The 57,671-nt window shown below is 41.5% G+C and carries 50 protein-coding genes (1 of these 50 running past the window's edge); 8 read left to right on the top strand and 42 right to left on the bottom strand.

The genetic code is table 11. From position 1 onward, the window contains the following. Positions 1 to 7: the 3' portion of an asparagine synthase (glutamine-hydrolyzing) gene (gene asnB, locus MHI53_RS09010; protein WP_340373242.1), read on the top strand. 1,883 nt of this gene lie to the left of the window's left edge; 7 of the gene's 1,890 nt are visible here — the last part of the coding sequence; the start codon falls outside the window, past its left edge; it ends in the stop codon at positions 5 to 7. Positions 8 to 94: 87 nt separating this feature from the next. Here asnB and MHI53_RS09005 read toward each other — a convergent pair whose 3' ends face one another. The 6 genes from MHI53_RS09005 to MHI53_RS08980 all read right to left on the bottom strand — a co-directional run bounded on the left by MHI53_RS09005 (position 95) and on the right by MHI53_RS08980 (position 8,480). After that, positions 95 to 703 carry a methyltransferase gene (locus MHI53_RS09005; RefSeq protein WP_061142786.1) on the bottom strand — a complete coding sequence of 203 codons (609 nt, stop codon included), beginning with the start codon at positions 701 to 703 and terminating at the stop codon, positions 95 to 97. Between the two features lie 85 nt (positions 704 to 788). Then, positions 789 to 1,613 carry an SDR family NAD(P)-dependent oxidoreductase gene (locus tag MHI53_RS09000; RefSeq protein WP_340373241.1) on the bottom strand — a complete coding sequence of 275 codons (825 nt, stop codon included), beginning with the start codon at positions 1,611 to 1,613 and terminating at the stop codon, positions 789 to 791. A 639-nt stretch (positions 1,614 to 2,252) separates the two neighbouring features. Next, the gene (locus MHI53_RS08995) at positions 2,253 to 4,769 is read right to left on the bottom strand and encodes a cyanophycinase (protein ID WP_340373662.1); all 2,517 of its coding nucleotides are present in this window, start codon (positions 4,767 to 4,769) and stop codon (positions 2,253 to 2,255) included. A gap of 25 nt (positions 4,770 to 4,794) precedes the next feature. Beyond that, on the bottom strand, positions 4,795 to 5,820 hold the full coding sequence (locus MHI53_RS08990) for a cyanophycinase (protein WP_340373240.1): 1,026 nt from the start codon (positions 5,818 to 5,820) through the stop codon (positions 4,795 to 4,797). A gap of 24 nt (positions 5,821 to 5,844) precedes the next feature. Continuing rightward, the gene (gene iadA, locus MHI53_RS08985; protein ID WP_340373239.1) at positions 5,845 to 7,020 is read right to left on the bottom strand and encodes a beta-aspartyl-peptidase; all 1,176 of its coding nucleotides are present in this window, start codon (positions 7,018 to 7,020) and stop codon (positions 5,845 to 5,847) included. Positions 7,021 to 7,061: 41 nt separating this feature from the next. Continuing rightward, entirely contained in the window at positions 7,062 to 8,480 is a 1,419-nt protein-coding gene (locus MHI53_RS08980) for a C4-dicarboxylate ABC transporter permease (RefSeq protein WP_340373238.1), read from the bottom strand. A 385-nt stretch (positions 8,481 to 8,865) separates the two neighbouring features. Between MHI53_RS08980 and MHI53_RS08975 the strand changes: the two genes are divergently transcribed. Further along, complete coding sequence (locus tag MHI53_RS08975) at positions 8,866 to 10,887, top strand: sigma 54-interacting transcriptional regulator (RefSeq protein WP_340373237.1); 2,022 nt, start codon at positions 8,866 to 8,868, stop codon at positions 10,885 to 10,887. 542 nt (positions 10,888 to 11,429) lie between these two features. On the opposite strand, the gene MHI53_RS08970 is transcribed toward MHI53_RS08975, so the two are convergent. Both MHI53_RS08970 and MHI53_RS08965 read right to left on the bottom strand, forming a co-directional pair. Further along, positions 11,430 to 11,795: a PqqD family protein gene (locus MHI53_RS08970; protein ID WP_061142780.1), complete on the bottom strand. Its 366-nt coding sequence runs from the start codon at positions 11,793 to 11,795 to the stop codon at positions 11,430 to 11,432. Then, positions 11,785 to 13,677: an oligopeptide transporter, OPT family gene (locus MHI53_RS08965; protein ID WP_100534178.1), complete on the bottom strand. Its 1,893-nt coding sequence runs from the start codon at positions 13,675 to 13,677 to the stop codon at positions 11,785 to 11,787. The genes MHI53_RS08970 and MHI53_RS08965 overlap by 11 nt, the downstream gene beginning before the upstream one ends. Before the next feature lie 334 nt (positions 13,678 to 14,011). Here MHI53_RS08965 and MHI53_RS08960 point away from each other — a divergent pair, with 334 nt between their 5' ends. Continuing rightward, the gene (locus tag MHI53_RS08960) at positions 14,012 to 14,698 is read left to right on the top strand and encodes a cupin domain-containing protein (RefSeq protein ID WP_061142778.1); all 687 of its coding nucleotides are present in this window, start codon (positions 14,012 to 14,014) and stop codon (positions 14,696 to 14,698) included. A gap of 148 nt (positions 14,699 to 14,846) precedes the next feature. Here the strand turns inward: MHI53_RS08960 and MHI53_RS08955 are convergent, their stop codons facing one another. After that, the gene (locus tag MHI53_RS08955; protein ID WP_340371732.1) at positions 14,847 to 16,205 is read right to left on the bottom strand and encodes an IS1182 family transposase; all 1,359 of its coding nucleotides are present in this window, start codon (positions 16,203 to 16,205) and stop codon (positions 14,847 to 14,849) included. Positions 16,206 to 16,949: 744 nt separating this feature from the next. On the opposite strand from MHI53_RS08955, the gene MHI53_RS08950 reads away from it, so the two are divergent. The 3 genes from MHI53_RS08950 to vanY all read left to right on the top strand — a co-directional run bounded on the left by MHI53_RS08950 (position 16,950) and on the right by vanY (position 19,731). Then, entirely contained in the window at positions 16,950 to 17,645 is a 696-nt protein-coding gene (locus MHI53_RS08950; protein WP_340373236.1) for a response regulator transcription factor, read from the top strand. Then, entirely contained in the window at positions 17,638 to 18,735 is a 1,098-nt protein-coding gene (locus MHI53_RS08945; RefSeq protein ID WP_340373235.1) for a HAMP domain-containing sensor histidine kinase, read from the top strand. The genes MHI53_RS08950 and MHI53_RS08945 overlap by 8 nt, the downstream gene beginning before the upstream one ends. Before the next feature lie 150 nt (positions 18,736 to 18,885). Further along, positions 18,886 to 19,731: a VanY-A/VanY-F/VanY-M family D-Ala-D-Ala carboxypeptidase gene (vanY, locus tag MHI53_RS08940; RefSeq protein WP_260320354.1), complete on the top strand. Its 846-nt coding sequence runs from the start codon at positions 18,886 to 18,888 to the stop codon at positions 19,729 to 19,731. A 227-nt stretch (positions 19,732 to 19,958) separates the two neighbouring features. Here vanY and MHI53_RS08935 read toward each other — a convergent pair whose 3' ends face one another. The 27 genes from MHI53_RS08935 to MHI53_RS08805 all read right to left on the bottom strand — a co-directional run bounded on the left by MHI53_RS08935 (position 19,959) and on the right by MHI53_RS08805 (position 48,350). Further along, complete coding sequence (locus MHI53_RS08935) at positions 19,959 to 20,732, bottom strand: hypothetical protein (protein ID WP_340373234.1); 774 nt, start codon at positions 20,730 to 20,732, stop codon at positions 19,959 to 19,961. 36 nt (positions 20,733 to 20,768) lie between these two features. Continuing rightward, positions 20,769 to 21,227, bottom strand: coding sequence for a flavodoxin (locus tag MHI53_RS08930; protein ID WP_340373233.1), 459 nt, complete (start codon positions 21,225 to 21,227; stop codon positions 20,769 to 20,771). A gap of 116 nt (positions 21,228 to 21,343) precedes the next feature. Beyond that, a complete protein-coding gene (locus tag MHI53_RS08925; RefSeq protein ID WP_061144730.1) occupies positions 21,344 to 21,742 on the bottom strand; it encodes an IDEAL domain-containing protein in 399 nt (132 codons plus the stop codon). Positions 21,743 to 22,488: 746 nt separating this feature from the next. Beyond that, positions 22,489 to 22,866, bottom strand: coding sequence for a hotdog domain-containing protein (locus tag MHI53_RS08920; RefSeq protein ID WP_061144729.1), 378 nt, complete (start codon positions 22,864 to 22,866; stop codon positions 22,489 to 22,491). A 140-nt stretch (positions 22,867 to 23,006) separates the two neighbouring features. Beyond that, on the bottom strand, positions 23,007 to 23,783 hold the full coding sequence (locus tag MHI53_RS08915; protein ID WP_061144728.1) for an AraC family transcriptional regulator: 777 nt from the start codon (positions 23,781 to 23,783) through the stop codon (positions 23,007 to 23,009). Positions 23,784 to 23,808: 25 nt separating this feature from the next. After that, positions 23,809 to 24,384, bottom strand: coding sequence for a LysE family transporter (locus MHI53_RS08910; RefSeq protein ID WP_340373232.1), 576 nt, complete (start codon positions 24,382 to 24,384; stop codon positions 23,809 to 23,811). Positions 24,385 to 24,568: 184 nt separating this feature from the next. Further along, positions 24,569 to 25,162, bottom strand: a complete 594-nt coding sequence (locus MHI53_RS08905) for a trimeric intracellular cation channel family protein (RefSeq protein ID WP_061144727.1) — start codon at positions 25,160 to 25,162, stop codon at positions 24,569 to 24,571. Between the two features lie 165 nt (positions 25,163 to 25,327). Next, on the bottom strand, positions 25,328 to 26,515 hold the full coding sequence (locus MHI53_RS08900) for an amidohydrolase (protein ID WP_340373661.1): 1,188 nt from the start codon (positions 26,513 to 26,515) through the stop codon (positions 25,328 to 25,330). A gap of 668 nt (positions 26,516 to 27,183) precedes the next feature. Then, positions 27,184 to 28,128 carry a DMT family transporter gene (locus MHI53_RS08895; protein ID WP_340373231.1) on the bottom strand — a complete coding sequence of 315 codons (945 nt, stop codon included), beginning with the start codon at positions 28,126 to 28,128 and terminating at the stop codon, positions 27,184 to 27,186. Positions 28,129 to 28,778: 650 nt separating this feature from the next. Then, positions 28,779 to 29,735 carry an MBL fold metallo-hydrolase gene (locus tag MHI53_RS08890; protein ID WP_340373230.1) on the bottom strand — a complete coding sequence of 319 codons (957 nt, stop codon included), beginning with the start codon at positions 29,733 to 29,735 and terminating at the stop codon, positions 28,779 to 28,781. A 233-nt stretch (positions 29,736 to 29,968) separates the two neighbouring features. Then, entirely contained in the window at positions 29,969 to 31,210 is a 1,242-nt protein-coding gene (locus MHI53_RS08885) for an MFS transporter (protein WP_061144725.1), read from the bottom strand. A 265-nt stretch (positions 31,211 to 31,475) separates the two neighbouring features. Continuing rightward, positions 31,476 to 32,402: an alpha/beta hydrolase gene (locus MHI53_RS08880; RefSeq protein ID WP_340373229.1), complete on the bottom strand. Its 927-nt coding sequence runs from the start codon at positions 32,400 to 32,402 to the stop codon at positions 31,476 to 31,478. A gap of 120 nt (positions 32,403 to 32,522) precedes the next feature. Further along, positions 32,523 to 33,620 (bottom strand): FAD-dependent monooxygenase, encoded by a 1,098-nt coding sequence (locus MHI53_RS08875; RefSeq protein WP_061144723.1) that lies wholly within the window; start codon positions 33,618 to 33,620, stop codon positions 32,523 to 32,525. Next, positions 33,617 to 34,960, bottom strand: a complete 1,344-nt coding sequence (locus tag MHI53_RS08870; RefSeq protein WP_260320353.1) for an aromatic acid/H+ symport family MFS transporter — start codon at positions 34,958 to 34,960, stop codon at positions 33,617 to 33,619. Before MHI53_RS08870 ends, MHI53_RS08875 begins: the two co-directional genes overlap by 4 nt. A gap of 219 nt (positions 34,961 to 35,179) precedes the next feature. Further along, the gene (locus MHI53_RS08865; protein WP_081092587.1) at positions 35,180 to 35,926 is read right to left on the bottom strand and encodes a GntR family transcriptional regulator; all 747 of its coding nucleotides are present in this window, start codon (positions 35,924 to 35,926) and stop codon (positions 35,180 to 35,182) included. Then, positions 35,923 to 36,615 carry a 3-oxoacid CoA-transferase subunit B gene (locus tag MHI53_RS08860; protein WP_061144721.1) on the bottom strand — a complete coding sequence of 231 codons (693 nt, stop codon included), beginning with the start codon at positions 36,613 to 36,615 and terminating at the stop codon, positions 35,923 to 35,925. The genes MHI53_RS08865 and MHI53_RS08860 overlap by 4 nt, the downstream gene beginning before the upstream one ends. Continuing rightward, positions 36,608 to 37,303, bottom strand: coding sequence for a 3-oxoacid CoA-transferase subunit A (locus MHI53_RS08855; protein WP_340373228.1), 696 nt, complete (start codon positions 37,301 to 37,303; stop codon positions 36,608 to 36,610). Before MHI53_RS08855 ends, MHI53_RS08860 begins: the two co-directional genes overlap by 8 nt. Before the next feature lie 16 nt (positions 37,304 to 37,319). Further along, positions 37,320 to 38,270, bottom strand: coding sequence for an MBL fold metallo-hydrolase (locus MHI53_RS08850; RefSeq protein ID WP_340373227.1), 951 nt, complete (start codon positions 38,268 to 38,270; stop codon positions 37,320 to 37,322). A 70-nt stretch (positions 38,271 to 38,340) separates the two neighbouring features. Then, complete coding sequence (locus tag MHI53_RS08845) at positions 38,341 to 40,071, bottom strand: CocE/NonD family hydrolase (RefSeq protein ID WP_340373226.1); 1,731 nt, start codon at positions 40,069 to 40,071, stop codon at positions 38,341 to 38,343. A gap of 89 nt (positions 40,072 to 40,160) precedes the next feature. Continuing rightward, positions 40,161 to 40,580 carry a Zn-ribbon domain-containing OB-fold protein gene (locus tag MHI53_RS08840; protein WP_340373225.1) on the bottom strand — a complete coding sequence of 140 codons (420 nt, stop codon included), beginning with the start codon at positions 40,578 to 40,580 and terminating at the stop codon, positions 40,161 to 40,163. Between the two features lie 3 nt (positions 40,581 to 40,583). Next, on the bottom strand, positions 40,584 to 41,747 hold the full coding sequence (locus tag MHI53_RS08835; RefSeq protein ID WP_340373224.1) for a thiolase domain-containing protein: 1,164 nt from the start codon (positions 41,745 to 41,747) through the stop codon (positions 40,584 to 40,586). Positions 41,748 to 41,806: 59 nt separating this feature from the next. Next, on the bottom strand, positions 41,807 to 42,820 hold the full coding sequence (locus MHI53_RS08830; protein WP_081092586.1) for an aryldialkylphosphatase: 1,014 nt from the start codon (positions 42,818 to 42,820) through the stop codon (positions 41,807 to 41,809). Positions 42,821 to 42,840: 20 nt separating this feature from the next. Further along, the gene (locus MHI53_RS08825; protein ID WP_061144715.1) at positions 42,841 to 43,878 is read right to left on the bottom strand and encodes an aryldialkylphosphatase; all 1,038 of its coding nucleotides are present in this window, start codon (positions 43,876 to 43,878) and stop codon (positions 42,841 to 42,843) included. Positions 43,879 to 44,452: 574 nt separating this feature from the next. Further along, the gene (locus tag MHI53_RS08820; protein ID WP_340373223.1) at positions 44,453 to 45,661 is read right to left on the bottom strand and encodes an FAD-dependent monooxygenase; all 1,209 of its coding nucleotides are present in this window, start codon (positions 45,659 to 45,661) and stop codon (positions 44,453 to 44,455) included. 104 nt (positions 45,662 to 45,765) lie between these two features. Continuing rightward, positions 45,766 to 46,878 carry a cupin domain-containing protein gene (locus MHI53_RS08815; RefSeq protein WP_340373222.1) on the bottom strand — a complete coding sequence of 371 codons (1,113 nt, stop codon included), beginning with the start codon at positions 46,876 to 46,878 and terminating at the stop codon, positions 45,766 to 45,768. 33 nt (positions 46,879 to 46,911) lie between these two features. Beyond that, on the bottom strand, positions 46,912 to 47,403 hold the full coding sequence (locus MHI53_RS08810) for a DinB family protein (RefSeq protein WP_340373221.1): 492 nt from the start codon (positions 47,401 to 47,403) through the stop codon (positions 46,912 to 46,914). Further along, the gene (locus MHI53_RS08805) at positions 47,403 to 48,350 is read right to left on the bottom strand and encodes a fumarylacetoacetate hydrolase family protein (protein WP_061144713.1); all 948 of its coding nucleotides are present in this window, start codon (positions 48,348 to 48,350) and stop codon (positions 47,403 to 47,405) included. The genes MHI53_RS08810 and MHI53_RS08805 overlap by 1 nt, the downstream gene beginning before the upstream one ends. A 264-nt stretch (positions 48,351 to 48,614) precedes the next feature. Between MHI53_RS08805 and MHI53_RS08800 the strand changes: the two genes are divergently transcribed. Continuing rightward, a complete protein-coding gene (locus MHI53_RS08800; protein ID WP_061144712.1) occupies positions 48,615 to 49,373 on the top strand; it encodes an IclR family transcriptional regulator in 759 nt (252 codons plus the stop codon). 129 nt (positions 49,374 to 49,502) lie between these two features. On the opposite strand, the gene MHI53_RS08795 is transcribed toward MHI53_RS08800, so the two are convergent. From MHI53_RS08795 to MHI53_RS08775, 5 genes are all read right to left on the bottom strand, one after another. Next, positions 49,503 to 49,922: a thioesterase family protein gene (locus MHI53_RS08795; protein WP_081092590.1), complete on the bottom strand. Its 420-nt coding sequence runs from the start codon at positions 49,920 to 49,922 to the stop codon at positions 49,503 to 49,505. 43 nt (positions 49,923 to 49,965) lie between these two features. Then, positions 49,966 to 50,802 carry a 3-keto-5-aminohexanoate cleavage protein gene (locus MHI53_RS08790; protein ID WP_061144710.1) on the bottom strand — a complete coding sequence of 279 codons (837 nt, stop codon included), beginning with the start codon at positions 50,800 to 50,802 and terminating at the stop codon, positions 49,966 to 49,968. Between the two features lie 234 nt (positions 50,803 to 51,036). Further along, positions 51,037 to 52,398 carry an acetyl-CoA carboxylase biotin carboxylase subunit gene (gene accC / locus MHI53_RS08785; protein ID WP_061144709.1) on the bottom strand — a complete coding sequence of 454 codons (1,362 nt, stop codon included), beginning with the start codon at positions 52,396 to 52,398 and terminating at the stop codon, positions 51,037 to 51,039. A gap of 93 nt (positions 52,399 to 52,491) precedes the next feature. Next, positions 52,492 to 53,046: a biotin/lipoyl-containing protein gene (locus MHI53_RS08780; protein WP_340373220.1), complete on the bottom strand. Its 555-nt coding sequence runs from the start codon at positions 53,044 to 53,046 to the stop codon at positions 52,492 to 52,494. A 38-nt stretch (positions 53,047 to 53,084) separates the two neighbouring features. Next, positions 53,085 to 54,569 (bottom strand): hypothetical protein, encoded by a 1,485-nt coding sequence (locus MHI53_RS08775; protein WP_340373219.1) that lies wholly within the window; start codon positions 54,567 to 54,569, stop codon positions 53,085 to 53,087. Between the two features lie 543 nt (positions 54,570 to 55,112). Here MHI53_RS08775 and MHI53_RS08770 point away from each other — a divergent pair. After that, entirely contained in the window at positions 55,113 to 55,715 is a 603-nt protein-coding gene (locus MHI53_RS08770) for a TetR/AcrR family transcriptional regulator (protein ID WP_061144706.1), read from the top strand. A 367-nt stretch (positions 55,716 to 56,082) separates the two neighbouring features. Here MHI53_RS08770 and MHI53_RS08765 read toward each other — a convergent pair whose 3' ends face one another. Continuing rightward, positions 56,083 to 57,402 (bottom strand): GntP family permease, encoded by a 1,320-nt coding sequence (locus tag MHI53_RS08765; protein WP_340373218.1) that lies wholly within the window; start codon positions 57,400 to 57,402, stop codon positions 56,083 to 56,085. Between the last annotated feature and the right edge of the window lie 269 nt (positions 57,403 to 57,671).

Raw genomic sequence — 57,671 nt, 5'->3', positions numbered from 1 at the left:
AAATTAAGCATTCACGTATTGCATTCATTGTTTTATAGATTTTGCCCCCAAGCCATCCATCTGCTTGGGGGCTTTTACATACTCGCCAAGGAAGTCATATCGATAATTGATAGATGACAAATTTCTCAAAAGGATTCGCTTCAGTCATGCTTGGTAAATCCACCTCTTGCTTCAGCTCGAAGAAGGTTTGATTTTCCAGGAAAAAATTATAATCCTGTGACCCATAATAGAGGATCAGTTCCATTTGGCGCGGTTCTTTTTCATAAGAAACCATGATATTATTGATGATCTTCATGAAAATCTGGATGGAAAACGGATTAAAGAAATAAAACCGATTATCCCTTGAATCAATTTCATATTCCTGTGCCAAACAGCAACTGAATTCGATGTTGCCATTGTTATTTTTCCACTTCTTTCGATAACTTTTCAGATTCCCGATCGCTTCTTTATGGAATTGTTGGTTCATCTCCACGCCTACTGCGGATGTTTGATATAAATAGTGGATGAAAAAATTCAATCGTCCTTTCCCACTTCCAAAATCGACAATGCGATCATGCCTGCTGAGTTCATAATTTTGGAATAAGTGCTCTAGTGCCTTATAAGGTGTTGGCTCATAACGGTGATAATGCAAGGATTGATAGAATTTTTTTTGTTCGCCTTCTGTTTTAATATTAAGCAGTTCATCATATTGCGCATCCTTCATGGATAAACACCTCCCTTATGGTTATTTCACTAATGGGATTCTACCTAAAAACCCCGGATAAGGCAAAAGCTTATCCAGGGTTTTGTCATGAAGATTCAGTTGTCCATTTCGACTGTTTCGCTACATAATCGTTGAAATCCGAGATGCTCGGATTAGCCATGTAGTGACCGCCCTCCACTTGAATCGTCTGACCGGTAATGAATTTGGACTCATCAGATGCAAGGAATAGAACGGTATAACCAATATCATCGGCTTCACCATGATATGGCAAAGCATTAAACTTGGCAAATATATCAAGCACGGCAGGAGGCATATTATTTTCGGCAGCAGGGGTCAAAATAAGACCTGGTGCCACTCCGTTACAACGGATATGATCTTTCCCGTACTGGGCAGCTATATAACGCGTCAAATTCACCACCCCCGCTTTGGAGGCTCCATATGCAGACCGCACGGAGTCTCCTGCAAAGCCGCCCATCGATGCGGTATTGATTATGGCCCCTCCCCCAGCTTTGATCATGTGGGGAATCGCAAATCTACTTCCCAATAACACGCTTTTTAAATTAACATCCATAAGTCTGTCCCATTCCTCCAAATCCAGATTCACGACATCGAGATCTTTTTGCAAGTTAGACAAACCTACATTATTAACCAGTACCGTAATCGTTCCATATTGTTCAACCGTAAAGTCGACAGCCGCTTGTATCGAATCCGTTTGCCCTGCATCCAGGAATATCCCAACTGCTTCCCCGCCTTGGTTTGTAATATTTTCGGCCGCTCCTTTTGCTCCTGCTTCGTTAAAATCGGCAATCACGACTTTCGCACCTTCTTTAGCCATCAATGCCGATATCGATAACCCTATTCCTGAGGCTCCACCAGTCACTAATGCCACTTTACCTTGTACTCTTCCCATACTAACCACCTGCTTTTTTTAAGTATATCCAGCATTATTAGTATACAGGAAACATAACACAAGTCTAATTTATTATACCATAAGTATAAATATTACCTAAAGTAGAGTTAGCCAAAGGATGAGGAGTTCGGCGAATATAGTAAATAACGCCAGGCCATCCCCACCGAATGTTTCCTATATAATGTCTCTGCAGAACAATGTTACGAAACTAGCGAATTCATTGGACCTAACAAATTATCTCCTTTATAAGAAATGAAAAGGTTTTTACGCAGTGAAAAATGGAATGGCAAGGTTTACCATGGTGTAAAGTATTGATATAAGTAAGCATTCACTTGGAGCCTAGCATCTCTTCAATACTTGTAAGATAGATAAAATTCTGAACCGGAAGGAAATGAGGAAATCTCAAAATGAACGAACATAGTTGGTCGAAGATCTCACCTTTAAGGAGTTCTTATCAAAGCACAAGACTAATTGAAAATGAGTGTCTCCTCCAAAAGGGGTATAAGGGAATACCCTGCTGGCGGAAAGGTCGCCGAGAAGTCTTGGATTGGATAAACGAGCGCTTCAACGATAAAAAACCTGCCGGCCCACCCAATCATGATTGGGTGTGCCGGCAGGTTTGAATCTATTCGGCGTACTTTATTCATTCTTTACTGCAATGGGCGTAATATCCAGAACAGCATTCACGACTGAATAATCATCTTTGCTTCCGTCCTTGTATCCCCAGAATCCATCCGTCTTTTTTGTCTTTCTGAATGTAAGCTCTACTCCTTTTCCTTTATCAAACGAATACGCTTTCACTTCCTTCTCTCCGCTGTTATCGACAAGCTGATAAGATAGGAATTTGCTTAATGTGCCGTGCTCCGTCAACACACCTGAATGAGGAGCTACCTCAAAATCTCCATATTCACTTCCTTTTGTACGGACTTTGTGTGGACTGATGTGAATCCCTTTCGTTCTTAAATCAACGCTATCCCCTGGTGCGATTGTAGAAAGTAAAATGTTTTTGTATCCGCTTTTTATTTTAGGATCGGTGTTTACTTTCGATAAATCAATAACGGTTACCCCTCCACGGCCGACCACTTCCAACTTCTGTTTGAGATTATTGACAACGATTGCTGTGTCTTCATCAATTCCATATGACAGCTGATTACGGTCGCCTTTTTCATGTGCCGTTGCTATAAGTCTGCCAAGCCTTGCTTTATTATCGAAATGCTGATCGATCAGTCCATATTGGAAAAAGCCAAGTCCCCGTTCAAGGTAACCCGGTCCGCCTTCTTGCTGCTCCATTCCGTTATACGTGTCTGTAAATCCTTTTGTAAGTGTTTCCAAGCTACCTCCGCCGGCAAGCATGACATCGCTCATAATCGCTGCCCCTGCACTTGTTCCTCCTAAAACAGCACCCTTTTTATACACATCCCAAATCGCTTTTAATGCTTTTGATTCGGTTTGATCCGGATTGAATAATGCTTCTGTAATATACGTCTGATCTCCGCCCACAAACCAGATGGCATCAAGGTTTTTTATTTCGGCAGCGACACCATCACGATTTCTGTTTTCCTTCCAACTAGATTCGTCCTCCAATGTTCCTTTGAAATCATGTGTTGAAATAGGGAGGATCTTGATATTTTCTTCTTTCAAGCCATACTTTAATAAATCGCTTTTGAAGGCGTTTGAGGAGCTTAAGCTTCCACTAGCGGCAGAGATGATGCCTACTTTAGCATCAGTGCCTGCCTTGGTCAGTTCAATAAACTTTTTATACACATCTTCGTTACTTAATCCAAGCGCTCCACCCGCGATGAGTAGATTTCCTTTGATGGTTCCGCGCTCCGTTCTTTTGGGAAGTGCAAAATTAGATTCTTGATAGTGCTTGAAAGCTTGCTTGTCTGTTTTAAATTGGAGCGAAACAGGGGCAACATCCATTTTCACATTCGTAATGGAATAATCATCTTTTTGTCCATCTTGATAGCCCCAAAACCCATTTGTCTGTTTCGTTTTACTAAAGGTTAAGGAAAATCCCGATCCTCTGCTGTCGTATAAATAGCTTTTTACGGAGTCAGTGGAAGAATTATCAACGAGCGAATAGGACAAATAAGGTTTTAATTTGCCATATGAAGTCAGCACTCCCGTTGCTTCCAAAGGTTTAAATTGGTGGTACTCATTCCCTTTAGTAGCATCCTTTTTTGAATGAATCGTAAATGATTTTGTCTTCAGATCAATCTTGTCACCAGGAGATAAAAGGCTAATGGAGACATTATTGATCTTACCCTTATGTTCTTTTGCTTTACTTGAATCGACAACCGTCACTCCGCCCCTGCCCGCAATTTCGGCCGTTTTTTCTTGATTGTTGACAATCAACGCGGTATCTTCGTCAATACCATAAGCATTATATTTCTTTTTTTGCTTTTCGTAATTTACGGCAGTTGCTACTAAACGCCCGAGTCTTCCTCTTTCATCAAAATGCTGATCGATGATTCCATATTGGAAGAAACCAAGCCCCTTCTCAATCCGGACAGGCTCGTACTCTTTGTTTTTTGCAGACTCGGACTTCCCTGTAAATTTACCTTTCAGGCCGCCTAAGCTATCACCGCCCGCAATCATAACATCACTCATAATGGCCGCGCCTGCACTTGTTCCGCCAATGACAGCTCCTTTTCGATACACGTTCCAAATCGCCTCAAGCGCCAACGTACTCTTTCCCTTGGCATCATATAATGTATCTGTTATCCGAAGTTGGTCGCCTCCAACGAACCAGATGGCTGAAAGATCCTCGATCTGCCGGACAACTGCTTTGCTGTGGACATTGTTCTTCCACGATTTTTCATCCAAATCAGTATCACTGAAATTATGATTCGATATCGGCAGGATTTTGATATCCGCCTTTTTGACTCCATACTTCACAAGATCTGCCCTAAATTCCTTGGAGGATTTCAAACTTCCGCTAGCAGCCGGAACAATACCGATTTTCGCTTTTTTGACCCCCCCGGCGAGTTTTATGAAAGATTCATAAATATCCTTGTTGCTGCTGCCCAATGAGCCTCCTGCAATAACGAGACTTCCTTTGATTTCTTCCTTAGGGTGAGCACTAGCCTTTCCTGGCGGCAAATAGCAGACCGATGCTAGCAAAAAGGCGGTAATTGCCGTATTAATGATCATTTTCACTTTTACTCCTCCCCCTATTTTAATTTCCATATATGGACCCACTTGTTGAACTTAAGGCCCCATTTTGGGCAGAAAGTTTATAGGAATATCCATTACTGCTCGTCCATGTCTGAAGATTGAACGTATTTCCGGGTCTTAACTTGACGAGGTCAACAGTTTTTATAGTCAATGGCTTGCCTATGCTGCTTGTAGGAGCGGCCGTTGTTTTCGCCATATATACGGATTGGTTGCTGCCGCCTGGCTGAGCAACAACCTTCGCCGTTCCGTCCTGTTCGACAAGAAGAGCCGTTTGTTCATTGACAGCAATGCCTTTAGATTGGTTCGTCCATCCGTCCGATACATTCCTCGCCATGAACCCGATAAATCTTCCCATCCGGTCCCTCTGTTCAAAATGGGTATCTGTAATCGTACTTGATAAATAGCGGTTATTCAGAAAATCTCTTGTAAATGTCATATAGCGGTTATTCGGATTTGCCAGTGCTTCATCTGAATAGACGGATCCGTTTTTAGCATCATAGACGAATTGCCCCATGATCGCGAGCCCTGCACTTGTTCCTCCAATCGGAACATTATTTTGAATCTGCTGGTTAAGTACATCCTCAAGAGCCGTATTTTTGATGAAATCGACATAATTGAATTGATCTCCTCCGGCAAAAAAGACTGCTTCCGCCTTACGGACCTTATCCAATACATACGAGTCACTTGAAGCATATTTGTTGTTCAGCACGATCGTCTCGACTGAATCAAGCTTAGCGTTATTGCTCTGGGCCAAATCGTAAAGGTATTGGTTATATCCGTCCGATCCTGAAGTACGGAGAACGACAAAATCACCTTGATTGGCTTTTTTGGCCATCCACAGCATCGCTTCATCCACGTCCGTTCCGCCTCCCATCAAGTTAATGCCATAAGAAGTGGCAGTTGTTACATTTCCGGTGTTTCCATAGCTGCTATACTGATAGTCCCCGCTTGCAGCATATGCAAAATTCCCTTGGCAATAAAAAGCAAACAAACCTACCATCATACATACCTTCATTAACTGTCTCATTCCTTTTCACTCCCTATCATCCTATTATTTTTCAAATGTCCCTTTAATGATCGGGACACCTCGTTCTACCATCACTTTTCCTCTTGCAATGACCGTATCGATAGCTAGCGTATCTTTTTTGAGCAACACGAGGTCAGCATCCATCTCCACCCCGATTTTCCCTTTATTTTTCAGTTTTAAGATACGTGCCGGATTAGCAGTGATGACCTGAATTGCTGTTTCAAGCGGAACGCCTTCATCCATTACAGCGTCACGGACCTCGTGGAAAAGAGAAGAAACATTGCCGACTTGCAGACCGGCGAACTCACCGTCTTGGTTAAAATAAGGAAGACTTGCCTGTCCATCCGAGGAGAAAGTAATCTGGATAATAGGCACCCCACTCTCAAGCATCTGTCGTAACCCGCTACTGCATTTCACTTCCCCTTCCTCTAGGAATTGAGGGGTGGTGCTTGTCGTTAAGTCTACATACCCCCCTATTTCTGCATAGCGTATTCCCTCTTCGAATAAATCTTGATTTCTGTTTATGTGAGTCGGGTGAAAGTGATGTATCGGTATATCCGTCTTTTCGGCGATTTCAAAAAGGAGCTCCAGCCTGCGTTCACTATCGCCTACATGTATTTCCAATAACCCTGCCTTTCCGGTGATTAAACTGCCATTACGTGCTGCAGCCGCTATCTTCACAAGTTCATCAAGTGTCGGTTCGGAAGAGCGATGGTCGGATATGGCAATTTCACCGACACCGATTATTTTTTCAATAAAAATCAGATCCTCTTCAATTTTGCCCATCAAGGTTTTCACGGGAATTTGATAAGAGCCAGAGTGGATGTACGCCGTAATCCCCTCTTCATCCAATGCATGGGCCTTTGCCAGAAGACTCTCGATCCGTCTTGTTGTTCCATCCGTACCTAACACTCCAACGACTGTTGTAATGCCTGCCATCGTAGCATCCGTTAAATTCATTTCCGGAGTGCGAGTCCTAAAGCCTCCTTCCCCGCCGCCGCCGATTAAATGTACATGGGCATCAATAAAACCAGGCACGAGAATTTTTCCCGATGCATCAATTATTTTCACATCAATAGATGAGTTATCCAGGTCAATATCATTTTGGATATAGACTATTTTGCCACCCGCAAGCAGCACATCCATCCGGCCAAGATACTGAGGTTCATACACTTCTGCATTTTTTATTAAAGTAAGCAAATTCTTTCCTCCTATTTCTCTAAGCTGTTTCTATAACATGATTAGAATGGTCCGTAATTCATTAAATGAGCGATTACAACAGCGGCTAAACCAATGAGGTATTGAATGAAGACTAGCGGCAGAACCCATTTGGCCCATTTTGTCCAGGGAATGCCCGCAATAGCGAGTCCTGCCATTAACGTGCCTGCCGTCGGAAAAATAATATTCCCTATTCCATCAGCAAATGAGAACGAAAGAACTGCCGTCTGTCGAGTAATATCAAGCAAATCAGCAAGCGGTGTCATGATTGGCATCGTCAGCATGGCGTGTCCGCTTCCCGAGGCAAGGATAAAATGGATAATGGCCTGGAAGTTATACATGCCAATCACACTCCAGAACGCCGGGATATGCTTTAGCGTATCGGAAACCCCATGAAGCATCGGGTCAATAATGTGCCCTTCATTTAGAACAACAAGAGTTGCACGGGAAACTCCTATAATTAAGGCTCCGCCAATCAATAAAGATGATCCATCTACAAACGATTTCGCAATCTTATCCGCAGATAGCCTGCCAATGACTCCTATGACGATTGTCAACATTACAAAAAGCGCTGCAATTTCCGTAATATACCATTTGTATTTAATCACTCCGAAAGCAAGGACCACATAATTCAGTAAAAATGCACCAAGAATGAGCTTATGTTTCGTTTCAAGTTTTTCTTTAGACTTAAGGAGCACATCAGCTTCTTTCTTGCTGTATTTTCCATAAAATCCTCTTGACGGATCCTTTTTCACCTTCATGGCATGACGGTAGACGAATGTTACAGATACCGCATAAACGATCACGAAAAGCACTAATCGATACGACATGCCAGAGAACATCGGCAGCTCGGAGATGCCTTGAGCAATTCCGACTGTAAACGGATTCATGACGGCCGTCGTAAAACCTGCCGAAGCCCCAAGGATAACAATGGCCGTTCCTGTAAGAACGTCAAATCCAAGTGCAAGCGCCAACGGAATCAATAATGGGATATATGCGAGTGTTTCCTCAGCCATCCCCATAAGTGAACCGCCAATCGCGAAGAATAGCATCATGCCAGGTATAAGCAACTTCTCCCGGGTTGCAAGTCTTTTGGCAAGCGTCGTAATCAGTACATTTATCGTCCCAGTGGCGGTTAATACACCAAAGAATCCCCCAATGATCAAAACGAAGAAGATAATATTAGCTGCTTCAACCATTCCAGTATGAAGCGCCTTAACAGCTCCAAATGGGCTTACCGGGGTTTGGTCTGCCGTTTTGTAAGTATCCGGGTCGATTTCGGTCCTTCCGTCAACCTCGATGCGTCCATAATCTCCTGCAGGCAACACATAAGTTAATAACGTTGCGATGACCAAAACACCCAGCAATAATGCGAATACATTAATTTTACGATCTTTTTTTGTTTTTCCTTCTGGTTGATACGTTGTTTCGACTTGAGCCATACATCTCTTCTCCCCTTTTCATTCAGCCAGTAAATGATACTTCCCCGCCTACCATAGTTCTCCTTTTCGTTTTTTTGAGAAAGTAACATTTGTAAAAGTAATAATGCAAAATACATGCCAACTTATAAGTCGACTGCTATGGGATCTGAATGACACATTAAGTGGGACGGGTACGGGAGATGGGTGCGTATAGGAATATGCTCATCTCTATACTTAGGGGGAATTTTTCAATCGGTGCTTGTGAACGAAATGAGAAATAAGAAAATTATGAAATATCAATCAAAAAAGCAATTTTATTATTAACAACAATCGTTTAATGGTCTAAAATGGTTCATATATCTCACCATCATAAAACCAATTCAACCAAAGAAAGGGAATGTCCCTTATGAAACCATCACTTATCCTTTTGACAGGCGGCATCAAGACAAGGCACACCCTGCATCAGCAACTTCATCAGCTATTAGGTGATTATCTGCACATTGATAGCTATGCAGTCGATGAGGGCCTTCCAGCTGGTCTTGAAGCGGATGTCATCCTCTTCTCCTCCGAATCCCTTAAAGAAGAAGTCAGTCATCTAAACCATATGAATGCCGTAAACTTTATTACCGGACAACGTACCGTCCACCATGAACATTTGGACAAACTTCTCACAATTCCGGCTGGAGCCAACGTACTTGTCATCAATGATGAATACAAGGTCACATTGGAACTGATTCAATCTCTTTACCAACTTGGAATCAATCATGTTCGCTTTATAGCTTACAAGAAGAATCATACTTATTATGATGATATCGATGTGGCTGTATCACCAGGTGAAACAGAACTTGCCCCCGCCTATTTGCCGATGGTTTTGGATATTGGCGTCAGGCTTTTGGATATGACCACCATTTTAAGAATTGTAGATCATTGCAGGCTGGAGGGAAAAGTTGCCCTGCAAATTTCAGAAAGATACATCAGAAGCATCATTGAATTGCAGCAAAAATTGCTTGTATCCCAACAGGAGACAAAAGAAGTCTATCACCACATCCAAAATGTCGTTAATACGATTGATGACGGAATACTCGTCATCAATGAAACAAGTGAAGTAACCGTGTTTAATCAAAAACTTGAAGCACTCTTTCAAATTCAGGCGGATGTAGTCATCAACCGCCCGATTGATACGGTAATCCTTCAAAACGAAGTGGTTCAATTCATCCTGGAGGGTGTGGAAGAGAGTCAATTTTTTAGCATTCATGGTGTTGAGGTTGTCGTATACCGTCATTCAATGATTGGAGAGCAATCCATCGTTGCTGTTTTTAAAAGTGTCCACCAGGCATCCGAAATTGAAAAAACAGCACAGCGCAAATATCGCGAGAAAGGATTTTACGCGAAGTATAGCTTTGATGACATTTTCTGTAAAAATCCTAAAATGATAGAACTTAAACAGATCGCAAAAAAGCTCGCATTAGCAGAACACCCCATCCTCATCCAGGGAGAATCAGGAACGGGCAAAGAATTGTTTGCTCATGCCATTCATATGCACTCCTTGAGAAAAAATGGGCCTTTTCTGCCCATAAACTGCAGCGCCTTATCCGAAAGCCTGCTAGAAAGCGAATTATTCGGGTATGAAGACGGATCATTTACTGGAGGTCAGCGCGGAGGTAAAAAAGGACTGTTTGAGCTTGCAGATAACGGCACCATCTTTTTGGATGAAATAGGGGATATCAGTTTATCGATGCAATCTCGCTTATTAAGAGTTATCCAAGAAAAGGAAATAAGAAGAATTGGCGGCTCGAAGATTATTCCCATTAACATTCGCATCATTTCTGCAACAAATAAAAAAATCGAGGAACAAATGAAAGCACAAACGTTCAGAAATGATTTATTTTACCGTTTGAATGTACTTAACCTCTCCATTCCGCCACTAAGGCAGCGAAGAGAAGACATTCCCCTCTTGATCCATCATTACATAACAAAAAACGGAAATTGGATAAAAGTGGAGCATTCGTTAATGGATTGGCTGAAACGGGCTGAGTGGGACGGCAATATTCGCGAGCTTAAAAACACACTCGATTATATGCTGACAGTGTGTAATGGTACGATATTAACTAAAGATGATCTACCGCAGCATCAGACAGCGCAACTATCGGAAGATAAAGTAGCCCCGCCACAAAATACCCTGGAGCAATCTGAACATCGCATGATTCTAAAGATCGTTATGCAATGCAATGAAGCTGGAAAAGCCGCCAGCAGAGAATATATTTCAACAAAAACGAAAGAACAGCATGCAAGCCTCTCTTTGTCCCCGCAACAGGTTAGGCGCCGACTTGATGACCTCGAGCAAAAAGGACTGATCATCAAACGTAAAGGGCGGGGCGGAACAAGAATAACGGAAGTCGGTATGAACTATTTAGAATCTTTACTATAGAGGTACACAGCTTTCCTATTGATTCATATACGGCCGCTGATGATCGAAAATGGCCGAGCGGTCGCGCCAGATCCTTCAGGAACGGGCGTCGAGTTTCAGTTGGACTTATTAAAAGTTCATAAAGAAAAAAATTAATATTTTTCATAAAAAGTAAAACTCTCCTTCTTAGCATTTTTTCATATAACTTACAAGCTTCCATAAACACGAGAGAAAAATAAAGGTAAAGATGCAAAAATACATAAAGAGACCATCCACTTTGCGTTATAGGGAATGATCTCTTTTTTTCTTCTTTTTTCAATAGATATACTTATTTTCATCTTTTCATTCAAGGGTCAAGGCTGAGTCCGCCATATACGTTTCATCGTTTTCCTCATTCAAATACATCTGTACGGCAATCCTTTATTTGAATAACCTCTTTTTCTTTTTAACCATAAAAAAATCCCCTTAAAGCAGGAATGCATCATCCCGCGGTGATTTGCGGCATTTTACATTGTCTACCTTAAGGAGATTCTATCAAACATCAAAAAGCGCTTCAGCTTTTTTTAATTTTGTTCTTCCTCATCCCAGACGATCCATTCATGGACCTCAAGGATTTCAAGAAATTTCATCAGCCGTGGCAAGGAAGGTTCCGCTTCCTCACCGAAATGTTCACTCATCGCTTCCGAAATCTGATTCACATTGCATTTATACTCCATTTGTTTAATGGCAAATGCACCAAATTTGTCAAGCTTGATTTTACGAACTGACGGCTGCTTAAAATACCGAATCGTCATTCGTTCCACGAAATTGGTTCGTTGGATGACTAAAAAAGTCGTTTCCGCAGATCCTTGCTCCAAGGTTACTCGTCTTTCCAAAAGAGGAACCATGGTTAACAGGTTCCTCTTTTTTGATTGACGTTTACGAAGCATCTTCTTTTTTCCCTTTGCTAGAAACGAACCAAAGCAATCCAGCTAAAACGAGGAATAGTATGAATGGTAGCAGATTGCTGGCCAATTTGGCTGCAGCTGGAACTTGGACGCCTGCTGCAATCAAGATCGCAATAAGCACACCAATCAAGGATTCGCCTGCAATCAATCCAGAGGCAAATAAAACCCCTCTATCGACGCGTGCTTTAAGTGCTTCTTTCGTCTTCGAGAAGAACTCAACGAAGAAGCGGATGAAGCCGCCAATCATGATTGGCACACTAGTATGAACCGGCAAGTAAATGCCGACTGCCACTACAAGGGAATTCAAACCGAAAAACTCCAATGTGATGGCAATGGCCGCACCGATAAAGATAAGGGTCCAAGGCAAATCTCCTCCTAGAACTCCTTCAGCGAGGATTTTCATAAGAGCCGCTTTAGGAGCAGGAAGTTCTGCTGATCCCATCGTATACGCGTTATCCATTAACACCAGGATAAAACCGATGACAGACGCCGACGCGACGACACCAATCATCATCGCGACTTGTTGTTTCCATGGGGTTCCGCCCACGATGTACCCTGTTTTTAAATCTTGGGATACATCACCTGAAACAGCAAGAGCTGTACAAATGATCGCAGCCACGGTCAAAGCGGCCACCATTCCAGTCGTTCCGGTAAAACCAGTAGCTTTGTAGACAATTGCTACAATCAAAAGTGTGGCTATGGTCATTCCAGAAACAGGGGAAGAAGAACTTCCAACGATCCCTACAACCCTTGAAGCCACGGTCACGAATAAAAAGCCAAAAATTGCAATCGCGATCGCACCGATGATTCCTACATCTGTTATAGGTGTGAAAGCGATGATTAAAATAACAATGAATATTCCCAGCCAAACATATTTTGCTGGAATGTCTTTTTCAGTACGGATCGAACCAGCCTTAAGCTGTCCTTTATTGGCCTTTACACCTTTTAGCGTATCAAAAACCGAACTGAAAAGAATCGGTAAAGTTTTGATTAATGTGATCAATCCGCCAGTTGCTACCGCACCAGCTCCGATATAGCGTATATAATTATCCCAAATTCCCCATGCATCCAATTCACCAATCGGTACCTCGGAAGGGAATATGGCTGTTCCATTACTGCTGCCAAAGAAGCTGATTGCCGGGATCAGAACGACCCAAGCCAACAATCCCCCACCTAGCATTTGACCTGCAACACGCGGTCCAATGATATAACCTACACCCAAAAGGGAAGGAAAAGCATCCAGACCAACAACTGCATTTTTAAAATTCGTGATTCCTGTTTCAACTTCCGTTTTGAAAAGCTTAAACCCATCACCAAGGCCTTTCACTACACCGCCAATGACTAAACCGGCGCCGATTAGCTTGGCGCTAGTCCCACCTTTTTCTCCTGACTTCAATACCTCGGCACATGCCGTACCTTCAGGATAAGGTAAAGTTTCATGTTCCCTTACAATAAGGAGCTGACGCAGGGGAACCATCATGAAGACCCCTAAAAATCCACCCGTTAAAACAACGAAAATGATGAATGCCTGACTCACGTCTATATCCCACATGAATAATGCCGGGATGGTAAATACAGCACCGGCACCGATAGCCTCACCTGCCGTGGTCATCGTTTGCACAATATTGTTTTCTAATATTGAATCCCTGCGGAAAACCCCTCTTAAAATAGCCATTGAAATTACCGCCGCGGGTATTGAAGCAGAGACAGTCAAACCAATAAGTAGGCCTAAGTACGCATTTGCTGCCCCGAAGACGATTGCAAGTATAATCCCTAGAATTATTGCCGTTGCGGTTAATTCCGGTAAAGATTTAGATGCAGAAACGTACGGGACGAATTTACTCTCTTTTGAATTGTTCGACAATTTAGCCACTTCCTATGTTAAACTTTAAAATCACAGAGAACATTATATCACTGTAATTTAAACACACGCAATGGGAAAATTCTGCTTATTAAAATTTCGATTATGCACAACATTCAGATTAACAGTTTCAAGTATTGGTCCTGCCCGCCACTTATCGACCTTCCGCTTCTATTAAAAAATCCTCACCCTTTTAGTTAAACCACCTTTCACTCGATGGGTTAAAGACACGAACGAAGCAGGTATATTTTCAAAAAAGCGACTAGGCATTTGCACATTAAAATGGCCACTAGCATATCCTGCAGAATCAAGTCTTCAGAAAAGGAATGATACTTTCATGGTTTCATATATGGACTATACCTCCCCATCCACACAATTTTTTTTCGACGCCAATAATAGCAATCTCTTTAAAAAAGATAATCAAAACTATATTAATGTAGTAGGTATCAAACAATTGAACACCCTTGAAAATGTTTCTTTGCTGGATATTTACCTCAGCACTAGCAATGTTGTGGAACCGCATTATCACCAAAATGCAGCTGAGCTTGTTTACTGTATTTCTGGTGCCGCAACCGTTTCATTGCTGAATCCTTTCACGAAACAAATCCAGAATTACCCCCTTAAGCCCGGTCAAGTGGCCAATGTTCCACAAGGCTGGTGGCATTATGAAGTCGCAACTTCCGATAATACGCATCTGCTTGCCATTTTTGATGCGCCAACCCCTGAAGTTGTGCTTGGTTCCGATATCCTGAAATTGACACCAGCAAATATCATGGCTCATACGTATTGCATGGATGAAAACCAATGGAAAAAAGCAGTTGCCCCCGTGCAGCCAGCAACGTTCATCGGTCCGACAGCCAACTGCCAACGGGGTTCTGAAGATGAAAGACAGCCACTGCAGCAGCCTTCGCAACTTCCGCAGCAGCCATATCCGCAATATATCAATCAATATGATAACCAAGTATACCCTGCCCCGGCCTATAATTATCAAATACCAGCTAATCCCCAATATTATTATTATTGATAAATGAAAAAAGCGATGGAGTGCTCTTCTTCCATCGTTCAGTTTGTAGACAAAAGGGGTTCGGAATTAAAAAATTCCGAACCCCTTTTGAAATTCCTTTGAAATTTTGACCAAAGGTTACGAGATTTGGGCTCTTCGAGCCACTATGTTAAGCCGTTTTAGGACCTTGCCATGTCCAAGTGGCCATCTTCTTTACATTCATGGCAGCGAAAGTAAGCATCGCCTGCATCGACAATTTTTTAAGTCCCCTTAAAGTAGTCCAACGCATACCATGCTTTTCTTTTGCATCTGCGAATACACGCTCAATCGTTTCTTTGCGTTTCGCATATATAGGTTTTACCTCTTGATGATGACGCAGATGATCTGCTTCTTCCACATATGCTTGCCAGATATGCCGTGTCACTACTTTTTGATGGTCTTTGCTTTCCGTACACCGTGATAAAAATGAGCATGTTGCACAAATTTGTTTGGGCGATTTGTACTCGCGATAGCCCTCTTTATTTGTTGTTGAGTACTTTAAAGTTTCTCCCGAAGGGCAAAGGTAACAATCAAAGTGTTCATCGTAAACATAGTCATGTTTGCGAAAGAATCCTTCTTTTGTACGAGGACGTGTATAGGGTAAAGCAGGTGTGATTTCTTTGTTAAATAGGTAGCTTGTAATCGCTGGTGTTTTATAAGCTGCATCTGCGGCAACTGCTTCTGGTTTTCCAACTTTCTCAATCACTTGCTCAACAAGTGGCTCCAAAATATGACTGTCATGTGTATTACCAGGTGTTACAATCGTTCCCAATACAAAACCGTTGCCGTCTGCGGCCGCATGGAATGAATAGGCAAACTGTTTTGTTCGTTCATCTTTCACATAGTAGCCACTCTCAGGATCCGTAGTACTTTCTTTAATTGCTTTGGTTTCTTCCTTATCAAATTTATCTGGTGGAAAAGGCTTCTTTCCATGGTTTTCACGATCTTGATTGATTTCTTCTTGAAGACGTCCTTGATACGCTCGTGTTTCTTTACGAACGATTTTCTTTTCAAATTTCCGTTTATTCGCACTGGCTTTCACATGTGTGGAATCCACGAAAACGTGTTCTACACTTATTACCTTTTTATTAGCAGCTGTCATTAAAATGCGACAGAAAATCTGTTCAAACAGGTCTGTATCTTTAAAGCGTCGCTCATAATTTTTTCCGAACGTAGAGAAATGAGGTACTTTATCATGGAAACCATAGCCTAAGAACCAACGGTAAGCCATATTGGTTTCAACTTCTTCAATCGTTTTACGCATGGAACGAATACCGAAGGTATATTGAATGAAAGTCAGTTTAACTAAAATAACTGGATCAATACTTGGGCGTCCTACCTCTGAGTACATATCTTTCACCAAGTCATAAATGAAAGTGAAGTCAATGGCAGCCTCCATTTTACGAACCAAATGGTTCGGTGGCACCAGTTGATCTAAAGTAATCATTTCAAGTTGATCTCGCTGAATAGAATCATGTTTAGAAAGCATCCTCATCACCTCAAGTTTTAATCCTTCAATTTTAAAACAAAAATGACTCCAGTCAAAAGTGTTCTATCTAAATGGTAAGACAAAGTTGATTGGAGCGGGTGTTCGAGACTCCTGCGGGAAAAGCGCGTCTAGGGGAGACCCCGCAGGCAAAGCCGAGGAGGCTCCCCGACCGCCCGCGGAAAGCGAGTGCCTGGAGTGGAAATCAACGTCTAAATTGTACAGGCCATAAAAATAGACAAACTCAATTTTCATCGAGTTTGTCTACAGTCTGAGCGATGGAGTGCTCTTCTTCCATCGTTTTTATTTTCCTATCAATTTTTGTACGATTATATAACGCCGTTTCTTATACAATTTTTTCAGCCTGACATTTGTGTTTTTTCTTTTTCAAGGTGAAATATTCATATTGTTAGGACAGGATCGTTCTGTCAGGGTAAACGTTTCGCTGTTTCTGATTCTCGACTGCGACCTCATGTATTTATCATCATCCATAATTGGCTCCGGCAGTATCATTTTTCTATGAAAACAAGGGAAGATTGCTTATACAGCTGGATTGCAATAGTATTAATAACAGTTCAGAAAAAAGGCCATCTCCTTGAAGTAGTTAAGGGTATAATGGAAAATAATAAAGAAGAGCTGCATGAATTATCGTTCATGTTAGAAAGATCTTGCTACTGATCCCCAAGCTATGGCGTTTCTTATGGCAAGAATCAATTAGATTGTAATTTTCAATGGGAGTGGGAATGAATGAAACCTCTATCAATTTTAATAGCGGATGATGAGAAAGAAATTGCCGATCTAATTTCCATCCTTTTGGAAAAAGAGGGGTACCATGTCATTACAGCCTCTGATGGTCAAGAAGCCCTTGATGTTACCGAGACCCAAAATGTTGATTTGCTGATTCTGGATATCATGATGCCGAAAATGGATGGATATGAAGTAATCCGTCACATTCGCGAACGGCATAATATGCCTGTCATATTTTTGAGCGCAAAAACCTCTGACTTCGATAAGGTCCATGGACTTGTGATTGGAGCAGATGATTATATGACCAAACCATTTATCCCCATGGAATTGGTTGCCCGTGTCAACGCTCAGCTGAGGCGCTTTACGAAGCTTAATCAACCAAAAACAGATCATAAAACGAACTTGGAATTTGGCGGGCTGGTTATTTCTCCTGATCAGCGCACCGTAAATTTATATGGTGAAAACATTGAACTTACCCCAAAGGAGTTTGATATTTTGCATTTATTGGCCAGTCATCCAAAGAAGGTTTATAGTGTGGAAAACATATTCCAGCACGTTTGGGACCAAGCTTATTTTGAAAGTGGAAATACCGTTATGGTACATATTCGCACGTTACGAAAAAAGCTGGAAAAAGATACACGGAAGAATACATGGATTAAAACCGTATGGGGTGTCGGATATGCATTCAATGGCTAAAGCTGTACGCGGTTTTCGTTCGAAGATGGTGCTATTATTCGGTTTAAGTATGCTATTTGCTGGTATCATCACCTATTCCATCTTTAAGGGACTACAAATTTATTATCATACCTATGTCCAGTTTGGCGACAGGCTGACTTTTTATCGTCGATTGATGAATGAAATTGGTGACATTAACTTCTTTTTACTACTGTTCATCCCGCTTTCGATCTTGTTTTTTTATGTACTGACCCAGCCCTATTCGACCTACTTCAATAAGATTTCAACAGGGATCCACCATCTAGCTCGAGGAGATTTCTCATATAAGGTTCAAATAAATACCTATGATGAATTCAGGGATATTGCCCAAGATATCAACTTGGCAAGCGAGAAGTTGAAAGAAGCTATTGAAAGAGGAGATTTTTCGGAAAGCAGCAAGAATCAGTTGGTCGTAAATTTAGCACATGATTTGCGTACGCCTCTTACGTCTGTTTTAGGTTATATCGATTTAATTCTTAAAGATGAAAAATTGACTAAGGAGCAGATCACACATTTTTTAACGATTGCGTTTACTAAATCACAGCGTTTAGAACGGCTTATTGATGAATTATTCGAAATAACGAGAATGAACTATGGGATGCTGCCCGTTTATAAAAAGCAAATAAACTTAGCCGATTTGCTCAACCAACTAACGGAAGAATTGTACCCTGTTTTTGAAAAAAATCATTTAACCGCGCGAATGAATATTCCTTCCGAATTACCAATTGTTGCAGACGGAGCCCTCTTAGCCCGCGTGTTTGAAAACCTTCTAATCAATGCAAATCGTTATGGAAGCGACGGTCAGTTTGTAGACATTCGCGGCTTTATACATTCTGGGGAATTGGTTGTTCAAGTTGTGAATTATGGAGATCCCATCCCTCAAAATGAACTGCCGCATCTTTTTGATATGTTTTATACTGGTGACAAAGCTCGAGCTCACCAAGAAGACAGCACTGGGCTGGGCTTATTCATTGCAAAAAACATCGTGGAGCAGCATAACGGGACAATCAGTGCCGAAAGTAGTTTTATGCATACCGTTTTTGAAGTTCGATTACCTCAAGAAAGTGGATAAAATGATGAAGCTCACATCCCAAAGAATGATTTAAGAAAAATTTAAGAATTACCCCACTCTTTTTTTAAAAAGTTTGTCCTATCTTATAAGAAGATAAGATCAAGGAGGAAGCTTACATTGAAAAAGTTGGGGTATTTATTTTTTTTTGGATTGAGTATCGGTTTTGGTTTCATTTATATAGCACCGACTTTTCATGGGAAAGTCGAGATTCAAACATATGATCGATATGAAAAAGTTAAATTAGCCGATATAGGCATTCCTAAAAACATTCAGCGGAAAGAGATTTCCAAAGAACAGGTATACCAAGGAAATCTGCTCTTGGTCAACAGTGAATTTCCTGTTCATTCAGAAAGTGAAAAGTCGGATATCGTAAATTTATTTACGAACAAGGAATTGACAGAGGGCTACGGATTGCTTGATGGCAATATTGAGTTATCAAGGGATGTCGCACTTGCATTTTCGAAGATGATAACGGCTGCCAAAAAAGAAGGGGTTCATCATTTCTTGATTAATAGTGGATACCGGGGTATGAATAAGCAACGTGAACTTTACCGGGAAATGGGACCTGACTATGCCTTGCCTGCCGGCTATAGTGAACACAATTTGGGTATATCCCTTGATGTAGGTTCTTCACAGATGAAAATGAGTGAAGCGGCGGAAGGAAAATGGATAGAAAGAAATGCTTGGAAATACGGTTTTATTTTACGCTATCCAAAGGATAAAATCGATGTTACAGGCATTCAATATGAACCGTGGCATATCCGTTTTGTAGGTTTGCCACACAGCGCGATCATGCATAAAAAAAATTTCGTCTTGGAGGAATATTTAGATTTCCTCAAAAAAGAAAAGTCCACTGCTGCAAATGTTAACGGGGTACAATATACAATTTCTTATTACCTTGTTTCTGAAAGCATGACAATTAAAGTACCACATAATAACCATTACGAGATTTCGGGCAACAATATCGATGGAGTAATAGTAACCGGGTATGAATGATCAGCGGTATGGAGAAAGAACTGATAAGAGCCTTTTCCATGTTCATAGCTGAAGGTTAGAGGATATGAGGTGATGTTTTACGTTATATAAACGATAGTGCGGATTATCCCGATATGGAATGATCCGCCTTTAAAAAATTATGTAAATACCCGTTTTCAAGGTGTTTTTCTCTTCCTTCATCAGCGGATGCCCATAAAATACTAACCTGATCGCAGCCGCGAGCATAGTCATTGCATTATAACATCTTCGTGATTCATATTAATGCCTTCATAGCACCTTTTTTGATAAGAACAACTACTGCAAACCGTTGCGCAATCCGTTTTCAAGTAATTTTTAGGTTGTTGCAAAAGATTCTTGATGATGTTAAGGTACTCCAATCCGTCCGAAACGTCTTCCATGATTGGAATGTATGGTTTCAGTTTACCGTCCATAAGCGAGATGATTTCAATTCTCTCAGGTAATTGACCAAATGCCTTTTGACAAAATACCGAAATCATATGAATAAACAAAATGTTCATATCTTCAGTAGTATCGACTAAATATTTTTTGATGATGAATGAGTTGCTTGACCATTCTGCCACTTCGAGAGTTAAGGAAAGGTCGGTCCCAAGCTCATCAATCGTCATGTTGAGCTTTTCATATAAAAACAAAGGAGGGTATTCATTTTTCCCAGAAGTTAAAAATTGGTTCAAATGGTCTGATATTTTGGCTAAAGCCAAATAATACTGAATCTTTGACTCGAACTGTCGTACATCAATGACTCTCCAATGTTCATCTATGAGCTCCATAACCGTCTTGGTCGTCTGGCTTTCAAGAGGAAGTTTATAATATCGACTTACAACTTGATTAATGACAAATTGAACCATCTTTCGCCAATTATGTTGAGCTGCGCTTTTTCCTTCAATATGATGAAAGTAAAATTGATAAGGACATCTTATGAAATCTTGTAAATGATAATCAGTCAAAGTGGCAATCGAAACCCGATATTCCTTCCCCATCAATTCCCTTCACTCCTCTTTACCCTATGCTGTCTAAAATTATATGGAAGAAACCAAACTTTTTTTCATGAACTCCCTCCCGAAATCCTGGCACCTTTTGATTTCCTCATCTTCTGGGGTTAATTCGACTTTTAACCCTTCCATGACGATATCAGCGCCCCGTTCCCTTAATTTTTCGCTCAAAATATCTACAGCTGCACAATAGTGTGTATAGTATGAATCGCCTGAACCAAACACCGCAGCTTTCTTTCCGGTTAAATCAACATCATCCATTTCATCATAAAAGTCTAAAAAATCATCCGGCAGATCTCCATCCCCCCACGTGTATGCACCTAATAAGATACCATCGTACCCTTCAAGTATGGATGCTTCTGGACTATCCATTATATCTATCATTTCAATATCCACATCGTTCTCCTTGATTCCTGCTGCAATGGAGTCCGCCATTTCTTCTGTATTGCCACTCATACTGGCAAAAATCATAATGATTTTAGACATGCAATTTTCCCCTTCCAACCATGCTTTTTATTATTTGAATGCTTATCCTTTCATTCTTATCTTCAGGAGAAAGAACGTCATCACCGCATACACCTTAACAAGTGCACCCTGTTTGCTTAATACGCATGCACATCTTCCGTGTTCATTTTATTCTTTATTTCCTGGACGCAGCTCAGTTCATCAGCAAACGAAAGAAACGACTCCCTATCATGTGCATCGAGTGCTTCGTTGATTTTAAAGCCCAAATGATTAATTCTCAGATCCAAATCCAATATGGAGCAAATGGTGCCAGTGGAATACAGCTCCTCGATGTCTGCCACTTGCATAAAAAACTGATACTCTTCGTTGACCACGATCAAAAAGTGCCATCCTAGACAATCTACATATTTCCGCTCATCGGTAATTGTCCATACATCTCCTGGAAAGAAGTCGATCATATGCAGGTGCTTCTGCCCCGGGCAGCAACAGCTTACTTGATGTTGAAAAGGTTCTAAGATTACATGATTTTTATCCATTGGTTTATTCCCCCGCTTACATTGATTTTTTCGTCAATCGATTTTTATAATTTATTTATCCTGATCCGTATCTGTTTATCCACTTTGTCATACTTATGACTGACATATAAAGAAAAAACAACGAATGAAAATGATTCTCAATTTCATTTACTATTTTATATGATAATGATTCTCATTGTCAATCTTGTTTTGATAACTTTTCTCGTGTTTGTTTGCATTTAAGGAAATATGACCATTTTCTCCAGCAGGGGGAACGAATATCGTTAAGAGTGTATAGGATGATTTATTAATGAAGGAATATGTTAGATACTCGTCGATGATTTATGACAGGTTTCCTTAGCCTAAATAGGTTAGTTGAAGAACTGAAGGATGACAAAAAGCACCTATCTAGGTATGATAGATGCTTTTAAATAAGAAATTGATGAGAAAGCCCGCCAAATCGCAAGTTAATCGGCTTAAATTGGCGAGTAAACTTCTCGAATTCGCCAGGAGATTGACCAAATTAAACGAGTAAACTGGCCTGTTCACAAGAATAAGTACAAAATTCGCTAGTAGTCGCTCAAATTATTAGATTATCTCTTAAAGATCGCGGCAGGTTATTCGGAAGAAATTGACCTAGTCTATAAAACTAGTACATTTACATGCAAATGAAATGTATATACAATTGGGTTGCGCAAGCCTTGTATATGAATTATTAGCCGTATTTAAAAATTTTACTGAAGCACATAGTGAGGAATATGGTGGGATTAAAGAATTATTCCTTTGAAATTCCCTTTTAGGACTTCTTTTTCATTCTGGTTTTTACATAAGAAGGCTGCATGGATAGCACTCCTATCATTTTCTTGCTTTTCGAATTCCTCGATTTTAACTACACAATTGATTGTATCTCCTGTAAATACAGGTCTCAAAAAATCAAAATTCATGGTTCGAGCCAATACGTTATGCTCCCCGCCAATTTTTGTTGGCAGAGTCGCCGTTAATAATCCTTGTACGACAAGTCTTCCTTGTTCGTCCGGGGAAACATGGTGAATCCCTTCATCACCCGAAATAGCTGTAAATACTTCAACATCCCTTAGAGTAAAAGTCCGTGCAAACGTAATGATATCCCCTGCTTTTAAGGGCATGGTTGATTACTCCCTCCCTGAAGGTTCCAACGAACGGTATCCAACGATCCAGATGGGTTGGTCTTCTTTTGGCTTTGTTTCATCCAGCAAGGTTGGCATGCATTCTTGGAATTCCAATTAAGTGGATTGGTCCATCTTTTTCAATTCATATATGACATATATTCATAGGCGGTTGTTCCGTAAACGCTTTTAAAGTGTCTGTTTAAATGGGTTAAATCAACAAAACCACACTCCGCTACTGCTGAATAAATATCTCGTTTTTTTTCTATTAACTGCTTTGCGTGCTCTAACCTGCAGTTAAGGAAGTATTGATACGGTGTGATTCCAGTATGGGCCTTGAATAATCTAATGAACTGAAATTTGGATAAATCAAGCTCTTTACACATCTGATCAAGTTTAAGTACGCTTTGTAAGTTGGCGTGAAGCATGTCTTTTGCTGTTTTAATTAGCTTATGGTCTTTCTTATACGTGTTAGAAAGATTCGTTTCAATTAGGCTATCGGTAAGGGCAACAAGTAATTCACTGCACAATGTCTCATCTTTTTCATTTAATATTGCATGGGAAAGCCGTAATATTCCTTGTTTAAGCTTATCATCATACACATTGGGTTTCGGAAAGAGGATGATATCCTTTTTATCCATTACCTGCAGAAGCATTTGTGGATCTATATACAGCATCACATAATCGAGACCTGTCTCATCATGGGCCATTCCATCATGTGCCTGTTCCGGATTAAAAAACATGATGCCATTTTCGTAGGACAAGTGTAAATGGCCATCCAGGTTATAGTGCTGAATACCGCGCAAGGTGACTCCTATGGCATATTCTTTATGAGCGTGCCTTTTATACGAAAAATCAGTGATGCTTGCTGACAAGGCCGTTATGCCTGCCGATTTTTTATAGATGAACTTTTCCATATATCTCACCTCTTAAGTAGCCTGCCTATATCCAGATCATGATTGCAGCGTAAACTAAAAACAAAGCCATCAATATATTTACGATCTTTTTATACTTCTGTAAAAACCCCTTGAAAATCGCTCCGAAAAGTACCCACGCAATGAATGCCAGGAACCCAATTATCGTAATGGCGACAACACTTATTGTAACCGCAGCCATTGATACATAATAGGGCATAATATAGGTGGGAATTACAGTCATTGTAAAAAGCAGTACCTTTGGGTTTAAAAACTGTGTAAGAAATCCAGACATAAAGCTGCCTGTTTCGTTTACAGACGGTTTGGATGTATCCATATTATATACCTGATAAGCAAGATACAACATATAAACGCTTCCGATTATCTGCATGACGAGTAAAATTCTTGGTATGACCGTTACAAGTAAGGTGTTCAGTATAGCAGAAATGGCGAGCAAGACACCAAAAGCAATCGTCGCTCCATACGTATAATCCATGGCCTTTTTAGTGCCGGAGTTATTCACGGTGGTCAATATGACGATATTGGTCGGTCCTGGTGTAAACGTAACGATAAAACAGTAAAAAATAAAAGATGTCATATTCATGAGGTATGCTCCTTTCAAGCTATCCTCATCCATTGTATCTTCTTACGGTAAAAGCCTATAGTATGTTATTGCGGAAAGTAGAAAATCGAGGGATAAAATCCGAGTACATCATAGAACCCCGTTTTTAAGTGAGAAATTTTATAGAGATCATGTAGCCAAGAATTTTATTTTTAATATTTGATTATCATTTTTTGTGGGGCAGATTCCATTTAAAGTGCACTGATATCATTCTAAAAATAACGATTACGATTAAAAGAAAAAGGGTTGCATATGGCCCGCGCATTAAATCCAGACCAATCATAAAACCTGCAAATGCGGCCCACAAGGCATATATCTCCGAATGAAAGATCATTGGTTTTCGCCCTGCAAATACATCGCGTATCAGCCCGCCACCTGCTCCCGTCATGACAGCTGCTACAATAACGGCTATTAATGGTGCCTGAATCGATACGGCATAGTCTGCACCTTGAATGGCGAATGCCGCTAAACCGATAGCATCGAAAAATATCACCCACTTTTTCAAATGGCCAATCCAATTATCCGGCATGAAAAATGCGATGGTAATGCCTAAAAAGGCAATTCCAAATAAATAATCTTGCGACCAAATAAGTTCAATCGGTATTTCAATTAATAGATTGCGAACAAGGCCGCCCCCGAAGGCTGTCGTAAAGCCTAAAACGTACCCTCCTAATAAATCGTAATTCACTTCCCTTGCGATGAAAGCACCGCTTATTGCAAAAGCTATCGTACCAATGATATTAAGAATGTCCCATGTCAATGTTCCTCCCCCTCTCCCCATGCCCATGGTCCTTCTTGACGAGCAAAAACCACAGTGAATGCTTTGGAATCAAATGAATGGATAAACTTTTTTAACGGTGAAGGGGCCGGACTAATCCCATTCAGCCCCGCCTCCGCTTTGCTTCATTCATTTTGCCGAGTGCTACTAATCCAACTCATAATAACCGCATACCACATATCCTACTGCTTTTACTGCCACAAGAAGGGCATCTTCATCCATATCAAACTTAGGATGATGATTGAAATAAGGTTTCGTAACTCCTTTAGGCGTACAACCTATGTAAAAGAAGCAGGAAGGGAATTTTTCCGCATAATAAGCGAAGTCTTCAGATGGAGGAAGCGCGGGAAATTCCTTCACTTCTTTTATATCTTTATCATTTGCAGATGTAAGTAACTCAGCAACCTTTTGCGTAATTGCGGCATCATTATATAGGGGCGGATAATCATTCGTATACGTCAGCTCACATGTTACACCGAATTCTTCTTCCAGCCCCTTTACAAGACGCTTCACTTCTTTTTCAATGGTTGCTTTTGTTTCTACAGTCATATAACGGATATCGCCTTCAAGCTCTACGCTGTCTTTAATGACATTGAATGTCCCTTTTCCATCAAAAGAGCCGATCGTAATCACACCGATATCAAAAGGACTCAATCGGCGGCTAATGATCGTTTGGGCAGCTGAGACGAAATGAGCACCAGCGACAATGGCATCATTTGCCAGATGTGGAGACGAACCATGTCCGCCTCTGCCTTGAACTTTCAATTTCATATAAGCTCTTCCGTTAAAAGAATATCCCGAGTGGTAACCAACGACGCCTGCTGCATCCATTGGCAGCAGATGGATTCCAAATATATTATCGAGATCATCAAGCATGCCCGATTCTACCATACTCTTAGCACCTCCTGGCGGAACTTCTTCCGCATGTTGATGAATGATTTTTATCGTACCTGGGATTTCAGCTTTTAATTGTATGAGGCAATCCGCCAAAATTAACAAATAGGCAGTATGTCCATCATGGCCGCACGCATGCATAACGCCCTCATTTTTTGATTTAAAGGGTACATCCGTTTCCTCGACAATCGGAAGTGCATCAAAATCGGCTCTGAGCCCGATGTTTTTTCCAGGCTTTCTCCCTTTAATCGTGACGATTATTCCATATCCATTTCCTACATTCGATTGAATATCAACATCTTTTCCTTTATAAAAATCAATAATATATTGAGCTGTCTTTTCTTCTTTAAAAGAAAGCTCAGGATTTTCATGCAGGTGCCTACGGATTTCAATCATTTCTTCCTTACGGGATTCCAGCATTTCCATTAACGTATTTCTCATCATCATTTCATCTTCCCTTCATTCGGTTTCGAAACGCCACTAATGTGGCAAATCATTCTGTAATTGGCTGCCGCTTGGGGACATCCGGGGATTTGGTAGAGGCATTAGATGTTTTACCAGTATCTTTAGGCACCATAAAGATAATAGATAGTATGGAAAGTATACCGAATATTACGTTTACGAAAATACCGAGCGATGCCGCTGTTTCAAGATTCCCATTCGCTGATATTGCTCCATCTTTGAATCGAAGATTTTACAAACCACCATTACGGAATACACTTCCTTGTCCTCTTTTTACCTTCACTTCCCTCCCTTGTGAATCTCCCAAAAGTTAATGGCAGGATTTCCACCTATTTAATTAGCGAAGGTGATACCTAATAATCACAGCATAAGAGCAGAAATGGCCCAGGCATGATTCATAAAACTTGAAATGCTGAACCTATAATTGTGTGGGGAAGGCAATCAGATGGAAACCATGCAAAAAAAACCCGGCTTCAATTGGTCGAGCACTTTATTAAAACTATGTATTATCAATTACCCCCTAGCAAAATAAGGGTACAATTGCTGCCATTATGTATGGAGGTCCTCCATCGGCAGCTTTTAATATCAAGTAGTAATTGTTTCCGGTATTTCGCATCCGTCCGCAGGCAGCTAGTTGTATTTAACATCTATTCTTTTGCACTGCCCGAAACGAGAATGGAACCTATCAGTACTATTGCTGCGCCTATAACGAATTGCAAGCTGACAGGGGTGCCTATAAATATGATTTCAGTTACGATTGCCCAAAAAACATAAGTATTGTTGAGCGATTGTCCTCTTGCAGCACCTATTAAGTTGATTGACATGTAGTATAAAGAATAATTAGCAGTTCCCAATAAACCTGCCATCGCTATTAACCATACGATCTTAGAGGACACCGCTTCAAGAACTAGAGGATAGCCATGCATAAAAGACACAATAAATAGCCCATAACATAAAGCAGAGGTCATCTGCCTTATATTAATCGCATATAACGGAACGACATCGTCTCCCTTCATTCCCCAAGCACCTATCACCCCTTCGAGTCCCCAAAATATAGCGGCTCCTAATGAAAATAATATTCCAATGAAAAATTGACTATCCACGTCCAATTTTGATGGCATATAGGCCAATATGATTACTCCTGTGATGCTTATCATTATCCCAAGCCAAGCTCTCCTGTTCATTTTTTCCTTCAAAAAAGTAAAAGCAAGCACGGCGCCTATTCCAGGAAATATAGAAGAAATGCTTGCGGCATAAGTTACTCCCACATATTGAATGCCAAAAAAATAAAAGGTCATTGCCAAAGGTCCACCAGATAAAGCTCCTAAAACTAAAATCGCACCGTTTTTTGTTTTAAGTAACTTCAATACATTAATAAATTCACCTTTTATAATCATAAGTAAGGTAACCCATAACGCCGAGAAAAAGTCATGCATGAATGCTGCTATAATTGGTGCAAGCATTATCGATTGTTTAAAAGGGGTACTTGCGATTATAATGCCGATCACGACCGTATCTACACCCCAAGCAACAGCAGAAGTTGCTCCTAGGCCCATACCAATTTTAGCTTGTTTATTGCTTTTCACATTCATTAGCACAACCTCTTTTTTAGATAATCATTTCAACTGAATCCACCGAAATGCGCAAGTAGCTTTGTTTTGATTCTTTGAATGATTCACTCGATTATCGACCGAATTACATTTACTTCTAAATATATCTTTGTTGGTTTTACTATTGCTTAGGCAGACCACTTGATTATGTTCTTGTTAATTAGCACTTAATCGCCCTCCAATACTCGGCTATTCATGTATAGTTAATGTGACCATCAGGAATAGAGTTTATTCGTCTTCATGCAGCGCAAATAGAACTCGAACACTGCTGATAAGATTCATAAAGTTAACGGGAGAAATGATGGAACTGTGCATATCAAGATCCCCCATTGAACGAACTGCATGGGAGTTCTGTGAAAATGAACTTCATCAGCAAAATTATAGCCCCTTTACAAATGATTTTTTAACCTTTCAAGTCCTTTGCTTTTAAAAAACGAAAAAGGCGACAGCTTATTCCATAATGAAACAAACCATCACCTTTTTATCTATTCTCGATTATTATTCGAATAATTATCCTTATGAAAACGAAGTAACTATCTAGTATGCTTCCAATAAAACAGAAGAATATAGATATCATTCAGATAATCGCTGTTATCAGAAGCAGCGCATTACCAACACGGATTTGTTCCTCATTAATAATACTGCCAAATTCCATTTTCCATTTCTTTATGAATTTCCCCTAGTAATTCCAGATAATCAAGGTAACCAATAACTTCAGAGATGATATTGAAAAACCGCTTTTCGTACCTATCATTAAAACGGAATCGGGCAATGTCATGTCCAGTTGAAATCCCTGATTTGATAATGTTCAAGTATATGTTGGCTTTTTTATCCAACTCTATTATTCTTTCTTTTATTATATCTACAGGATTTTGCAAGATATCACCGTGACCTGAAAAGATGACCTCCACATTCAATGATAAGCACTTTTCCAATGAACGCTTTTGCTGAATCAAGGAATTTGTACGCGCCCCATCTAGATTTGGTTCAATGAAGGCATTGCTGGCCATATGTGCAATTAATAAATCTCCTGAAAATAACCATTTACACTTCCTATTATAGAAGGCGATCTGGTCGGGAGCATGTCCAGGGATATCCAAAATATCAAAGTCAAAAAACAGGTCTTGAGCCACTTTAATATCACATTCGATTTTTTTATCTTCTGTTAGAAGAATTGGATTATGCAAATCGACCACTTGTCGATCACCGAATTTACCGCACCCCATTTGTCGGTACAGATTTCTGAAAAATTCTTTCCTCCGTTTCATGTATTCGCTGTCTCTTTTCAGTATAGGGATGGCACGAGGATGTGCATATACGGGAATGGGATTGGCACACACAATTCTGTTAACCAGGCCAATATGGTCTGTGTGATGATGGGTTAGTAATATCGCTGAAATATCAATCAATTTATAATGATTTTCCTCTAGAATTTCTTGCAGGGAACGCCAGCAGTCTTCGGTGTCCATCCCAGCATCAATCAATATCAAGGAATCCTGATATCTTACTAAGTAAAAGTTGATGCTCTTCAGCTTATTGCAAAATGGAACAATTATTGGAAATACTTCCATAGTGGTTTTTTTATACAATACTTCTCCCTCCAGGATACCGTTATGCTTAAAGCGCTTCCAAAAACCAGCCTTCATAATCAAACGCAAGCTTTGCAGAAATCCCAATCACAAATCATACGTAAGGAAGGCAAGAAGAATGTCTTAGCTGGATCTTCCGCCTCCGATGTTCAACACGTTCACTTGATACAAATTATTAGGAATTTTCCACTCGGATGAGATCTTGAAACGAAAATCAAAGTTCACGATGGGTTTTATAAGGCACTTTCCATCTCCTTGTTGACCCTAACCTTTACTGGTGCCGATTCTTTAAGGAATAGTGAGAAAACAAAAGCAAGAAGCCCGCCTCCAGCACTAATCCAAAGCGGTGCTGTAAGACCCCAAGCGTCGGCGGCCATGCCACTATACAAAGGGCTAAGGACGCCTCCGACAATTTCCGTTGCTGCAAGAATAAAGCCAATCGTAGCAGCGGCATATTGGATCGGAACCGTTTCCGCCGGAATTGTAGTCGTAAACATGGTTAGATTTCCAATCCCTGAAACAAAAACGAAAATCAGCACGGATATTGCTACTACGTTGTCAACGTACATTAGCGTAAGCGGTACGAATAAGGTTAGGACCCCAAATATAAGAGATGTCGGTTTTCGTCCAATACGATCTGAAATGGCTGGAACGATAAACCCCCAGATTGCATTTCCGGCCCCAAAGGCTGCCATTACCATACTCATAGTACTTAGGGACAATTGCTTTACTTGTATCAGGTAAAGAGGTGCATAAATGGAGAAAGGTAGAAGGAATACCCAAAAACTACAAGAAACGATGACACATAGCCAAATATTCCGATCTTTCATTATTTGTTTAGCGCTTACTTTTTCTTTCGCAATTGCGGGAGAATTGGATATATCAGAATTTTTCTTAGGATTTTTCACGACCTTCCCAATGAAAAGGGCGATAACCAGACCCGGTATGATCGTCAAATAAAATGCAGTCCGCCAATCAGTTGCATTTGCCAATGCAACAATGACCAGAGGTGCCAAGAATCCCCCAAAAACACCATATGAAGTCCCAGCCGTAAACCCTAGGTTGAACCCTCTGCGCTTAGGGGTAGATTCAACTGATAATATAGATGAAGAAATTGGGATTATTGGTCCTTCAGCGATTCCCATAAACAAACGCAAAACGATCAAGATGCCAAAAGACGCCGCTAATCCATGTGCCAATGATAAAAAGGAAAAGAACAGGACCATTGAAACCAAGACAGCTACTTTACTTTTGACCCTGTCAGAAATATACCCCAAGATGGGACCCGAAAGTGCCCATGTAATCGCTAATGCTGAAGAAAGCATCCCGATTTGAGTATTTGTCAGGCTAAAATCTTTTTGCATGAATGGAATAAGATAATTGATAGCCAGCCGATCAAAGAATACAAACCCGATAGAGAAGAAAAAGATTGCGGTTAATTTATTCTCATAGCTCCAAAACTTTCTTTTTTCCATTAATAAACACACCCTTCCTGACAAACATCTAATATTAAAGCTATAGGTTATTAGCGAATTGAGCCGAATTATAAGGCTGTTAAGGTGCACAGCCGTCTTTTGTATTTTCCCCTATAAAGCTCCAGAGAATATTTCTGTAGAGTCAATAAAAAAGGAAAGGCTTTCACAACAGTGCAAGTTTATGTTGCGAAAGCACTTCTTTTGTAAAAGCCTTTTAAACGATCTTAGGTACCTGCCATTTCAAGTTGCGATATTTTCAAAATTCTTACTTGGAATTTAAAAATTGAGCTGTCCGTTTATACACATCTTTATATTCATCTAAGTGCGTGAATTTGCCTAAGAAACCATGAGTGGCACCTTCATACCTTTTCGTTTCTACATGTACACCACATTTTTTTAATTTCTCGGCAAATAATTCCCCTTCATCGCGGAATGGATCATATTCTGCAGTGATGACCAATGCTTTCGGAAGATCATCTAAATTTTCTGCTCGTATGGGTGATACATACGGATGATTAACATCTGCATTCCCCATCAGATAAAAGGAATTAAGTTCTGCTAATCGCTCACTTTCCACGAAATATCCCTTACCATTTTCAACTAGGGATGGATACCGGAATTCACTGAAGTCAAGATCTAAAGATGGATAATACAACACTTGCTTCGTAACGGTGAAATCCTTATTGTCACGGGCCATCAGAGAAACGGCAGCAACCAAATTTCCGCCAGAACTATCCCCTGCAAGAGCAAGGTTCTGACAGTCCCACTTCAGTTCATCCATATTTTCCATTGCCCATTTTGTGACATGATAACAATCCTCTAAAGCAGCAGGAAATGGATATTCCGGGGCCAGTCGGTAATCCACGGATATGACTTTATAGCCGGACTCCATACATATCGATCGAACGATTTCATCATGGCTTTCTAAATTCCCTGAGAAAAATGCGCCTCCATGAAAGTAGATTAACAATGAATACGATTCGCTTTTATACGGCGTGTAAATTCTTATCGGAATAGTGGTTACCGAAGTAGGAATCGACACCTCTTCAACAGAATAGACTTGCTCACGTTTTTCAACAGGTAAAATGGGTGTATTGAACGCTTTTCTATGTTCTTCCGGATTGATCTTGTAGTTGGCATCGGATTCCGGAATCATATCCAATATTTTTTTTATTTCGGGATGTACAGGCAAATCTGAGACCCCCTTAATTAATGTTTGAATATTCAGTTAATTTATTTTATCATCAGTATTTATTCTGGCTGTTCATCAAGGACATTCGCTTCGAATTCGGATGAACAATACCCTTGACTTTTAGAAATGCGCTTTTTCCGGGAATGCTGTCTCCGCTTCATCAGTTGGAAACAGTCTGGATAAATTCTGGTATAGCTTCGTAATTGGTTTACGTTGCTTTTCGTAATTTTGTAATGCTTCTTCAGCTGTTTCAGCTTTAGCAATCGCTTCTGCTAATGCATCTGCGTCTTGGATGGCCATGTTCGCCCCTTGCCCCTGATTGTGAAGCATTGCGTGAGCAGCATCACCTATCAATGTTACACATTTGGTGCTCCACTTATCCATTGGTTCAATGTCACATAACGGACGAGTTACGATATCTTCCAAATTAATATTTTCAATGATTTTTTGAATGGTAGGGCCAAAGCCTTTAACACTCTCCATGATTAGTTCCTTCGTCATTTCCGGACGCCATGCGAACTTACCCGGAACTGTAATATCAACAGATACTTGCTTTCGGCACTCTAGTGGCAATAAATAAACTGAATTCTTACCATCAACATAAATACGCAAGATGTTTTCTTCCGAAGACATGCCAAGTACTGCATCATTAGAAATCAAGGCACGGTGTGCTAGATATCCAGAAAATATTGGATCATGTTGACCCAATACTTGTGCACGAATGGGGGAACGGATCCCATCAGCCGCGACGACGATATCCGCTTCAATTATTTTGCCATTGGCAAATTTTACTTCCGCATGGTCGCCGTTATCAATCACTTCCGTTAACCGGTGGTTTAAATGAAGTTGATCTGCTGGAATATGAGCTATTAAGGTATCCAATAAATCTGCACGATGAATCAACCGGGCATATGCCTCTGATTTATCATCCGTTAAAACCGGCCATGCTTCTTTAATGAATACTTGGTCATCTCCGGCTATGATTTCCATGAAGTCACTTCGTGAGGTTAATCGCTCTATATCCTCATATAAACCCCATTTTTTGAAGCAATTCACGCTCGGCGGACGAATACCGATCCCCGCACCAACCTCTCCCAAAGCTGGTGCCTGCTCATATACATCGGCCCGGATTCCCTTTGCTTTTAATGCTACCGCAGCTGATGAACCACCAATGCCGCCTCCGATAATGGCAATCCTTAATTCCGATTTAGATTTCATAAATATTCCCCTCCCAAGCCATTTCTTTTATTCTTCTTTTTATTGTAAGATGCAAATTTTAAAGGAACAAATGAAAATGCAATAGCCGCAACAATGCCTGGAATCGCAAACGAAATGAAATTCATTTGAACCGATAAATCAAGAGATAAAAGTATACCGCCAAATGTTGGGCCAATGATTCCTCCGATCCTGCCAATTCCAGAAGCAAGGCCCACAGCTGTTGATCGCATTAATGGAGGATAATAATGAGAAACAAAGGAGTAAGATATGTTTTGAGCCCCCATTGTACAGGCGCCAGTAATCGCCACCAGCACATATAATATAAACATGTTATTTTTAAAACCGAGAAGCATCAAGCAAATGGAAGCAATTATAAACATCGGAACGATTATTTTTCTAACACCATATTTATCTGCAAGACTACCAAGGATTAGCGTTCCGATGATGGCCCCGATATTCAATACAATCACAAAGCTTAAAGAGGAAGCTAGAGCATAACCGGCACTGAACATCAAATTAGGTAGCCAAATAGTTAATCCATTAATCATTAACAAACACATGAAGAAGGCAATCCAGATCATCACCGTCCCTAATGCCCGACCATCTTTGAATAACCCAATGACCGGGGAGCCGGAACCTTTTCGATTGCTTATGGCTTCAAATTCGAAGTCCGAGGTAAGTAAGGACTTGTTATTCACCTTTGAAAGAACTGAACGAAGCTCGTCCACTCTCCCTTTCATCAGGAGTATTGCTGGTGAATCATGAAAATGCTTGACCATGAACGGAATAAGTATAAGGGGAATTGCCGCTACCAAAAATACACTCTTCCATCCTATTAGAGGCATAACGTATATTCCAATCAGGGCGGCAAAAATACCGCCTACGGAAAAGCAGCACATCACGATCGAGACCAACATGTTATGCTTGTTTTTCGGTGCATACTCCGTCAATAAGGCGATCACATTCGGCAAGACACCGCCTATGCCCACTCCGGCAACAAACCTGAAAACAGAAAACACAGTTGGGCCGTTTGCAAATGCACAGAAAACCGTAAAGATGCTAAATAGGAACACACATAAGATAAGGATATTTTTCCTTCCAAAATTATCAGCCAAAATGCCGAAGATGATAGCTCCCAGCATCATCCCAAGGAATCCGTAACTGCCAATGGCTCCTGCTTGTACAGGCGATAGCTTCCATTCCTCCATCAGGACAGGCAAGACGGAGCTATATATAACTAGATCGAACATATCAAAAGTAATGATCAAGCAGCAGCCTATCAATATCCTAAAATGAAAGCGGTTAAATTCCGCTTCATTCACAATGTCGGTAATGTTCATTCGAGACACCCCAGATCCCCCTGTCGTATAAAGTACAGGCTAATGATTTGACATCACGTTTATCCTATTATGAAACAGTGACAAACTCCAAAACTCCCCATTGAATCATGGAGCTTGTCCGCAACTTTGATGGCAAATTGCCTTTAAAGATGTTTTCCAACATCACGGGCCGTATGAATATGGATACCTTCCTGAATTTCCAGCAAAAAATTGTGTCGCTTAACGGTTTACGGTGAAAGAAAACTTATAATCGTCCGCTATATGAACTGCCCTTCTCCACCCGATGAGGCGATCATTTCTGGAATACAGCTTCGTCTCTATAATGAGAGCTGGGTCGCCGCTGTTGATGCCGAGAATCTCCGCCTCCATAGCATTCGCACCTGACGCGCAGATCAGGTGGTCACCACGGGAAATGAAAATCCCCTGTTCTCTCTCAAGAAGCACGAAAACACTTTCAGCTTCCTCAAGTTCCTGTGCGTTTGGCAGGAAGTCCTCCGAGACGGCAAGGTAGGTTTGAGTCCATACTAGCGGCTTCCCTTTAAGCAAGATTAATCGAGATGTTCTCAAAACAGTATCACTCGGCTCGAGTCCAAGGATTGCGCACAGTTTCTCAGTAGGCAACACACGATCCACACTTAATATTTTTGAAGTGCATTCCAATCCTTGATCGCGAAGGAAACCAACCAATCCCCCTAACTCCAGTCCTTGAGGACGAACAGGAAGTGCCTGAACAGGGAAGGTGCCTTTCGCCCGCTCCCGGTACACGTAACCCTCATTGGCCAATTCCTTCAGTGCTTGGCGTACAGGAGCCCGGCTCACATGAAAACGTTGGACAAGCTCTTGCTCGGTGCTGAACGGACGCCCTGTCACCCCTTCTGCAGCCTGAAGCTCTTTAATGAGGATTTCCTTGATTTGTTTATAAATGGGCACAGATGAACTACGATCAATCGTATATTTTTTTATCATTTCTTTACCTCCAAAAACTCTGCTTTTACATGACTTGATGCACGGATCTTGAGGGGAGCGGCCGTACAGTCCTGGACATGTTCGAACGTAACGCCTGGGGCGAGTTCATGAACGAAAAGACCATCCTCCGTCACGTCGATCACCGCCAGGTTTGTATAAATGCGGTTTACACAGCGCGGAGCCGTCAGTGGATACGAACATTCCTCAACGATTTTCGGCACGCCCTTACTCATATGCTGCATACAAAGGAAGACACGCTTACTGCCAACAGTCAAATCCATCGCACCACCAACACGCCCCAAGGGTGCGTCAGGTAATTTCCAACTGGCAAGATCACCATGCATCGACACTTGGAATGCCCCAAGCACGGCTGCATCAAGGTGTCCTCCGCGTATCATGGCAAAAGATTCTGATTGTGAGAAAAAGCTGCCGCCAGGTTTTAATGTAATTGGTTCCTTGCCGGCATTCACTAAATCCATGTCCTCTTCACCTGGTTCTGGCTTTGGACCCAGCCCCAGAAGTCCATTCTCGCTATGGAGGATGATTTCACGACCTTCCGGGATCACATCAGCCACAAGGGTCGGCAGCCCGATGCCAAGGTTTACGAACCATCCATCTTCCAAGTCCAATGCTACTCGGGATGCCAGTTCCAGCTTGGTCCAACCTATCTCCCGCTTGTCTTCACTCATGCAATAAAACCCTCCCATCGCTTTTTGCTTCCAGTTTAACTAATCGATGCACGTATACGCTTGGAGTTACGATTGTCTCTGGATCGATTTCCCCAACTTCCACGATTTCATCTACCTCAGCGATTGTAGTTTTTGCAGCCGTCGCCATTACCGGATTGAAGTTGCGCTGTGTTTTATGGTAAACAAGATTGCCCCAGCGATCTGCCCGGTGTGCCTTTATAAAAGCGTAGTCACCTTTTATTGCATGTTCCAAGAGATGTAGCCCCTCATTGAACATACGCGTTTCCTTGCCTTCCCCTAGTTCGGTGTGCGCTGCCGTCGGGGTATAAAAAGCCGGGACGCCTGCTCCGCCAGCACGGATACGCTCCGCCAATGTTCCTTGAGGAACTATTTCCAGTTCGATGCTCCCATCCTTGATTCGCTGAATCAATTCGTTGGCGTGGGGGCCGACAGGGAAAGAGCAAATGATCTTGCGGACTTGGTCATTGCTGATAAGGGCCGCAACGCCATCACGAACTGCGCCAATATTATTGGATACGACAGTCAAATCCTTTGCCCCTTGCTTTGTAAGGGCTCCAACAAGGTGTGATGGCAGCCCGCTTCCGCCAAATCCGCCCACAAGCAGGGTTGCTCCATCTTGCAAATCAGCAATAGCTTTTGCTGCGCTTTCATATTTCTTTTGGATCATCCCGGTTTTCCTCCTTTCATGTATTATGGGTACCAATCAATTCTTCTTCATATCCATTCAGTGTAACAAAGAAAGCACAAGGCAGGTGACTTGGATTGCCTGTATAATTCAATTCAGCTGCAATTGATCGAAAGGGCCCATACATCCCAATATTGTCATTGGTTGGGGCATTTCCGTTCACATGCCGACGGACAGCATGAGCTAACTTCGCGTCCATCTCAAGACTCTCTTTAAGAACCGCGGTAACCTCGTCTCCGACAAATTGCTGACTGAGCACCTTTCCCTTACCGTCAAGGAAGTGATGACCTAAGTAAAGGCGCTTCGGGCGGACCTCCTCAAGAAGATGCCGTATGCTTTGTCGATATAAAGCGGGGTGTTCAATCGTAGGAATCCCACTCTGTGCCCCTCCGTATATTTGCACAGCATCAGCTGCAAATGCCCATCCCAAGCCATCAAGCACGTAAGTCACAGATCCGATTGAGTGTCCTGGTGTTTCCACTACCGTGATCGATACGTCTCCGCCAAGTGAAATCATATCGGCATCAACTACCTCTACCGTTGGTTCCAAATTCCCGCCGATATCATTCATTAGAATCGCCGCATGCTTCTCCTGGATTTCAGGGTCCAGGTATTTTCCTTGAAGACGATTATAATCAGTGATATGTTTTGTCCGATCTCGCAGTAAATAGGCTTCCTTTTTTGGAATAACAACTTTTGCACAGCCACCGGTTTTCTCCCATACCTTGCTGGCACCTCCTAAATGGTCAACATGGCCGTGGGTTAGGAGAATCCAGCGGATATCGTCGATTCTAAAGCCATGCTCGGCAAGGACTGTTTCGATTTCACAGGAAGCCGAAGAGGCAATGCCGGTATCGATAAGTGCTGGCTCGGGTGCGTCGAGAAAATAGACATAAGCAGAGGTCGGTCCAAATTTACATTCGATCGGAATGATGCGTACCGAATCCATGTTGATCACTCCTCTATTGAATTTATAATCACGTCCCTTTTATGCTAAGAACGGGTCGCAGCCGAAGGATTCACTTTTTTGCTTTCCCATATACAACATCAGTAGGGTTGTTCAAAACATTGGACTCCTTTGGAATGACTGGCAACACTAAACGGGATTGATGATCTTTATCTCGATAGATTTTATGCATTGTTGCACGGCCACTAGGTAAATGATAGCTATCAGGGGGCAACATCTTGGCATCCTCCCTATCCAGCGGTTCGTTACATGCAAGCTCCAATTCAATTCGATGACCAGGTTTAATTAAGAAGGAGAATGGATATAAACGAATCGCGTACTCGATGATTTCACCGGGCGTTACTGGTACTCCCCGGTCATGCGGGTGCCATGGCTCGCCAAATTTCGATTTTTCCACATCCAATTCCCGATGGGATGCTTTCAAATAGCCAGAAGTCATCAAGGTACGTGTTCCGCTTGGGTTTACATCATAAAGCTTTGCGATAAGGTTCGTATCGTCCGTATCGATTTCAACATGTACATATAAGGCACCTGTTCCTGTCATTTCAACAGGTTCGAGGAATCTATCACTTGTCCATTTAATTTTCTCAGATGTTGTCGTTACCGTTAATGGCGCTTGATAGAACCCATCCGGATGGGCATATTCAGAAGCCAATGGCTCAGGATTATCACTAATTTTGTGCCGTGGACGTAAGAAGAACTCTTTCTTCTCTTCAAATGGCAATGGCCAGTGGTCTTCACCGCGCCATTTATTAGAGCCTTCTACTGAAAACTGAACTGCCGGCTCCTCCATAATACCTGTATCGATTCCTTTTAACCAGTAATCATACCACCGGAACATTTCGTCGTGGCATTCGTGGAAGGGACGCTCCAGCATTGGGGGCAGTGCCTGGATATCGAGCTTTTTTATGCCAGATACTTGTTCGAAGCATTCGATTGTACCTTCGACGTTCCAGCCCCGGCCCCATTTCGCTTGAAAGTAAGTGGGAATCGTTATTTTATGGGCGACTTCTATTGCAGAATCCGCTTTCCAGAACTCGCCATCAAGTGGATTTAATAAATAATCCATCCATAGTTCATGACGATCTTGATAATGAAGCAGGTGGACGAAATCCGACCAATGTGCGATATCAGGATCACGTAAACGATCTTGCGTTTTTTGTTTAAGCTCTTCCTTAGTGAATATTTTTGAGCTCTTGCTCGCTACATTGGTGAATGCATTACCGCTATCACCACCGCGCCCTTCACGAGAGGCACGCGGCATTAACCACATAATCCCTCCGTGATAGCAAAGTTCATAAAGGTCGAAGTGCCCCCCATTTGCAAAGATTGCCTTTAAGTGTGGAGGGTGTTCGGCTGCTCCTAATATTTGCACTGATGCAAAGTACGAAATGCCGATCATACCGATGTTGCCGTCGCACCAGTCTTGCTCTGCCAACCATTCAACGAGGTCGTAAATGTCTTTGCCATCGCCATGACCGCCAGAGTTATAATTCCCGCACATCTGACCTTCCGAGGCACCTGTACCACGCACGTCGGCAATGATATGGGCATACCCTCGTGATACCACTTCACGAATATCACCAGCTTCAATCGCTCCGTTCCAAAGATGACTTGGGCGAGCTTGTGGAGGTAAAGTTAAAGCTTGTGCTTGCAATTCCTTGCCGTATGGACTAAGCGCAAGCAATGCTGGTACTTTACCAGTTCCTTCGGGACGGTATATATCTGCGGCGATATGCAAGCCGTCACGCATAAGAATGCGAGCATCCTTAGTGATGATCATCTTAATTCACTCCTCTCCTGAATCCTTCCGAATATGTTATGAATCTTGATATGAAAATCATTGCTGAATAACCTAAGTATGAAAGTCTACTAGCTATTTTCAGTCATAGAGGGAGTGAAGCATGGTACACACGGACCAGGGTTATTTTGATTGCCACTTTGCATGAATGCCACTTTCACTCGTTGATCAATGTGAAGTTCGTCCAAATCACAGTCGATAATATTCGTCATCATCCTAGGACCTTCATCTAGCGTGACGAAGGCGATCACATATGGGCTCCCTTTTCGCATAACACTATATGTGTATATTGTCCCCGTTCCTTTCGCTTCTTTCCATGTCGTTTTTCCGCTTTTGCAAAACGGGCATAGCACACGTGGATAATGATGATATTCACCACAAGATTCACAGTGTTTAATGATTAATTTACCTTCTGCAGCTGCCCTCCAATATTCTTCATGTTCTGGATGGGTTTCCGGTATTGCCATTATTCTGGATTCATTGGCTGCCATAAGTCACACCCTTTCCAAGATCAATGTTGCACTGCCATGTCGACTTGCGAGGCCGCCACCAGTACCATGAACCAGTGCAAGATCACAATTGTTCACCTGGACCTTTGGATGTGACTCTCCACGGAGTTGCCGCACAGCCTCTATCAGTTTAATCATGCCGCCTCGACCCGAAGGATGGTTGTTATTCAACCCGCCGCCATCTGTATTGATGGGAAGTTTGCCAACACCAGAAATCAGGTTTCCATCGGCAACGAATTTACCGCCTTCGCCCTTTTTGCAGAAACCTAAATCCTCAAGCTGCATCAACACCGTGATCGTAAAGCTATCATAGATTGATGCATACTTAATATCTTGTGAATTTACCCCGGCTTCGGCAAAAGCTGATGCCCCCGACCGTACTGCACCACTATAAGTAAGATCAGCCTTGCCTCCCAAAAGCCCCTTGGATGATTCTCCTGCACCCAACACCCTGATAAGGGGACGATTGAGGCTTTTGGCAATTTCAGGGCTTACGACAATAATAGCACCGCCGCCATCACTGACCACACAGCAATCCAATCGATGCAATGGATCGGCAATCATGGGGGAAGAAAGCACATCTTCTATGGTTACTACATCACGCAGCATCGCATTTGGGTTATGCTTGGCATGATGGGAAGCTGCAACTTTTACCCATGCAAGCTGTTCACTTGTTGTACCATATTCGTGCATATGACGCATGGTAGCCATTGCATACTCATTTACAGCTGTCGGACCATAAGTTAGTTCAAAAGGTGCTTCAGGGACATTTGCTCCGACAATCTTTTGTTTTACACCGCTTCTTCCTTCTGAGCGGGGACGGCCCCCCATCGTGATCAAGGCAACATTGCATTTTCCAGATATTATCGCCTGGGCGGCATGTGAAACGTGCGCAATATATGAAGACCCCCCTGTATCTGTCCCATCTGCATGCCGGACATCAAGGCCTAGGTAATCGACCATGGAGTGGACGCCTCCAGGTGCGTCACCCGCACAGAAATAGCCATCGACATCTGCAAATGAGAGTCCAGCATCAGCCAATGCACCTTTGGCACATTCAGCATGTATGGCTGAAACCGACTTATCAGGGGCTTTACGCATTGGATGTTCGAATGCTCCCGCGATATAGGCCCTTCCTTTTATAGTCATCTTTGCTCCCCCCTGTTAGTCTAGTTAAATCAGATGTTCAGCTCTCAATAATAATCGCGTCAGCTTTTGATAATAGGAACACATCCAATATCGTTATTTGATAACGGATTTGCTTTCAAACTAGGTTCTTGCATGGTAAGGAAATTTGCAGGAGTACGTACTAATAATTGGTCAAATACATCTTCAGCGACACCGGCTTTCCGAAGGTCGGGGATGAATTCTTCAAACAAGTAGTTTACAGAGTGTCCCTTTAACCCTGGCCAGCCTAGTGCACAGCAGTTAGCATCGGCTGAAATCACAGCCCGTTCAAGAAAGCCTTTTTCGAGGAAAGAAAGAAAATGCTTAACACGGTCTTGACGGGGACGTGACCAATATGGCGCATTTTCCATCTCCTTGTCGTAACCAATCGTGTCGAAACCTACATATCCGCCTCGGCTTGCGATCATTTTATCACGCTCTTCATCGGCATCTTGACCAACATCTGCATGGCCCATTAGTACACGATTTAGAGGCAACCCTTCGGATTCAAAAATGTCAATCGCCAGTTCCGGTTCTGTTGATAAGTGTGTAATGATTGGGACACCTGTTTTCACTGCAGCACGTGCAGCTGCCCGATAGATGCGTTGATCCAGTTCACTTAAGCCTTCTCGGCTGACGCCTACTTTAACAGCGCCAGCTTTTGCGCTTGTACCATCGATCCCCACCGTGATTTCATGTATGAATAAGTTTGTCAAATACTCAACTGTTTTGTTACGGAAATAGGGCAACGCTGAATCCCCTGCTACAAAACCTGTAACGGCCACGATATTGACGCCAGTTCTGCGAGAAAGCACCTGGAAATATTCGATGTCACGCCCATTTCCGATGCCTGTACAATCAACGAATGTTTTACCGCCATGTTCACGAAAGCGCCGCAACTTTTGAATGGTAACGTCAAATGCTTCTTCAGGCTTTTTCCACCACTGAGTATCCAAGTCACATCCAGGAAGACCAAAACCAATATGTTCATGCATTGCAGTGATTCCTAGATCTTCTGACGCGATCGGACCTAAAACCGTATTTACCTTCCCCATAACAGATTCCCTCCTCGCATTTATTTTTGCTTTGATCCCGCGGCAGTTTCCCTTTTGACAGTTGCAGGGGCATCAACAGCCAGTACACGCTGCGGATTTTCTTCTAACAATATACGGATTTCTTCATTCAATACTCCTGCTTGACGCAGGATCGGAACGAATTGTACTAGTAGGTAATTGAAGTCCATATCCTTTGTTTCATGACCTTTTGCACAGCCAACGGCATTCGTTGAAATCAAGACACGTTCACCTAGGCCTTTTTCGAATAGTTCTGCAATTAACCGAGCACGCTCCCTATCATCTATATAGCCTTCTCGTGTAGACCAGCCAACATGGTCTAAAGCAACATACGCACCACGTTCCGCCACAGCAAACGCTTCTTTACGTTTAACTGCATCCAAACGGTCAAGTCCCCCGATGATGACGCGGTGCGGTTCAATGCCTTCGCTTAATACCATTTCCAAATCTTTCAGGGCATTTGCACCATATTGCAAGGATACCGGCACTCCTGTTGCCATTCCAGTTTGTGCACAGCCGCGGAAAAGATTCTCTTCAATTTGGACAATCCCACTTTGAGTTGCAATGGATGTCACAATCCCTGCAGGACCTGATCGTTCCACACGCGGAACGACAATTCCTTCCATCACCTCTTTTATAAACAAACCAGCAAATTGTTCAGCTGGCCAAGGTGTTGGTGGATGAGTTTGCGGGGTAGTGAAATACCCACTTAGCATCCGTTCTGGTCCTAAGCCTGTTGAAGCTACGATATGTACCCCTGTCGTCTTGGAAAGCGTTTCATAAAGCTTGACGTCACGGCCATGGAACATCCCGCGATGATCTACAATCGTTTTTCCGCCACTGCGACGGAATTCCGTTAATTTACGATGTAAGATATCAAAAATCTTACTCTTGTCCATATCAATTTCCGGAGCATATTCCGCTCCAGGCATAACAGAAAGAAGTGATTCATGAATAAGCACAACGCCTAGTTCTTGAGCTGGCACCAATCCCAGTACCGTCCGAACAGAGCCCGAACGATGTTCTACATGTTCTACCATTGTTAAACCTCCTTTATTTCATAAAAGGTGCTGTGTAACTGGAGAAGACCATTTTGTAAAAAATCCAGATTCTTTCCGTTCTGTAGATTCATAGAAACAAAGACTTTCATTTACAACAATAAAGGAAATCAATGCTTCCTTTTCTCTGGAAACCCAAATGGAACCGCTCTCTTTCCCATAAAATAAAACATCTCTCAACTTCTTAATATCATATTATAATATTGTTATACCAAAGTCAAACAACATTCTTATTTTTCTGAATAAAAAGAATAAAACTATAAAATGGCGGTTATAGGTGATTAAAATAAATACTATTGTAAAAAATTCTTTTACGGAGAATGAGCTCTACATCAAACGGGGCGAATGCCTTTGTCCATTTTATTTCATGTGTATATTAGTCAGCGCAGTATTTTAATTCTTTCTACTTTCAAGAAAAGGTCGGCTTATATCCCTTTTTCAGTCGTACCATTTAGAAAGTATGGTTCGATAACCAGCAAAAAAGCCTTTTTTCCAAAAGGAAAAAAGGCAAAATTCTTTGTAAAATATCTAACTTCCCGATTTCCAAAGAAACAAATCAAATGATGCTTTCACGGGCCTTTTTATTATATCCATGGAATTCATCAATGAATTTGAAATCCTTACCCGTGCGACTTGATAGGATGGTATCCCGGAGGAGAATGCCGGCGTCAGTCGTATTGTGGATGATTTCCCCCCACATTCTTGCACTGCTCTGAACATTTGCCGTTCGAGGAATGCGTTCTTCTTGATACTCCATGAAAGCTTGTTCAATGTCCTGATCATGCTTGTGCAGCATATCCGTCAAATAAGCTGCATCCTCTAAAGCCTGGCAGGCTCCTTGCGCCAAGTATTGAAGCATCGGATGAGCAGCATCCCCCATAAGCGTAATCCTGCCTTTAGTCCAATTATCAATTGGCAGGCGGTCATACATCGGCCAGCGACGTTGACGTTGAATGAATGAAATTGCATTTTGGACAAGCTCGCAAGTCCCTGCAAAAACACGATCCATTTCATCCGGTGTTCCCCAGTGATTGGTTTGTTCATTTTCTTTTGTGTATTGAGAGCTCTTGAAGACCACTACTTGATTGTACAGTTCTCCCCTTCTAACCGGATATTGAACAAGATGAAGATTTGGCCCGATCCACATATACACATCATCCAAATCTCCATGGCTTGTTACCTCATCCATCGGAATCGCTCCCCGATAAGCCACATATTGCGAGCAGACCGGTTGATCTTCCACTAGCAGTTTACGCGCATTTGACCATAATCCATCTGCACCGATTACGGCCGTTCCGATATGTTGGGCTCCGTCCGCAGCAGTAACGGAAACTTCACCGCCATGTTCCTCCGCTTCAATGATGGTCTGGTTGGTCACCAGCTCGATGAACGGGTTGCTTTCACAGGCTTCTGCCAGTACTTTATGCAGATCGGAACGGTGCAAAACAACGTACGGCGCCCCATATCTTTCTTTATAAACATTACCTAAATCCAAGGCGGAAAGCTCCTTGCCCGAGAAAGCATCCATCAGTACCAACCTTTTCGGAAAGACTGCAATTTCGTTAATTTTATCCATCACACCCAAGCGCTGTAACACATTGGTTGCGTTCGCAGCCAGTTGAATTCCTGCACCAATTTCCCCAAATTCAGGCGCTTGTTCCAACACTTTGACATATTGTTTCGTTTCTGCAATGCCAAGAGCCGTTGCCAATCCGCCTATTCCACCGCCGATAACAATGAATGGCTTATTTTCTCTGTTCATCATTCATTCCCCCCTAAATCAGTTAAGATGCTGCACCGCTTAATGGTAAACGCTTTCAATCGACCTCTTGGCCATGGGCTGAATACCCTCATTCCTCTGGAACGGTTTTATACCAGCACAGGTTTAAATTCACGTTCAACCTTTTGGTACCCATTATTTGCGTCAAATGCCTGTTGCTGTTCCAAGTCGAATCTCTCCATGATTGGAAGATCATTGACCGAGAATAGGTAGGAATCCACTTCTGCAACGTGCTCATGCCAAGCCCAATTCGGAACGACGAAATAATCTCCCTTAGACCAATCAAAACGAACGCCATTAATGACCGTATACCCTGTACCTTGATGTACTTGATAGATGGTAGAATGGGTATGGCGATGAGCTTTGGTATGAAAACCTTGCGGCAGCTTTTGCATCCAAGCTCCCATTGTAGGGTTGGCGGTTTGCCCGTTTGAAGGGTTGATATATTCTACGGCAAAACCTTCATATGGATCTGGATCGAAATTCATCAATCCTTCAATCGCAGATTGGGTGCCTTCCCATTTGTAATTGGCAAGTGGAGCCACTTGTGAATAACGATCGGATACAGGACGCACCATTCCGCCATGATAACGCAGTTCTGAAAAATTATCCGGACGTTTAGGCGTTTCGATTCGATCAGGATACGGTTCAAAAAAAGTGCCGCCTATGGAATAAATGGTCGGGATATCTAGGGCATCCATCCAAATCATCGGTTTATCTCCAATATGGCCATGACCATGCCATAAATTTTTAGGTGTAATCAAGAAATCTCCCTCTTCCATGAAGATCCTTTCCCCCTGGACGATGGTGTAGGCCCCCTCCCCGTTCGTTATGAATCGCAGGGCACTTTGGGAATGACGGTGGGAAGGAGCCACTTCACCTGGCAGCAATAATTGAACCGCTGCATAAAGCGTTTGTGTGGTAGAAGCCCATCCCCATGGCTTGCGATAAGTTAAGCCTGGGTTTTGAAAATAGATGGCCCTTCGCTCCCCTCCACGGTCGGGCGTAAAAATTTCAGCGGCTTCCAACAACTTTTTTGTCAATAGCTCCTCTTTCCATAAATAAGCCTCCGCATGAGGTTTGGGCTCATGGTCCATCAGAGCTGGAATGGCTTCCCACAGAGGGCCTAAATTGTACTGCTGGATATCCTTTGTAAAATCTTTTACGATTGCACTATTCATGTATTCTAGTTTTTCAGCCACAATTATCCCTACCTTCTTTTTTAACTATCGTCATTACATTTTTGAAAGATTTCGCTTGATCTGTCCATAGTGTCCTGATATGTGTTCATCGATGAAGTGATCAACAATATAAGAAACGGGTTTATTTCCAAATTTAATAAAGTTCCGATGTGGTGACTCTATAGATAGCGTTTCTTCATCTAAATTCCCGAGCACGCTCTCCACTTCATCTTTGAGCTCCTCCACATGTTTTTTGACATCATCGACAGAAAGCCGTTCCGTATCGGTAACTGCTGCCAATCGGGCCGGATCCTGCAATCCGCGGCCCCATTTGGAGCCAGGCATAGCCACTACCGTTTGCACTTCACCTAACCAATAAGGAATGGCTTCCGCTATATGGGAAAGTATTTGCAAGATTGACCATTCATCTTCTGTAGGGTTACAGCGGATCGTTTCTTCCGGAAGGTTTTTGGTCGTTTCCAAAATATGGTCTATCGATTGCTGAATTGATGCAATCGATTTTGCGATGTTCTGAGAAGCCATCATCATTTCCCCTCCCCGGCACGACTCACACGATTTTCAAGATAACCTATTTTGTCGATTTCGATCTTGACTACATCACCATCTTTTAAGAATGCTTGTGGATCGCGGGCCACTCCTACCCCACCCGGTGTTCCAGTGAGGACAATGTCACCAGGTTCCAGAGTCATTAAGTTCGATAGGAATTCGACTAAATATTTCACGTCGAATACGAAGTTGGCTGTATTCGTTTTTTGGCGTTCTTCTCCATTAACAGTCAACCGAACATTTAAACCAGATGGATCGGGCAGCTCATCGGAAGTGACTAACCAAGGTCCCATCGGAGCACTTCCTTCAACGGTTTTTCCTTGAAGCCATTCAAGGGTGCGGCGTTGGATATCACGATACGTAACATCATTGGCAATCGTATAACCTGCTACATAATCAAGTGCTTCCTCTTGAGAAACATTTCGTGCCCTTTGACCGACGACAAAAGCGAATTCCGCTTCATAATCAAGCTGTTCAGAAATGGGGAAGAACGGAATGTCATCCTGGGGACCGATCACCGTATTGGCGAACTTTGCAAAAACCACTGGGAATGGCGGTAATTCGCGGCCCATTTCAGCGATGTGTTCACGGTAGTTGTGCCCGACACAAATGATTTTCCCCGGCTTTTGGACAGGTGCCTCAAGTTTGATGTTTTCAACATGATGGATCAGCTTATGTCTGAAAGAGTTTCGATTATGGAATGCATGATCTGCAGCCTTTTCGGCGATGGAAAGGCTTTCTCTCCCTCCCTGTAAAAACGCTTCCATTGCGGCTGGAACATACGCCTCGGCAATTTGTTCACTGCGCAGTTTCCCCTCGCTCTCGAGCAACGCTTGATATGCATAGTTCAAGTCAACTATTTCATTATTCGGATAAAGTGCTCCAATACGTGTAAATCCTTCATTGCTGAAAGTTACTAATTTCATTTTCCCTTCTCCTTTTCGCCTTTGTTTTTAATAATTATATAAATAGATAACTTAGTTCACTATTTATATAAATAATAACTTAATTTTCAGAAAAATGTCAAGAATAATCGCCATCATTTTAATAAAAATGGCAGGTTCACCCCCATCATGTGACTTTGATCTGGAGAATGAACGGTTCGGCTCATTTATCTGGCTTCATTCATTAAATTTTTAAAGATTCTGATATACTAGACTTAAAATTAAAACGGGTAGGGAGATTAACACATGGAAATCGTAAAATCTGGATCGACGATTCAATCATTGCAAATAGGAATGAGCATTTTAGATTTGCTTGCTTCCCAAAGAAAACCTTTAAGATTCTCGGATATTCAAGAGTTGACGGAAATAACGAAAAGTAATCTCTATAAGTATTTGAATACGTTAACGCAGCTCGAACTGCTATATCGTGATAAGACCACTGGTATGTATCACCTTGGCAGCAAGCTGATTCAATATGGCATGGCAGCCATAGGGAATGAGGACATCACAAGCCGAATCACTCCATACTTGCAGGAAATCAGTCACCATACCTCCTGCACAGTCCTTTTTTCCGTTTGGACTTACGATGGACCTACAACGGCAAAAATATGGAACTCCAATCAAAACCTGAATATCGGTGCCCAGCTAGGTACGCGTTTACCTCCTTCCTCTTCTTCCGGAAAAGTATTCACTGTATTCCAGGATCCTTCCTTGACAGCGGATTGGATTGAAAAGGATCGTAATGTTACGGGGGATTTTCTTAGAGAATCTGAGGAGTATCATGAAATTCACAAAAACAAAATCGCGTTTGCCAAGGAGCCTCTTGTCCCTTCCGTTTCCTCCATATCCATTCCGGTTTTCAATTACAATGCGGAATTATTGGGCGCAATCACTGCCGTTGGATTCACGGAAAGCATTCCGGATCATTACGAAGATCCTTTAAGTCAATATCTAAGAAAGAGCTGTTTGGAAATCTCGAAAGTCTTCGGATATACCGAAGCTTAAAAAAAGCTGGAAAAGGAAAAACACTCTTTCTTTTTTCCTGTCGTTAGTTATTAAGAAAATAAAAGGATGTCCATTAGTAATGTCGGACATCCTTTTTTCAGTTTTATAAACATACAATCAAAAGATATTTTAACCATTTACCGCCTTTGCATTTGCTGGCATCATTTTTTCCCTTACTTCATCTGGAATTGGATAAGACTTTGGCTTTTCTTTAAACGATGTCCATGCACGAATCTCAAATCCTTCCGCTACTAATTTTTCATCCTTGAAAAATTCATGATTTATTTTAAATACTTTTTGGTGTAATTCCACGACTGCACTGCGAACAGTCACACGATCTTCAAAAAATAGCGGACTCTTAAACTGACAGTTCGCTTCTAGCAGGGGAACATTGACTTGTTGTTCAGCGTACAAAGTAGACGTTGGATATCCTATGGCGGATAGAAACTCATGTGTTGCATCATCCATCCATTTATAAAAATTGGGATAAAATACGATTCCGGCAGCATCCGTATCTCCCCACCTTACTCCAAACCGGAACTCTGCGATCATTTTCCACTAACCTCCCATGTTTTCTTGTGTAACTTCTCTTTTAAGCGTGTGCAGCATTATTTACTTTTAATCCTATCATCGCTCTCGCTTCATCTGGTGTTGCCACTTCCCTGCCTAATGTTTTTGCTAATTCCACTATTCTTGCCACAAATTGAGCATTGGTTTTGGCAAGTTCTCCCTTGCGAAAATAAACTGCGTCTTCCATGCCGACGCGAACATGCCCGCCAAGCAGGATGGTCATTGTATTGATCATTAATTGATCTTTACTTGCCCCAATGGCTGACCATATTGCACCTTCGGGAATGCTGTTTCTCATGAACATCAAATTCTCTGGCGAAGCTGGTATCCCTCCCTGGGCACCCAATACAAATTGAAAAAAGAATGGCGGTTTAATTAGCCCTTTTTGGGCAACCCGTAAGGCATTATGAATCATTCCTACATCGAATACTTCAAGTTCCGGTTTGACGTTGTTTTCCAGCATCTTTTGCGCCAATTGCTCCAACATTGCTGGCGTATGAATGAATACATTAGGTCCTATATTAAAAGAGCCTGCGTCAAAAGAGGCAACTTCAGGCTTCAATTCAACAATCGGAAAACGTTTTGTAACATCTTTCAATTCTCCCCCAGCGGTGGTGAAATTGATGATGATATCACAATTTCTCTCCTCAAGAAGTTTCACTACTTGAAGATATTTTGCTGAGTCTAGGGTCGGCTTTCCTTCATCATCCCTAACATGAACATGAGCAATGGCTGCGCCCGCTTGCCACGATTCATAAATTGAATCAGCTATTTCCTGTGGTGTAGTCGGTAAGTATGGCGTATGATCCTTAGTTGCGAAATCCCCTGTTGTAGCTACCGTAATAATCAATTTTTCCATCTTGTCTCCACCTTTTCATTGGTTAATAACTTCCTGATATCAATATGGGCAATGAATTCAACTAGTTAACATCACACTCTTAAAGATATAGGTGAGTATGATCGCTTTGAATATCCTCCAGTGCTGCTATTTAACATGGAAGGAAGGTCGATGTCTTTCGATCGCTTTTATTTCCGGATATTTTAATTAAGAAGTAAAGCTTACAACGCTTAAATGGGTGCACATAAATATCCTTTAAATAAGTTCTAGGTTATTCGCCATGATTTTTTCCAACAAACGCGTATTTACATCCCCATTTATAAAATCTTCATCCTGCAGAACTTGATTTAAAAAAGGAATGGTCGTACTGATTCCCTCAACTGAAAACTCATCCAAGGCAACTAACATCCTTCGAATGGCATGCGTCCTATCACGACCATGAACAATGACCTTTGCAATCATCGAATCATAAAAAACTGGTACGACATACCCCTGATAACAATGGGTATCCACTCGTACACCCGGTCCTTGAGGCATTTGCCATTTTGTAATGAGTCCCGGAGTTGGACGGAACCCTTCCATTGGAGCTTCAGCATTTATCCGACATTCAATCGCATGTCCGGAGAAGTCAATGTCTGATTGGACATATCGTAATGTTTCACCGTTTGCCACATTTATTTGCTCTTGGATTAAATCCACTCCGGTGATAACTTCGGTAACTGGGTGTTCCACTTGAATACGAGTGTTCATTTCAAGAAAATAAAACTTAGCTTCGTCTTGATCGACGATAAACTCAACCGTACCAGCATTTTGATAGGAAATACTTTCAGCAAGTTGGACTGCGGCAGTGCGAATATCCTGACGGAGCTTTTCCGGTATGATTGGTGCCATTGCCTCTTCTACCAATTTTTGATGACGGCGCTGCGTCGAACAATCCCGCTCACCTAGATGGATGACATTTCCATACTTATCTCCAAGTACTTGTACCTCAATGTGCCGTGCATTGGCAATATATTTTTCGATATACATCGTGCTATCTCCAAAAGCAGCCTTTGCTTCTGCGGATGCTGATTCAAAAGTCGTTTTCACTTCTTCTTTATCGGTAACAATCTTCATTCCGCGGCCACCGCCTCCCGCAGCCGCTTTTAACATGACCGGCAATCCTATTTTTTCTATCATCCGAATCACTTCTTCATAATCAGACACTTTCTCTGACCCCGGGAGTACTGGGACATCACATTCTTGAGCAATAGATCGAGCCACTAATTTATTCCCCATCTTAAAGATATGGTCTGGCTTTGGCCCCACGTATACAAGATCATTTTCAGCACAAGCTTCAGCTAATTCCGGTACTTCAGACAGAAATCCGTATCCTGGATGAATCGCATCCGCTTCAACTGCTAATGCTGATGTTATAATAACCGGAATGTTCAAATAACTTTTTGCAGCATGAGCTGGTCCAATCACGACTGTTTTATCCGCCAATTTAGCCCCTAAGCTTTCCTGATCTGCCTCTGAAACAGCAAGGACCGTTTCAATTCCCATGACCTTGCATGTCCGTATTATCCGGACTGCGATTTCGCCGCGATTAATAATTAATATTCTTGAAATGCTCATTTTGATTTCTTCCTCCTCAGTTACACTCTGCTCTTAACGGTTGAAGATCATTGGCGGGAGATAATGTTTTTCCAACAAGTAATCAATTTTTTCTTATTTCACTTTAACCGAGTATAAAGGCTGACCATATTCAACAAGTTGAGCATCTTTAACATGTATTTTGACGATCTCCCCCGCTACACCTGCAGATATAGCACTGTACACTTTCATGATCTCGATTAAGCCAACCGTATAGTCTTCTTCTACACGATCGCCTACCTTTACATATGGTGCTGCAGCGGGTTCAGGTTGGGCATAGAATATACCTGCAGTCGTTGCCTCAATGGCAACAACTCCCGCTTCTTGTTCTTCTTTTACTGAATTCAGTTGTTCAGGCACCGGTTTTTGAGTCAATTGTTCAAATGCTGCCGCTGCTTCATTCTTAGTCGATTGTAATGATTCAGGCTTTTCGGGATTTATTACTGCATCTTTTTCATTATCGTTACTAGCTTCAGCCGTTTCTGTTATACCATTTTTTCCGATCACAATTTTAAAATCTTGTTTCTCCAGCTTTAAATAATTGAAGGGAGATTCCTCTAATTTTTCAATAAGAATTATTAAATTTTCCACATCTTCATGATTCATTACATTTAATGCATTTTTGCTCATCCTTCTTCCTCCTCAAGTTATCACCGAATGCAAATATTCTAATTATTTGTTAAAAGAAGCGATCCTTGTAACCCTTGTACTTGGACATGTGTAATATCAGATTGCTTGCTGAAACGATCTAATAGTTCGACTAAAGGGGTTGAAGCCGAGAAATATTTTTTATGCGCTCCTGCTTTCCGCATCTCTTCAATATCATTCGTACCTTTCATGATATATCGAAGCATGAACTCTTCATCTGAAAGGCTTGGCCCGCCAAATTGCTCTTTTAATTTCTTAATCGGAACATCTTCAACTGGCTCATAGCGCAATTCTTTTGCACGTGGAAGGCTTAGGAATTTATCTCTTAAATTTTGATCCATCATTAGATAACCCGAATCTTCGCTATATACACCTGCTGCTAATTGAATCAATTTATCAATTACGACTTTGTAACGTTCACCCGTTGCAATATTGATGGCTGCTTGTGTCACCATGAATTGTGAGTATGGTGTAATCATTACTGGATAACCTAGTTCTTTACGAACCCGTATCGATTCTTCAATTACCTCATCGACCCTATTTTGAAGATTCAAAGATTGCAGCTGATGGCGTAAATTGGAAATAACCCCGCCAGGTACTTGATGGATATATTGAGAGTAATCATATTCTAGAGGTTCACCAATTGGTAAATTTTCTTGCTTAGCAATATTCATTAGACGGTCTGAAATTCTTTTAATCCGCTCTAAATCCAAGTCATGCTCCAAATTAAAATAGTGTGCATTGGCAACAGTCGTAAACACCGATGGTTGACCTGAACCATTTGCCAATGGCGGAATCCCGGTATGCAGTGTTCGAACCCCCATCTTCATGGCTTCAACATAAAGCTCATCTGCAAGTCCTGTCGTACAATGAGTATGGAATTCTACAGGGATTCCATTTGCATTTTCCATAATAAGTGGTAATAGGGTTCGAAGACGTTCAACCGTTAACAAACCAGCTGCGTCCTTAAAATAAATGATATCCGGCTCATTTTTTACCACTTCTTTCGTTTTCTTCACAAAGTATTCATCTGTATGTCTAGGAGAAATACTATAAGCAATGGCATGGGCAATTTCCATTCCTTTACTACGTAAATAAGGCATGAACCATGGAAAATCCGTTTTTAAATCCCCAAAAATATTTGCCATTGTTTGTACTCGATTGATTGCTCCCCGTTCAATTAATAAATCGTAGAACAACTTAGAAACAGATGGAGGTGTTTCCAATAGCTCAAAAAGAACAAGTCCCGGTTCACCCATAAATGCTTTTTTCGCATGCTGCATCTTTTCCCCAACTATTTCTGCCAACAACCATGGATCTTCTTTTAATTCACGGATAATTTTTTTGAAATTATAAGGCATTAATGGAACCTCTACCACTTGAAACCCCGATCGATCAAGATCTTCCGCAACGGCTTCCACCATGCCGGTTCGTGATTCAGCTGCCCAAAGACTTTGGGTTCCATCCCTTAGAGTTGTATCTACAAATTGCAATTCCTTAGCCATTGATTTTCCCCCTTGCTTCCCTAATTCAAGCGTTTTCATCCAAACCCCTTTCAAGAACTTGTTTCACGATGCCTTACTTTCCAGGTCATATAAGTGGAGATTAATGGTCTAACAATTAAAAATAATCTGAATATTAAATGCGGATAACCCTGTCAAATGCCTCCTTGATTTAGATTATTTGTTTTCATTCGAAGATATCTAACCTTTTTCACACAACTTAATAGGCATAGTGATTTTTTAATGAATAGCCTTTGTTGGATCATTGTGTAAGCGTTCTCTTTTTTTTGATAAAAAAGTATTATGCGTTTCGGTAACTGCCTCCTTATCCTTTGTAAAGTTACTGCTCTTGCACGAAATTCTAATAGATTCTGAAAAAACCTAAAACGGAATATTTATTCCGTTTTAATTAATTACAGTTTATTAATTTTCTGGAAAATAGTCAATCACTATTTTTCATCGTCGATACATTTCCCCCTAAAATACTTTATAATAAATCGTAAGGTCTACATACTATTCATTGAAGAAAGGAATTAAATCAATAATATGGATATGGAATTCGTCATTACTTCCAAGAGAAAAGATGCCAATAAAAATGCAGTTAAAATCCTTGAAGCAGCTAAAATTGTATTTGCCCAAAAGGGTCACGAAACAACGATCGAAGAAGTAGCTGTAGAAGCAAAGGTGGGGGTAGGAACAATATATAGACGGTTTAATAATAAGCACCAATTAGCAAATGCAGTTGCCTACGAGGTTATTGCAGAAATATATGAAGAACAAGTACGGATTTTAAAATCCAATTTAACAACGATCGAGAAAGTTAAGCATGTGTTTGCTTGCTATGCAAAAATCACTATAAAATATGGAGAAATCCATCAGATGATTGTTGATTTATTAGTCTCTGAAAAAGGGGAAGAAGATCTTAAAGAATCCTTTTTATTAGGATTAAAGAAACTTTATGCTGAGGTTATAACAAATGGGCAAAAAGAAAACATTTTTAGGGAAGGCGATCCAAGGTTATATGAAATTATTCTCCAAAATATGATAAACCCTCAAATGGTTAAACAAATAGCTGAAATTATGCCGTTAGAAGAAACCCCAAGTTTCTTAGCAGATGTGGCTCTCAATGGCTTATTGCTAAAAAAATAAGAGCCCTATGCATGATGCAAACAGATGCCAACCTACGGTAATATCGCAAAAACTCCAGCCGAAATTCCCCTTTAGAATGGATGGTTAATCCAAGAGTGAATATCTGTATTGAAGGAAATCTATGCCTTCTTTAATCAGTTCAGGTCTAGGCAGCTATTATGGGTGTTCAAGTAGACTTTTTGATGGAATACCGGATATTTCCACAAAGGTTATGCATGATAAAACCTTTGGCATCTCTCCCCAAAGGTTTTACGATGTTTCATCATCTTGTCATTCATAAAATGCCAATCACTTATCAAGGGAGTTTTTTTGTTTTTGCCATTTAAAGCCCCTTTTCAAGCATTTTTATTTACCTTCCTATCCATTATTAATAAATAATGATAGCTGCTAAAATTACTGCGAGTAATGCAAGTAAATTCACACAGGTCATTCCTATGAATTGATACTTAAAGCCGTTTTTGTGATTAAGCCCCGTTAATGCGAATAATGTTAACACGACCCCGGTGTGAGGCATGATTGTTAATACTGAGGATGCAATCGCTGAGACCCTATGGATAACATCGGCGTTGATTCCCATATCCAAATAACTTTGGCCAAATGCCTGCATGACTATCCCTAATGCGCCTGACGATGAACCTGTTATGGCACCAAAAACGGCAGAAGCGACCGATAAACTGATTAGCGGGTTACCGGGAATCCCCAAGATTGTATCGGAAATAAATTTAAATCCAGGTGCCAGTGTTATAATAACACCAAAAGCTACAGCTGATGAAGTTAAGAAAACGGGCATGATGGAACCGCTCGCTCCTTCATTTATCAACGCTTTTTGATTTGGAATGTATTTGTTAAAGACGAATGCTGAAACGATGATCGCAACGACCAATCCAATAATAAGAATATTGCCCACTTTGAACGTACTGCCAACCAAAATAATGACAATCAATAATAATATTGGAAGTATACTGATGAAGACGGTGGGAAGCTCTTTTTTCACATCTCCTTCCGAACCGGAAACATCAAAATCAGTAAACGTCTCTCCCTTTGCCATACTTTTCTTTAACATGGAATTCATATACCATAGTGTAAAAGCAATGGCCACTACCGTTCCTATCATTCCCAAAAGTGGTGCTGCTGTAAGTGATGTACCCAGATAGGCTGTAGGAACAACATTTTGTATAGAGGGAGTACCAGGCAGCATCGTCATCGTAAACGAGCCAAAACCGAGTGTAACAGGAATCAAAACTAGGTTCCATGCAATATTTAATTGTTTAAATAATGGTTTTGCAAGTGGAATGAGTACAAAGATTACTACAAATAAACTAATGCCGCCATAGGTCAGCAGGGCGCTTATAAAGAAAATGGCTACCAGTACTGGAAACGGTTTTTCCGTGCCTGTTTTTTCTAAAACCTTTTCGGCGATTGATTGCGCTGCCCCGCTCACATCGATATATTTCGCTAAAATGGACCCTAAGATGAATATAGCAAAAAAATTAACGACGAAACCTGTAAGACCCGTCATATAAGAATTCTCTTTCCCTATCAAGGCAGGAAAAAAATCCATTTGATTCGTTAAAATGACGATAACGGCTGCAATCGGAGCAACAATCAATATACTAAACCCTTTCATTGCAGCATATATAATAAATGCAATCGCTAGTAATATACCTACCACTTGAATAATTTCCATAATAATTTTCTCCCCTCAACAGTAAACCTTCAAACAGGCTGGCCTTTATATATCAACGCACACTAACCACCTGCATTGATTCAAAAAGCGATACCTGGATAAATGTAATGTTAAAATAAGCGGAATCATACCCCTATCATTCCCCTTATTCTTTTTTGATTTATAAGTTAAACGATTGATCTCTGCCACCTTAAATGATTAGCTGTAAACCGTTTTCAAATCATTCTGCTTTTTTTACCATCTAAAAAAAGATTAACTTTTCTCCTGAT

Origin of the sequence: Peribacillus sp. FSL E2-0218 (assembly GCF_037992945.1) — a bacterium.
In the GTDB taxonomy this organism is placed as follows: domain Bacteria; phylum Bacillota; class Bacilli; order Bacillales; family DSM-1321; genus Peribacillus; species Peribacillus simplex_B.
The sequence above is the reverse complement of the archived record's forward strand: the minus strand, read 5'-3'. Positions and strand labels throughout refer to the sequence as shown.

Coding starts and splice junctions, on each gene's coding strand:
- MHI53_RS08835 (WP_340373224.1), bottom strand. CDS start 41,747: ATGACTATAAAAGGAAGGGCCTATATCGCGGGAGCATTCGAACATCCA.
- MHI53_RS08830 (WP_081092586.1), bottom strand. CDS start 42,820: ATGGGGAAGGTAAATACGGTTTTAGGTCCGATCGCGTCAGAAGATCTA.
- MHI53_RS08900 (WP_340373661.1), bottom strand. CDS start 26,515: ATGAGAAATACGTTAATGGAAATGCTGGAATCCCGTAAGGAAGAAATG.
- MHI53_RS08800 (WP_061144712.1), top strand. CDS start 48,615: ATGGAAATCGTAAAATCTGGATCGACGATTCAATCATTGCAAATAGGA.
- accC (WP_061144709.1), bottom strand. CDS start 52,398: ATGAGCATTTCAAGAATATTAATTATTAATCGCGGCGAAATCGCAGTC.
- MHI53_RS08865 (WP_081092587.1), bottom strand. CDS start 35,926: ATGATAAAAAAATATACGATTGATCGTAGTTCATCTGTGCCCATTTAT.
- MHI53_RS08770 (WP_061144706.1), top strand. CDS start 55,113: ATGGATATGGAATTCGTCATTACTTCCAAGAGAAAAGATGCCAATAAA.
- MHI53_RS08840 (WP_340373225.1), bottom strand. CDS start 40,580: ATGGCAGCCAATGAATCCAGAATAATGGCAATACCGGAAACCCATCCA.
- MHI53_RS08850 (WP_340373227.1), bottom strand. CDS start 38,270: ATGGATTCGGTACGCATCATTCCGATCGAATGTAAATTTGGACCGACC.
- MHI53_RS08910 (WP_340373232.1), bottom strand. CDS start 24,384: ATGAATATGACATCTTTTATTTTTTACTGTTTTATCGTTACGTTTACA.
- MHI53_RS08895 (WP_340373231.1), bottom strand. CDS start 28,128: ATGAATGTGAAAAGCAATAAACAAGCTAAAATTGGTATGGGCCTAGGA.
- MHI53_RS08920 (WP_061144729.1), bottom strand. CDS start 22,866: ATGCCCTTAAAAGCAGGGGATATCATTACGTTTGCACGGACTTTTACT.
- MHI53_RS08805 (WP_061144713.1), bottom strand. CDS start 48,350: ATGAAATTAGTAACTTTCAGCAATGAAGGATTTACACGTATTGGAGCA.
- MHI53_RS08915 (WP_061144728.1), bottom strand. CDS start 23,783: ATGGAAAAGTTCATCTATAAAAAATCGGCAGGCATAACGGCCTTGTCA.
- MHI53_RS08860 (WP_061144721.1), bottom strand. CDS start 36,615: ATGAGTGAAGACAAGCGGGAGATAGGTTGGACCAAGCTGGAACTGGCA.
- MHI53_RS08960 (WP_061142778.1), top strand. CDS start 14,012: ATGGTTTCATATATGGACTATACCTCCCCATCCACACAATTTTTTTTC.
- MHI53_RS08990 (WP_340373240.1), bottom strand. CDS start 5,820: ATGAGACAGTTAATGAAGGTATGTATGATGGTAGGTTTGTTTGCTTTT.
- MHI53_RS08870 (WP_260320353.1), bottom strand. CDS start 34,960: ATGAACATTACCGACATTGTGAATGAAGCGGAATTTAACCGCTTTCAT.
- MHI53_RS08980 (WP_340373238.1), bottom strand. CDS start 8,480: ATGGCTCAAGTCGAAACAACGTATCAACCAGAAGGAAAAACAAAAAAA.
- MHI53_RS08765 (WP_340373218.1), bottom strand. CDS start 57,402: ATGGAAATTATTCAAGTGGTAGGTATATTACTAGCGATTGCATTTATT.
- MHI53_RS08825 (WP_061144715.1), bottom strand. CDS start 43,878: ATGGTAGAACATGTAGAACATCGTTCGGGCTCTGTTCGGACGGTACTG.
- MHI53_RS09005 (WP_061142786.1), bottom strand. CDS start 703: ATGAAGGATGCGCAATATGATGAACTGCTTAATATTAAAACAGAAGGC.
- MHI53_RS09000 (WP_340373241.1), bottom strand. CDS start 1,613: ATGGGAAGAGTACAAGGTAAAGTGGCATTAGTGACTGGTGGAGCCTCA.
- MHI53_RS08875 (WP_061144723.1), bottom strand. CDS start 33,620: ATGAAATCTAAATCGGAATTAAGGATTGCCATTATCGGAGGCGGCATT.
- MHI53_RS08950 (WP_340373236.1), top strand. CDS start 16,950: ATGAAACCTCTATCAATTTTAATAGCGGATGATGAGAAAGAAATTGCC.
- MHI53_RS08925 (WP_061144730.1), bottom strand. CDS start 21,742: ATGGATAAAAATCATGTAATCTTAGAACCTTTTCAACATCAAGTAAGC.
- MHI53_RS08970 (WP_061142780.1), bottom strand. CDS start 11,795: ATGCTTCGTAAACGTCAATCAAAAAAGAGGAACCTGTTAACCATGGTT.
- MHI53_RS08775 (WP_340373219.1), bottom strand. CDS start 54,569: ATGGCTAAGGAATTGCAATTTGTAGATACAACTCTAAGGGATGGAACC.
- MHI53_RS08855 (WP_340373228.1), bottom strand. CDS start 37,303: ATGATCCAAAAGAAATATGAAAGCGCAGCAAAAGCTATTGCTGATTTG.
- MHI53_RS08780 (WP_340373220.1), bottom strand. CDS start 53,046: ATGAGCAAAAATGCATTAAATGTAATGAATCATGAAGATGTGGAAAAT.
- MHI53_RS08955 (WP_340371732.1), bottom strand. CDS start 16,205: ATGCTTTCTAAACATGATTCTATTCAGCGAGATCAACTTGAAATGATT.
- MHI53_RS08790 (WP_061144710.1), bottom strand. CDS start 50,802: ATGGAAAAATTGATTATTACGGTAGCTACAACAGGGGATTTCGCAACT.
- MHI53_RS08945 (WP_340373235.1), top strand. CDS start 17,638: ATGGCTAAAGCTGTACGCGGTTTTCGTTCGAAGATGGTGCTATTATTC.
- MHI53_RS08995 (WP_340373662.1), bottom strand. CDS start 4,769: ATGATCATTAATACGGCAATTACCGCCTTTTTGCTAGCATCGGTCTGC.
- MHI53_RS08930 (WP_340373233.1), bottom strand. CDS start 21,227: ATGTCTAAAATCATTATGATTTTTGCCAGTATGAGTGGCAATACAGAA.
- MHI53_RS08820 (WP_340373223.1), bottom strand. CDS start 45,661: ATGATGAACAGAGAAAATAAGCCATTCATTGTTATCGGCGGTGGAATA.
- MHI53_RS08845 (WP_340373226.1), bottom strand. CDS start 40,071: ATGATCATCACTAAGGATGCTCGCATTCTTATGCGTGACGGCTTGCAT.
- MHI53_RS08975 (WP_340373237.1), top strand. CDS start 8,866: ATGAAACCATCACTTATCCTTTTGACAGGCGGCATCAAGACAAGGCAC.
- MHI53_RS08810 (WP_340373221.1), bottom strand. CDS start 47,403: ATGATGGCTTCTCAGAACATCGCAAAATCGATTGCATCAATTCAGCAA.
- MHI53_RS08885 (WP_061144725.1), bottom strand. CDS start 31,210: ATGGAAAAAAGAAAGTTTTGGAGCTATGAGAATAAATTAACCGCAATC.